General features: G+C 66.3%; 45 protein-coding genes and 1 pseudogene (1 of these 46 running past the window's edge). 22 read left to right on the forward strand and 24 right to left on the reverse strand.

Translation table 11 applies throughout. From position 1 onward, the window contains the following. The 3 genes and pseudogenes from ON40_RS40935 to ON40_RS40945 all read right to left on the reverse strand — a co-directional run. Positions 1-554: pseudogene (locus ON40_RS40935) on the reverse strand (DUF2889 domain-containing protein); the annotation flags it as partial. 260 nt (positions 555-814) lie between these two features. Beyond that, positions 815-1,609, reverse strand: a complete 795-nt coding sequence (locus tag ON40_RS40940) for an SDR family NAD(P)-dependent oxidoreductase (RefSeq protein ID WP_051194415.1) — start codon at positions 1,607-1,609, stop codon at positions 815-817. 5 nt (positions 1,610-1,614) lie between these two features. Continuing rightward, positions 1,615-2,433, reverse strand: coding sequence for an enoyl-CoA hydratase/isomerase family protein (locus tag ON40_RS40945; protein ID WP_040831005.1), 819 nt, complete (start codon positions 2,431-2,433; stop codon positions 1,615-1,617). An 88-nt stretch (positions 2,434-2,521) separates the two neighbouring features. On the opposite strand from ON40_RS40945, the gene ON40_RS40950 reads away from it, so the two are divergent. Then, on the forward strand, positions 2,522-3,328 hold the full coding sequence (locus ON40_RS40950) for an enoyl-CoA hydratase (protein WP_040831006.1): 807 nt from the start codon (positions 2,522-2,524) through the stop codon (positions 3,326-3,328). Between the two features lie 28 nt (positions 3,329-3,356). Here ON40_RS40950 and ON40_RS40955 read toward each other — a convergent pair whose 3' ends face one another. Then, a complete protein-coding gene (locus ON40_RS40955) occupies positions 3,357-4,106 on the reverse strand; it encodes an enoyl-CoA hydratase/isomerase family protein (protein WP_051194385.1) in 750 nt (249 codons plus the stop codon). A 151-nt stretch (positions 4,107-4,257) separates the two neighbouring features. Beyond that, positions 4,258-4,869, reverse strand: coding sequence for a TetR/AcrR family transcriptional regulator (locus ON40_RS40960; RefSeq protein WP_051194386.1), 612 nt, complete (start codon positions 4,867-4,869; stop codon positions 4,258-4,260). Positions 4,870-5,047: 178 nt separating this feature from the next. On the opposite strand from ON40_RS40960, the gene ON40_RS40965 reads away from it, so the two are divergent. After that, positions 5,048-5,239, forward strand: a complete 192-nt coding sequence (locus tag ON40_RS40965) for a ferredoxin (RefSeq protein WP_040831118.1) — start codon at positions 5,048-5,050, stop codon at positions 5,237-5,239. Positions 5,240-5,281: 42 nt separating this feature from the next. Further along, the gene (locus ON40_RS40970; RefSeq protein WP_040831007.1) at positions 5,282-6,499 is read left to right on the forward strand and encodes a cytochrome P450; all 1,218 of its coding nucleotides are present in this window, start codon (positions 5,282-5,284) and stop codon (positions 6,497-6,499) included. A 214-nt stretch (positions 6,500-6,713) separates the two neighbouring features. Here the strand turns inward: ON40_RS40970 and ON40_RS40975 are convergent, their stop codons facing one another. From ON40_RS40975 to ON40_RS41015, 9 genes are all read right to left on the reverse strand, one after another. Further along, positions 6,714-9,998, reverse strand: a complete 3,285-nt coding sequence (locus tag ON40_RS40975; protein ID WP_040831119.1) for a protein kinase domain-containing protein — start codon at positions 9,996-9,998, stop codon at positions 6,714-6,716. A gap of 373 nt (positions 9,999-10,371) precedes the next feature. Further along, positions 10,372-12,138 (reverse strand): acyclic terpene utilization AtuA family protein, encoded by a 1,767-nt coding sequence (locus tag ON40_RS40980; protein ID WP_040831009.1) that lies wholly within the window; start codon positions 12,136-12,138, stop codon positions 10,372-10,374. A gap of 11 nt (positions 12,139-12,149) precedes the next feature. Beyond that, positions 12,150-13,652, reverse strand: coding sequence for a CoA transferase (locus ON40_RS40985; RefSeq protein ID WP_174435113.1), 1,503 nt, complete (start codon positions 13,650-13,652; stop codon positions 12,150-12,152). Between the two features lies 1 nt (position 13,653). Beyond that, positions 13,654-14,571, reverse strand: coding sequence for an acyl-CoA thioesterase (locus tag ON40_RS40990; RefSeq protein WP_051194387.1), 918 nt, complete (start codon positions 14,569-14,571; stop codon positions 13,654-13,656). 109 nt (positions 14,572-14,680) lie between these two features. Beyond that, on the reverse strand, positions 14,681-16,822 hold the full coding sequence (locus ON40_RS40995) for an acyl-CoA dehydrogenase family protein (protein ID WP_040831011.1): 2,142 nt from the start codon (positions 16,820-16,822) through the stop codon (positions 14,681-14,683). Between the two features lie 28 nt (positions 16,823-16,850). Further along, a complete protein-coding gene (locus ON40_RS41000) occupies positions 16,851-17,609 on the reverse strand; it encodes an SDR family NAD(P)-dependent oxidoreductase (RefSeq protein ID WP_040831012.1) in 759 nt (252 codons plus the stop codon). Between the two features lie 319 nt (positions 17,610-17,928). After that, complete coding sequence (locus tag ON40_RS41005; RefSeq protein ID WP_040831013.1) at positions 17,929-20,301, reverse strand: acetyl-CoA acetyltransferase; 2,373 nt, start codon at positions 20,299-20,301, stop codon at positions 17,929-17,931. 86 nt (positions 20,302-20,387) lie between these two features. Next, a complete protein-coding gene (locus tag ON40_RS41010) occupies positions 20,388-21,503 on the reverse strand; it encodes an acyl-CoA dehydrogenase family protein (RefSeq protein ID WP_040831014.1) in 1,116 nt (371 codons plus the stop codon). Positions 21,504-21,513: 10 nt separating this feature from the next. Next, a complete protein-coding gene (locus ON40_RS41015; RefSeq protein WP_040831015.1) occupies positions 21,514-22,749 on the reverse strand; it encodes an acyl-CoA dehydrogenase family protein in 1,236 nt (411 codons plus the stop codon). A gap of 290 nt (positions 22,750-23,039) precedes the next feature. On the opposite strand from ON40_RS41015, the gene ON40_RS41020 reads away from it, so the two are divergent. The 5 genes from ON40_RS41020 to ON40_RS41040 all read left to right on the forward strand — a co-directional run bounded on the left by ON40_RS41020 (position 23,040) and on the right by ON40_RS41040 (position 30,181). Further along, positions 23,040-25,433 (forward strand): CaiB/BaiF CoA-transferase family protein, encoded by a 2,394-nt coding sequence (locus ON40_RS41020; protein WP_040831016.1) that lies wholly within the window; start codon positions 23,040-23,042, stop codon positions 25,431-25,433. Positions 25,434-25,515: 82 nt separating this feature from the next. Beyond that, the gene (locus ON40_RS41025; RefSeq protein WP_040831017.1) at positions 25,516-26,436 is read left to right on the forward strand and encodes a LysR family transcriptional regulator; all 921 of its coding nucleotides are present in this window, start codon (positions 25,516-25,518) and stop codon (positions 26,434-26,436) included. 387 nt (positions 26,437-26,823) lie between these two features. After that, a complete protein-coding gene (locus ON40_RS41030) occupies positions 26,824-27,132 on the forward strand; it encodes a hypothetical protein (RefSeq protein WP_040831124.1) in 309 nt (102 codons plus the stop codon). A 39-nt stretch (positions 27,133-27,171) separates the two neighbouring features. Continuing rightward, the gene (locus ON40_RS41035) at positions 27,172-28,668 is read left to right on the forward strand and encodes a class I adenylate-forming enzyme family protein (RefSeq protein WP_040831018.1); all 1,497 of its coding nucleotides are present in this window, start codon (positions 27,172-27,174) and stop codon (positions 28,666-28,668) included. A 241-nt stretch (positions 28,669-28,909) separates the two neighbouring features. Next, entirely contained in the window at positions 28,910-30,181 is a 1,272-nt protein-coding gene (locus ON40_RS41040; protein WP_040831019.1) for an FAS1-like dehydratase domain-containing protein, read from the forward strand. 383 nt (positions 30,182-30,564) lie between these two features. Here ON40_RS41040 and ON40_RS41045 read toward each other — a convergent pair whose 3' ends face one another. Further along, positions 30,565-31,206 (reverse strand): TetR/AcrR family transcriptional regulator, encoded by a 642-nt coding sequence (locus ON40_RS41045; RefSeq protein ID WP_174435114.1) that lies wholly within the window; start codon positions 31,204-31,206, stop codon positions 30,565-30,567. A gap of 131 nt (positions 31,207-31,337) precedes the next feature. Between ON40_RS41045 and ON40_RS41050 the strand changes: the two genes are divergently transcribed. Together ON40_RS41050 and ON40_RS41055 are read left to right on the forward strand one after the other, a co-directional pair. Further along, positions 31,338-32,753: an amidohydrolase family protein gene (locus tag ON40_RS41050; protein WP_040831020.1), complete on the forward strand. Its 1,416-nt coding sequence runs from the start codon at positions 31,338-31,340 to the stop codon at positions 32,751-32,753. Positions 32,754-32,883: 130 nt separating this feature from the next. After that, a complete protein-coding gene (locus ON40_RS41055) occupies positions 32,884-33,465 on the forward strand; it encodes a nuclear transport factor 2 family protein (RefSeq protein WP_040831021.1) in 582 nt (193 codons plus the stop codon). 341 nt (positions 33,466-33,806) lie between these two features. Here ON40_RS41055 and ON40_RS41060 read toward each other — a convergent pair whose 3' ends face one another. From ON40_RS41060 to ON40_RS41075, 4 genes are all read right to left on the reverse strand, one after another. Further along, positions 33,807-34,601: a FadR/GntR family transcriptional regulator gene (locus ON40_RS41060; protein ID WP_040831022.1), complete on the reverse strand. Its 795-nt coding sequence runs from the start codon at positions 34,599-34,601 to the stop codon at positions 33,807-33,809. Between the two features lie 216 nt (positions 34,602-34,817). Next, a complete protein-coding gene (locus ON40_RS48915) occupies positions 34,818-35,552 on the reverse strand; it encodes a hypothetical protein (RefSeq protein WP_051194390.1) in 735 nt (244 codons plus the stop codon). Continuing rightward, positions 35,549-36,052, reverse strand: coding sequence for a hypothetical protein (locus ON40_RS48920; protein WP_157186760.1), 504 nt, complete (start codon positions 36,050-36,052; stop codon positions 35,549-35,551). The genes ON40_RS48915 and ON40_RS48920 overlap by 4 nt, the downstream gene beginning before the upstream one ends. A 93-nt stretch (positions 36,053-36,145) precedes the next feature. Further along, entirely contained in the window at positions 36,146-38,638 is a 2,493-nt protein-coding gene (locus ON40_RS41075) for a CaiB/BaiF CoA transferase family protein (protein ID WP_051194392.1), read from the reverse strand. A 304-nt stretch (positions 38,639-38,942) separates the two neighbouring features. Between ON40_RS41075 and ON40_RS41080 the strand changes: the two genes are divergently transcribed. The 6 genes from ON40_RS41080 to ON40_RS41105 all read left to right on the forward strand — a co-directional run bounded on the left by ON40_RS41080 (position 38,943) and on the right by ON40_RS41105 (position 44,395). Beyond that, entirely contained in the window at positions 38,943-40,136 is a 1,194-nt protein-coding gene (locus ON40_RS41080) for a thiolase C-terminal domain-containing protein (RefSeq protein WP_040831024.1), read from the forward strand. Beyond that, positions 40,133-40,564, forward strand: a complete 432-nt coding sequence (locus ON40_RS41085) for a Zn-ribbon domain-containing OB-fold protein (protein ID WP_040831025.1) — start codon at positions 40,133-40,135, stop codon at positions 40,562-40,564. Before ON40_RS41080 ends, ON40_RS41085 begins: the two co-directional genes overlap by 4 nt. A gap of 190 nt (positions 40,565-40,754) precedes the next feature. Continuing rightward, the gene (locus ON40_RS41090; protein ID WP_040831026.1) at positions 40,755-41,798 is read left to right on the forward strand and encodes a phosphotransferase family protein; all 1,044 of its coding nucleotides are present in this window, start codon (positions 40,755-40,757) and stop codon (positions 41,796-41,798) included. Between the two features lie 51 nt (positions 41,799-41,849). Continuing rightward, the gene (locus tag ON40_RS41095; protein WP_040831027.1) at positions 41,850-43,154 is read left to right on the forward strand and encodes an acyl-CoA dehydrogenase family protein; all 1,305 of its coding nucleotides are present in this window, start codon (positions 41,850-41,852) and stop codon (positions 43,152-43,154) included. Then, positions 43,151-43,894 carry an SDR family NAD(P)-dependent oxidoreductase gene (locus ON40_RS41100; protein WP_040831028.1) on the forward strand — a complete coding sequence of 248 codons (744 nt, stop codon included), beginning with the start codon at positions 43,151-43,153 and terminating at the stop codon, positions 43,892-43,894. Before ON40_RS41095 ends, ON40_RS41100 begins: the two co-directional genes overlap by 4 nt. A 51-nt stretch (positions 43,895-43,945) precedes the next feature. Further along, positions 43,946-44,395, forward strand: coding sequence for a nuclear transport factor 2 family protein (locus ON40_RS41105; protein WP_040831029.1), 450 nt, complete (start codon positions 43,946-43,948; stop codon positions 44,393-44,395). A gap of 63 nt (positions 44,396-44,458) precedes the next feature. On the opposite strand, the gene ON40_RS41110 is transcribed toward ON40_RS41105, so the two are convergent. After that, on the reverse strand, positions 44,459-45,445 hold the full coding sequence (locus tag ON40_RS41110; RefSeq protein ID WP_040831031.1) for an NADPH:quinone oxidoreductase family protein: 987 nt from the start codon (positions 45,443-45,445) through the stop codon (positions 44,459-44,461). 192 nt (positions 45,446-45,637) lie between these two features. Here ON40_RS41110 and ON40_RS41115 point away from each other — a divergent pair, with 192 nt between their 5' ends. Together ON40_RS41115 and ON40_RS50835 are read left to right on the forward strand one after the other, a co-directional pair. Beyond that, complete coding sequence (locus ON40_RS41115; RefSeq protein ID WP_040831032.1) at positions 45,638-46,486, forward strand: SDR family NAD(P)-dependent oxidoreductase; 849 nt, start codon at positions 45,638-45,640, stop codon at positions 46,484-46,486. Between the two features lie 54 nt (positions 46,487-46,540). Further along, positions 46,541-47,428, forward strand: coding sequence for an FAS1-like dehydratase domain-containing protein (locus ON40_RS50835; RefSeq protein ID WP_083896321.1), 888 nt, complete (start codon positions 46,541-46,543; stop codon positions 47,426-47,428). A 22-nt stretch (positions 47,429-47,450) separates the two neighbouring features. On the opposite strand, the gene ON40_RS41125 is transcribed toward ON40_RS50835, so the two are convergent. Together ON40_RS41125 and ON40_RS41130 are read right to left on the reverse strand one after the other, a co-directional pair. Continuing rightward, positions 47,451-48,281 carry a mycofactocin-coupled SDR family oxidoreductase gene (locus tag ON40_RS41125; protein ID WP_040831033.1) on the reverse strand — a complete coding sequence of 277 codons (831 nt, stop codon included), beginning with the start codon at positions 48,279-48,281 and terminating at the stop codon, positions 47,451-47,453. A gap of 115 nt (positions 48,282-48,396) precedes the next feature. Beyond that, positions 48,397-49,011: a TetR/AcrR family transcriptional regulator gene (locus ON40_RS41130; protein WP_040831034.1), complete on the reverse strand. Its 615-nt coding sequence runs from the start codon at positions 49,009-49,011 to the stop codon at positions 48,397-48,399. A gap of 219 nt (positions 49,012-49,230) precedes the next feature. On the opposite strand from ON40_RS41130, the gene ON40_RS41135 reads away from it, so the two are divergent. The 3 genes from ON40_RS41135 to ON40_RS41145 all read left to right on the forward strand — a co-directional run bounded on the left by ON40_RS41135 (position 49,231) and on the right by ON40_RS41145 (position 54,857). After that, positions 49,231-50,694 (forward strand): aldehyde dehydrogenase family protein, encoded by a 1,464-nt coding sequence (locus tag ON40_RS41135; RefSeq protein WP_040831035.1) that lies wholly within the window; start codon positions 49,231-49,233, stop codon positions 50,692-50,694. Positions 50,695-50,764: 70 nt separating this feature from the next. Further along, positions 50,765-53,239: a CaiB/BaiF CoA transferase family protein gene (locus ON40_RS41140; RefSeq protein WP_245568216.1), complete on the forward strand. Its 2,475-nt coding sequence runs from the start codon at positions 50,765-50,767 to the stop codon at positions 53,237-53,239. Positions 53,240-53,339: 100 nt separating this feature from the next. Then, the gene (locus ON40_RS41145; RefSeq protein ID WP_083896322.1) at positions 53,340-54,857 is read left to right on the forward strand and encodes an AMP-binding protein; all 1,518 of its coding nucleotides are present in this window, start codon (positions 53,340-53,342) and stop codon (positions 54,855-54,857) included. Positions 54,858-54,982: 125 nt separating this feature from the next. Here ON40_RS41145 and ON40_RS41150 read toward each other — a convergent pair whose 3' ends face one another. After that, positions 54,983-55,936 (reverse strand): aldo/keto reductase, encoded by a 954-nt coding sequence (locus ON40_RS41150; protein WP_040831038.1) that lies wholly within the window; start codon positions 55,934-55,936, stop codon positions 54,983-54,985. 83 nt (positions 55,937-56,019) lie between these two features. Here ON40_RS41150 and ON40_RS41155 point away from each other — a divergent pair, with 83 nt between their 5' ends. Further along, entirely contained in the window at positions 56,020-56,637 is a 618-nt protein-coding gene (locus ON40_RS41155) for a TetR family transcriptional regulator (protein WP_040831040.1), read from the forward strand. Positions 56,638-56,771: 134 nt separating this feature from the next. On the opposite strand, the gene ON40_RS41160 is transcribed toward ON40_RS41155, so the two are convergent. Next, positions 56,772-57,671, reverse strand: the 3' portion of a protein-coding gene (locus tag ON40_RS41160) for a CaiB/BaiF CoA transferase family protein (RefSeq protein ID WP_040831131.1). Its footprint extends 330 nt past the window's final position; the window shows 900 of its 1,230 coding nt (coding positions 331-1,230); its start codon lies off the right edge, out of view; the stop codon is at positions 56,772-56,774.

The raw sequence follows: 57,671 nt of genomic DNA on the forward strand, positions 1-57,671 counted from the left end.
GAGCTGTCCTGGAACATCGAGTCGATGGTGATCACGTCGCCCACGTGCACGTCGATACGGCGGGCTCGGCGCATGGCCATATCCGTGATCTCTTCCAGCGCATGCCAACTCAGTGGATCGCCGCCGAGGGGGAGTGGCTGCACGGGCTGGACCTGGTGGGTCCACTTGGAGGAGCCGTCGGGCATCAGGGCGCCGGAGCCGGGCTGGAATCCCGTGCAGATGCCGGTCATGTCGCGGACGGGCCGGGCGCTGATCTCCTGCATGAGCAGGTCGCGGTCGATCCAGCGGGAGTAGGCGAATCCGGCGATGAGGGAGGCGCCGGCGATGTCGTCGAGCAGAAGGTACAGCGGGGTTCCCGCGGCGGCCTCGTCGGCCATCGCCTCGGCCAATGCCGCACGCGAGTTTCCGCCGCCTCGCGAGCCGATCAGTTTCGTCACGTTCGGGCGAGTGGGGTGCGCCTCGATCTGTTCGATCGTGCGGGTGGCGGAGTTGATACCCGCCCGCATGGTGTCTTCGCGCAGCACCACCGGATCGCCACCGTTGCTGGGTGTCAACAGATCTCGTGCGCGTCCGACGAGCCGGAGTTGGGTTCCCGGTCCCGCGGGCCATCGCATATCGATGGTCGAGGTGCGCCGAACGGATCCAGGTCGACGCGGGGGAGTGGGCTCGGCCGGTCCTCTGGCAACGAGGCCAACCGGTATCTCGACCGTCAAGTCGATGCCTCCTTCGAGTCGTTCACACCGCAGTTCGTGCACGGCGTGGCCGGGCCAATGTCCAGCACACGAGGTGTACCTAGTAATATATCACTTCTGGCCTAGAGGGCGGACGAGGGCATGGCTCGAGGGCCGACTTGTGCTCTGCCGCCGTGGATTTCGATACGCTGGCCGGTGATCTGGGCGGCCCGCTCGGAGACCAGGAACGACACCAGATCCGCAACATCGTCCGGTCGGGTGACCCGGCCGAACGGCATTCCGGCATCGAGGCTCGCGGCATTCTCGGCTCCGGTCACGGCATGCGCGAGACGGTCGCCCATCTGGGTGGTGACCAATCCGGGGGCCACGATGTTGACCCGGATGCCGTGTGTTCGTTCTTCGAGTTCCAAGGTCCGGCCGAGTGCCTCGAGCGCGGCCTTGCCCATCATGTACGGCGCGCCGCCCTCCTTCGGATTGGTTGTGGCGACACTGGATATCAGTACGACCGCGCCCCGTCCGCTCGTTCGCAGCAACGGCGTCAGGCCCGCGCACAGATAGAAGGCACCGAGGGCGTGCACCGACAGGACGCGCACGACTTCGGCCGGATCGGTATCGGCGACGAAACGGCCCCGGCTGGCGATGCCCGCATTGTGCACCAGGGCATCGGCCCGGCCGAAGTCTGCTGTCACGGATTCGGCGAAAGCGGCCGTCGCGGCCTGGTCGGCGGCATCCACCCGGTACATGCGACCCTGTCGACCCAGTTGCCGTATCAGTTTCGTCGTTGTTTCGGCCGCCGCCTCGTCGCGGTTCCAGGTGCCGGCGATGTCGAAGCCGTCGGCGGCAAGACGCACGGCGATCGCGCGACCGATGCCGCGGCCCGCGCCGGACACGACCGCAACGGGATTCTCGTTTGTCATGGCGCTCACCGGTTTCCGTAGACGGGGGTGCGGCGTTCGATGAACGCTGCCATCGCCTCGGGCTGGTCCGTTGTCGCGCTGGTGAGCACCTGCTGCCGGTTCTCCATCTCGATCGCGGTGTCCAGTGACGGCATCTCCAGCGCGAGCCACATGCCGCGCTTTGTCAAGGCCAGCGACATCGGCGGCGCGGCGAGTAGTGCGTCGATCGCGGCGTCGGTTCGTTCGAGTAGCTGTTCACCCGGAACGACATCGGCGAGCAGACCGATGCGCAACGCCTCCTGCGCATCGAAACGGCGTCCGGTGAGCATGAGCTCGTGAGCCCGGCCCGCTCCCACCAGCCGTGGCAGCATCCACGAGGTGCCGATATCGCAACCGGAGAAGCCCACGCGGATGAATGAGACCGCGAATTCCGCACTGTCGGAGGCGATTCGGATGTCGCAGGCGCTCACCAGAGCGAGCCCGCCGCCCGCCGCCGCGCCGTTGACCGCCGCCACGAACACCTGGGGCAGCCGCCGGATCTTCTGCACCAGTGTGGCGATCCGGGTCTGCACCATCATCGAGGATTGGACCGGGCCCAGTTCTTCCGAACCGGGAACCTCACCGAATCCGCCGAGGTCCAAGCCCGCGCAGAAACCGCGGCCGGCGCCGGTCAGCACGACCACGCGGCACCGGTTGTCGGCGGCGAGTCGATCGAGTTCGCTGTGCAGCGCGTCCACCAGTTCGACCGTCATGGCGTTCAGTCGGGCGGGTCGATTGAGCCGCAGGACGGTGACGCCGTCTCTCGGCTGTTCGACCTCGATCAGCGGTTCGGGAGATGTGGGCATGCGCTCACCATACATATCTAACCTAGATTAACAGGTTGTGGGTAGGCTGATTCGTGTCCACCCGGCTGGAACTCACCGAGGAGTGCACATGACCGAAGCGACAGCGGAGCCGATCCTGCTCACCGAACAGCGCGGTGGGGTCCGCATTCTCACCCTGCATCGCCCGGCCGCGCGAAATGCGTTGACCAGCAGTCTGATCGAGGCTTTGCGACGTGAACTGGCCGCCGCGGACAGCGACGATCGGGTGGATGTGATCATCTTGACCGGTACGGATCCGGCGTTCTGTGCGGGGTTGGACTTACGCGAACTCGGCGCGACCGGCGACAACGCCGCGCGGATCGCTGATGTGGAGGTTCCGGTGGGACATCCGTGGCGCCCGCTGTCGAAGCCGATCATCGGCGCGGTCAACGGTGCGGCTGTCACCGGGGGCCTCGAACTGGCCCTCGCCTGCGACTTTCTCATCGCCTCCGAGCGTGCTCGATTCGCCGACACCCATGCCAGGGTCGGGGTGCTGCCCGGGTGGGGCCTCACCGCCCGGCTGCCCGCTGCGGTGGGGCGTGGCTTCGCCCGCCGGATGAGCCTGTCGGGAGACTTCGTCGATGCCACGGCCGCGCTGCGCGCGGGCTTGGTGACCGAGGTGGTCTCGCACGACCAGTTGCTGCCGACCGCGATGGAGGTGGCGGTCTCGGTGGTGGGCAACGATCAGGCCGGCGTCCGGACCCTGCTCGAGTCGTACCAGCGCGCCGAGGAGCATCTCGTCGATCCGGCCCTGACCGTCGAGGACGCGACATCGCGAGCCTGGATGACGGAGTTCGATCCGTCCAGGGTCGCCGATCGCCGCGCCGCGGTCATCGACCGGGGCCGCGCGCAGAACCGGGGCACGCCGCGCGGCTGAGGGTTCCGCCCCCGGACGTGTGCGTCGGTCAGGCCTTCTTGGCGCTCAGTCCGGAGCGCTCCACTCGACGGGCGAAGTCGGCCGAGGTGAGCCGGTGGGACTGCAGCCGTGCACAATCGCGGAGATACACCTCGTCCGGCAGTCCGGTTCGGGCGAGCTGGACGTACCCGGCCAGGGCCGCTGTTCCCGCGCGCGAGAGCGCCGTCGCGAACTCGATCGCCGTGGCGACGGGATCCTCGACGACCTCCGCGATGCCGTGTGCGGCGGCTTCTTCGACGGTGAGTTCTCCGTCGGTACCCAGCAATTTCCAGAGCAGACCGGGTGCCAGCCGCTCGAGCAGTGCGGCACCGCCTGTTCCTGGAATCAGCCCCATCCGGGCCCAGCCCTGGCCCAGCCGCGCCGACCGGGCCACGAATCGCCGATCGCACCACAGGGCGAGGTCGAGTCCGAGACCGATCGCGGCGCCGTTCACCGCGGCGACCGTGGGAATGCGGCATCCGCGCAAGGCCCGGGCGAGCTTCTGAAAGTGCTCGTACACAATGCTTTCCACGTCCGCGGGGGTAGCGCCGTCGATCGCCGACAGGATCGAGGGCAGATCACCCCCGGCGCAGAATGCCTGTTCTCCGGTCAGCACCAGCGCGGCGGCGCCGCTGCCGGCCGCGGTGTCGATGGCGTCCGCGACTTCGTCGGCTTCCTGTGGTCCCAGGGCGTTTCGACGCTCGGGCCAACGCAGGGTGACGATGGCAGCATGCTCGGATACGTCGATCGTGACGCTCATTCATTCTCCTCGTACCGCGTGAGTGCCCGTGGTTGTATCCACAACACATAGATAACTTAGATTACCAAGTTGTAGGCAGTGGTGGGTGGTTACCCGTTCGGGGCCCGGTCGACCGTCGCGCACGTCGTCGCTCTGCAGCTCGCAGCCGTGCCTAGAGTTTGCCGAATATTGCTCGTCTGGCTTGGGCTCGGGTGGTGTCGGGTGTGGTGGCGGTGATCGTCGTGAGCAGCAGCTCGACTATCGGGGCCACGTTGTCCTCGATATGCTCGGCCGCAGTGGCGCGTTCGGCCGCGGTGAGTGCGAGGATGTGCATCAGCACGGTGCCGTAGAGCGCCTCGGTGATGGTCCGGATCGGTGCGTCCGGAGCGAGTTCGCCGCGCTCGATCGCGCGCTGGAACAGAGCGGTTGCGGCATCGCGGTGCATCGTCACGAGGTACGCGTGCACGTTGTCGAGACCGGTGGGTTCCGCGGCTTCGTCCATCGTGATGCGGAGCGACGCCCATCCCGCGGGGGACAGGAAGTACCGCATCAGGCCGGCGGCCAGCGCCGTGGCGTCCTTGCGCAGCGAACCGTTGTCGGTGAAGGTGAGCGGTTTGGAATGTTGCTCGATTGCGTAGCGGATCAGCGCTTCCTTCGATTGCCAGCGTAGATACAGGGTGGACTTGCCGACGCCGGCGCGGCGTGCAACCGCGTCCATCGTGAAACCGCTCCATCCGGTACGGCCGTATTCCTGCAACGCTGCGGCAACCACTCGCTCCTCCATGTCGGGATCCCTGGGCCGACCGGCCCTCGGCCGTGACGTCTTCGCCACCGATACCACCTCCTGCTCCTGATCCGATGGTTTACCTAGTTAGTTTGGAGAATCTATTGCGGACGATAATTGTCGGTATTACCCTGATCACACTGCGCCAGTGGCGTGGATCATCCGCGAAGGAGGAACTGTGCGGGTCGACGTCGATCCCCAGCGGTGTCGGGGGCACGCATTGTGCGCCGCCACCGCGCCCGATCTGTTCGATCTGGACGAACGCGGATACTCGATCGCCGCGAACGAGTTCGTGCCGGACGAGCACGCCGATGCCGCGGTGGCGGCCGCCGCGAGTTGCCCGGAGCAAGCCGTCGAGATCATCCGCTGACACGCTCCGGCGTCGTCTCATCACAGCACGTGGAGATTCCCCATGACCAATGTTTCTTTTGATCATCATTCGACCGAATATGCCAGGGATTGGCGGCGGATCAACGCCGACCTGCGCGAGCGCTGCCCGGTCGCGCATACCGATGCGCATGGCGGGTACTGGGTTGTCAGCCGGTACGCGGACGTCGCGGAGGTCGTGCGCGATGACGAGACCTTCTCCTCGTATCACGAACTGCCCGATGGCTCCCACAACGGGGCCACCATCCCGGTGGGTCCGATGCGGCAGGTTCCGATCGAAATGGATCCGCCGGAGTTCTTCGAGTACCGCAAGCTCCTCACCGGTTACTTCTCGCCCGCGGAGGCCAAGAAGTGGGAGCCCTTCGTCCGGGAGGCCACCACCTACTGCATCGACTCGATTATCGAGTCCGGCCGCAGTGACGTGATTCTCGACATCGCCTCGCCGGTGCCGGCCATCTTCACCATGGCTCTGCTCGGTCTGCCGCTCGATGGCTGGCGGGTGTTCTCCGATGTGACGCACTCGATCATCCATTCCACACCCGGAACGGACGAGAACAACGCGGCCCTGGCCAATCTCCTGACGATTCTCGGTCAGGTCAACGAGGTTATCGCCCAACGCCGTGCGGAGCCCGCCGACGACCTGCTCTCTCATCTGGTGCACGCACGGATCAACGGCGAACCGCTGTCCGATGAACGGCTGATCGAGATCATCACGCTCGTGATCTTCGGCGGTGTCGACACGACCGGAAGTTTGATCGGTAACGCGCTGGAATGGCTGTACCGCAATCCGGAACAGCGTGATCTGTTGCGTACGGACCCCGAGTCGATCCCGAAGGCGGTCGAGGAATTCCTGCGGTACTTCTCGCCGATCGCCGGTCTGGGGCGTACGGCGACCCGGTCGTGCACCGTCGGCGGTGAGAAGATCGACGCGGGCGAGCGGGTGTTCGTGTCCTGGTCGTCGGCGAACTTCGATCCCGAGGTGTTCGACGATCCCGACGAGATGATCCTCGATCGCTTCCCCAATAAGCATCAGTCGTTCGGCCTGGGGATTCATCGTTGCCTCGGATCACATTTCGCGCGGTCGGAAGCCCGGATCGTGCTCGAAGAGGTGCTGCGCCGGATGCCGGATTATGTCGTGACCGCTGCGGAGCCCTATCCTTCGATCGCCGTGGTGAACGGCTTCATCGGTCTTCAGGTCACCTTTACTCCCGGTTCTCCCGTCGGTTCTGAACTGAAACTGTGAGGCCGCTCCGACCACCAACTCGGACCGGGAATTTCGCACAGTCGCTGTGTTGGTCGAATATGCGATACCGGCATCGGATCCAATTCGGTCGGCCGTCATCTGAATGGCGGTCCTCGAAACCGGTTCCGGCACGGTCGTTCTCGCCGCCGACGGCCCAGAAGTCGTCTCGGCAACTTCGGACCACCCGCGGCGTGGATGCTCTGGCCGATGATCTTCAGGTTCGCTGATCTTGCTTGGCCTGGTCCACGATCCAGACCGCGATCTGCGCGCGGGAGGTGAAGCCGAGTTTGACCAGGATATGTTCGACGTGGCCTTCGGCGGTGCGTTGCGAGATCACCAACTTTGCTGCGATCTGCTTGTTGGTGAGTCCTTGGGCAACAAGGTCTGCGACCTGCAGTTCACGCTTGGTCAATGTCAGTTCTGCACTGCGTGGGCCGGCGGTTGGCGGCTCCCCGAGCGCGTAGGCCGCTGCGGCGTTCATCTCCATGACCCGGCCGCGCTGGAACGCCGCATCGAATCGTCGGTCACCGAGCGCACGACGCACCGCGTGCTCGCATCCGTCGCGAAAGTGGGATAGCTCCGGGAAAGAAGTCGAAACACCAGAGCTGGACCGCAACAGACTTTCCGCGGCACCCATCAGCACGGCCGCGCGCTCGCCATCGCCATCGGCGACAGTCCAGGCCAGCGCCTCGAGATCCAACGCCGCGACGACCGGGCTGCGCATGCGCTGGTTGACTCGCAACGATTCCCGCAGCAACTGTTGTGCGTGGGACCGCTCGCCTTGCTGCCATACGGCAATGCCCAACCCCCACAGCGCACTCGACCGAAACAGCGATTCGCCGCACGCTTCGGTGATCGAAAGTACTTGCTCGTGATACTCGAGCGCACGCCGTGCATCGCCCTGCAGCGCGTGTGCCCAACCGAGCAACATCAAGGCAGCAATGTGCAGGTGTCCTCGCCTGTTCGAGCTGAATACCTCGACGGCACGCTCGAAGAAGGACACTGCGCGAGCAGGTTCGTCTCGAAACAGCGCCAGGCTGCCCTCGGCGTAGTCGAGCAGCGCCTCGTTCATGGGACTGCGATCCTGCTCGGCGAGTGTGCGCCCTTGTTTCAGTAAGGCAGCCGCCGACTGAAAGTCCCGCTGCGCTGCCGCCATGATGGTGTTGGCATAGAGCGCCCGGATACGGTCGGGAACCGAACGCGCGGTGGGGTGCGCGAGGGCACGATCGAACCAGCGTCGACCCTCTCCGAACAGACCGCGGAAGCTCCAGAGCATCCACAGCGCGGTGGCGATGCGCAGCCCGGCCTCGGCCGAGGCCGCGCTCCCGTCGGACATGGAGAACTCGAGCGCCTCCCGGAAGTTCGGCTGCTCGCGCTCGAGCCGGGCCAGCCAGTCGCGCTGGCGGTCACTGATCCACCCGGCCTCGGCATCCAGCGCCAGCCGCTGGTACCAGTCGAGGTGCCGACGACACAGATCCTGGAACTCTCCGGTCTGCTGCAACTGTTCCCGCCCGTAGGCGCGCACGGTCTCGAGCATCCGGAAACGCACGGCGTCATCCGGTTCCTCGCGGATCACAATCGACTTGTCTATCAAGGAGGACAACGCGTCCAGCATGCTCTCCGGGGCCGGGTCGGCACCGCACACCTGCTCGGCGGCGTCGAGTTCGAAGCCGCCGGCGAATACCGACAAGCGGGCCCACAGCCGCTGCTCGTCCGGCGTGCACAACTGGTAACTCCAGTCGATACACCACCGTAGCGTCTGTTGTCGCTGCGGCGCGGTGCGGCTCGCGCGGGTGAGCAGCGCGTACCGGTCGGTCAGCCGTGCCAGGATCTGTTCGGGCGACATGGTACGCATCCGAGCCGCGGCAAGTTCGATCGCCAGCGGCAACCCGTCCAGTCGGGAACAGATCGCTGCCACAGCGGTCTTGTTGTTCTCGGTGACCTCGAAACCTGGCACAGCCGCCGCGGCGCGATCGGCGAACAACGTCACCGCGTCGTATTTGGGCAGTCCCCGCAGTGTCGGCTCACCGTCGGGGCTCGGAACGGTCAGCGGCGACACCCGCAGCACCGCTTCCCCGGCGATGCCCAACGGCTCGCGGCTGGTGGCTAGAATCCGCAGGCCAGGACTAGCCGACAACAATGTCTCGACCAGGTTCGCCAACGCTTCCACGACCTGCTCGCCATTGTCCACAACGAGCAGCACGTCCCGGGAACGCAGGAACTCGAGCAACACTTCCAGCATCGGCTGGGCCGAATCATCCCTCAGACCCATACCGGCCGCCACGACATCGACCAGCAGCGCCGGATCGTGCACGTCGGCGAGTTCGATCACCCACACCCCATCGGCGAAATCGCGTCGAGCATTCGACGCCGCCCGCAACGCCAGCCTCGTCTTGCCGACACCACCGATCCCGGCCAACGTCACCAACCGCGACACCGACAGCAGGTTCTTGATCTCCGACGTCTCGGCGCGGCGGCCGACGAAACTGGTCAACTCGAGCGGCAGCTGACCGGTGCTCGCGCGATTACCCGCAGCGCGCGGTGGCGTGTGATCCCGCATCGGCGGCGTGTGGTCCCGCGGCCCGGGGGCCGCGACGGCCTTGCCGTGCACGGCCATCTCGTCAACCCGGTATCCGTGGTGCCGTTGCACCTGCCGGAGAGCCTCTCCTACCTCCACCGCCGACGGCCGCTTCCGCGGCTCTCGGTTCATCGCCGATTCCACCACGGCCGACAAGTCATCGGGGATGCCGCTCTCGCGCAGATCTGGCACCGACCGGCTGGTGATCCGCAGAAACTGAGCCACCACCTGCTCACTGCTGCGGCGTTCGAACGCGGCATGCCCGGTCAGTGCGCAGAGCAGGGTCGCACCTAGACCGTAGACATCCGCGGCCGGTGTCGGGGCATCGCCACCGAGTACCTCCGGGGCGGTGAACGCCGGAGATGCGGTCAGGATGCCCGTAGCCGTCTCGAATCCGCCGGCGATGCGCGCGATACCGAAGTCGGTCAGCGCCGGCTCGCCGTAATCGGTGAGCAGAATGTTTCCCGGCTTCACATCCCGATGCACGATCCCGAGCCGGTGTGCGCTCTCGAGCGCACCAGCGATCTTCACCCCGACCGACAACACGGTCTCGGCCGGTATCGCACCCTGCCGACGAATCCACGCGTCCAACGAATCCAACGGGTGATACGGCATCACCAGATAGGGACGTCCGCTCGCGGTGACACCCACCTGCAACACAGTCACGATGTTCGGATGCCCGGTCAGCCGGCCCATTGCCCGTTGTTCCCGAAAGAACCGCGCCTGATCGTCCTCGCCCAACTTCCCGGTCAGCACCTTCACCGCCACCGTCCGGTCCAACGCCACCTGCGTGCACCGATACACCACACCGAAACCGCCACGACCGATCTCTTCGGCATCCTCGAACCCGGACGCACCCAAATCCACCGCGACGGGCATACTCACGTCCCGGCGGGTCCGCAGCGGATCATCATCGACCATCAGCGGCAGGTAATCCACTCGGCATGTGCACGAACACAGGCAGCATGCGCTCACCTTTCGACAATGCCCAGCGTATCGCCGACGACGGCTGACGGCCGCTCCGCCGGACCGCACGTTCTCGGCGCCGAGCTAGCAATACCGACCGTGACGGGAAACCCGTCCGTGGCGAGGCTTCTTTCCAGCGGGGACGCCACGTTCGAGTCAGCGATCGGGCGTGACAGATCCGCCTCGGCAGGTTGCGCGAATACCGCCTCGCCTCGAATCCGAACTCTTCGAGGCCGCAGGTCAGCTCGGTCTGACCTCACTGCCACTCGAATGGGCCGAGCGCTGATTCGACCACCTGCAGGGCATCCAGCCAGCGTGGTCGGGCGGTTCAGTGATGGTCGAGTAGTTCGACGGGGACCTCGACGATGCGGGCGCGCAGATATTCGCTGACCGCCTTTCCGATGCTGTCGAGCCGGAGGTTGCTCGAGCCGCCGCGGCCCAGTAGTCCGGGCAGTACGAAATGCACGGCGCGCAGATGCGGGAATTCGTGGCGAAGTACTGTCCCGGCGGCGGCCTCGGGCAGTAATTCGGTGAGGCGTTCGGTGCTCAGAAATGATCGCAACCACGGCCAGGCCTGCGGATTATCGGTCCAGATCCCGACGTTGCTGTTGCCGCCCTTGTCACCGCTGCGCGCGAAGGCGATGCGCCCCAACGGTACTCGCTCGGTCGGTCCCGGCTCGTAGGCACCGGGTTCCTCGTGGACGGGCTGGCCGGTGAACTGCTCGGTCTTCGCTGGAGGGGAGATGCTCTGCTGGTCGCCGTTGCCGAAGACGACTCGATGATGCAGCGCAGTTTGGGGGAGCAGGCCCGGCCAGTATTCGACGATCGGTTTCGGCCCGGTGGAGTCGCCGCCCATGTATCCGGGAACGCTGCTCAGGCCCAGCGCATTGAAGGATCGCTGGAGGTGGAACAGCGGCTCTCGGGTGGCCGCGGTGGCCGCGATCCGGACGCAGACGGTCGCGGCGTTCTGATCCTGCGGATCGGCGACGGGTTGTCCCAGACGCGACACGGCGAGGTCGTCGATTTCGGTGCCGGCGGTCAGGCTCTGGAGTTGGGCGACCAGGAGGTCGAATTTGGCGTCGATGTCCAGGCCGGTCAGGTAGGTGTTGATGGCGATCCGGTACCCGCCCGGGGTGAAGATCGACACCTTGGTGGTCGGCGGCGGGGGAGAACCCGCGACGGAGTGCACCCGCACCCGGTCCGGAGCGAGTTGCTCGAGTGCGACCGCATCGAGATGCACTGTGACATCGGGGTTCAGGTAACGGGGGCCCTGGATCTCGTAGACGAGTTGCGCGGTGACGGTGTCGACGGTGACCGCGCCCTCGTCGGTGCTGTGCTTGGTGATGACACTGCTTCCGTCACAGGCGATCTCGGCGATCGGGAAACCTGGAGTGAGAAATCGCGGCAGCGCGGTGAAGCCCGCGAAATTGCCGCCGACGGCCTGCGCACCGCACTCGATGATATGGCCGGCCACCACCGCGCCGGCGAGTTCGTTCCACGAGTCGGGAGTCCAGTCGTGCCACCAGGCCGCGGGACCGAGGACGAGGGAGGCGTCGGTGACCCGGCCGCAGATGACGATATCCGCGCCGCCCGCGAGGGCCGCGGTGATACCCCAGCCGCCGAGATAGGCGTTGGCCGCCAACGGATTCTCGCCCTCCCCGGTGAATGGTTCGCCGGTGTCGAGATGTCCGAACGAGTGCCCGGCATCGCGAAGTTCGTCGAGACGGTCGAGCAGATCATCGCCGTCGATATGCGCGACGGCGAGAGAAACTGCGGCAGTGTCGATTTCGGCGCGAACCGCGTCGGCCAACCCCTCCGGATCGAACGCGCCGGCGTTGACGACCACTTTGATTCCGCGTCCGGCGATCGTGCGCAGATGCGGGCGGAGCTGATCGAGGAAGTACTTGGCGAAGAAGCCGCCGAGGGCCTTGGGATCCGAGGTGAAGCCGGCGGAGACGGCGGCCATCGTGATCTCGGCCAGATAGTCGCCGACGAGAACGTCGACCGGATCGCCGGCGAGTGCTTCGCTCAGGGCGGTGAAGCGGTCGCCGAGGTAGCCGGAGAAATTCGCGATGCGTACGGAGTTTTCGCTCATATCAATGACTTTCAGTTCGCGTGATTGCGTGGCAGCCACTCCGGTCGGCTCGATCCGCGGGGGACCAGAACTGTGCGGTAACGACCGGGTGTCCGCGACATCACCACCTGGTCGGTGACGCCCTGATACGGGCCCAGCGGCGTGTCGGCGGTGAAGGTTTGCGGCGGAAGGTACGCGTGGAGCTCGCCGACGCCCGCGGTGTGACGGGCGTAGTCCTTGTCGAAGATGCCGAGGCCGAGGACCCAGGCCGCGACCCGGGTGAGCGATACATGGACGCGGTAGCTGCCGCCGTGCCGAGCGCGGCGCATCAACGCCTCGGTGATGCCGGCGGCCAGCAGCCAGGACACGATGTAGTCGTTGACCACACCGATCGGCGGCAGCGACGGTCTGCCGTCGGCGCCCTCGAGGTCCATCATCCCGCTGACGGCCCCGGCGACCTGATCGAATCCGATACGGTGCGCCCACGGGCCGCGCTCGCCGTGCAGGGATACCGTCGCGTGCACGATGCCGGGCCGTAGTTGTGCGGCCTCGGATCCGGACAGCCCGATCTTGTCGAGGTAGCCGGGGCGGCGGTTCGCGAAGAATACGTCGGCGTCATTCAGAAGTGACCGGATCCGCGCCGCGCCGTCCGCGGAGTAGGGGTCGACGGTCGACGAGCGCATGCCGACGTTGGCGGTGCAATAGGTGGCGTCGTGCTCGATTTCGTTGGGGCGCCACAGATTCAGGACGTCCGCGCCGTGCAGAGCCAGAGCGCGTCCCGCCCCGGCGCCGGCGATGACGTGTCCCATCCCCAGTGCGCGAATACCCTGGAGTGGTTCGCGAACTCCCGTGGCGAACGGCTCGGGGGCACTGTCGCCGATCTTGGTGATCTCGATCAGCGGCATGGTCGCGAGTACGTCACGGTAGTGGGGTTCGTCGAGAAACTCCGTGGCGCTGCGGACCATGGGAATCACCACACCCGCCTCTTCGGCGGCGGCCTCGAGTTCGCTCGCCTGCCACCGCAGGACGGCCGCGGCTACCGCCGAGCGGTCGTCGGGGGTCCCGAGCAGCCGCTGCGCCGCGACGTTCAATTTGGGGTAGAGATTGACCGGCATCATCCATCGGTCGTCGGCGGTCCGGTGGAAGGTGAGACTCAGGCCGTTGCCGGCGATCGCGCTCATTCCGGGGGCATATCCGCCGAGCAGTTCCCACTTCTTCTCGTACATCGGGCACAACCGTCGTGGAGCCGAGCGCAGATCGACGGTGATGTCCTGATCGCTTCCGCCTCGCGTCCGCCACAACTTCGCGACTGCCACCGATTTGGCCGCCAGCGCGATGGCCGCCGCACCGCCCAAACGCAGCGTGCTCGGCACGATCGGGTCGGCGCCGTGGAATGTCACCGAACCACCGGCGTCGCCGACGGACATCCCCAGCGGGCCGAGCACATCCGCGAGTGCCGCGACCGGATCGAACGCGTCGTCGGACGCCGGGGCGGCGATGGCGGCCGCGAGCCGGGCGGTCAGTGGATCGGTCACGTCAACTCCTCAGGCGAGAGGCAGCGAGTCGCAGTAGGCCCTCCTGCATGGTGCTGGCCACCAGGACGCCGTTGCGGTCGTAGAGGTGGCCGCGCGCGAGTCCGCGGCCACCACCGGTCCACAGGCCTTCCTGTTCGTAGAGGTGCCATTCGTCGGCGCGGAAATCCTCGTGCAGCCATACCGAGTGATCGAGGCTGGCCAGTTGCATACCGGGTTCGTCGATGGTGACGGCGTGCGGGGGGAGCGCGGAGGAGAGCAGGAACAGGTCCGAGGTGTAGGCGAAGCCCGCTGCCTGGGTCAGGGGGTCCTCGGCGAGCCGGGTGCTGGTGCGGACCCAGGCGCGCTGGCGTGGTGGACGGGATTCACCGCGTGCGTTGGCAATTCGCGGATACTCTTCCGGGAATCGGAAGTCGACTGCGATATTCGCGCGCAGGTGTGGCAGCCAGTCGGCTTCGGCCAGATAGTCCGGGTCTACCGAATCGTCGAATTCCGGAAGCTCTTCCGGTGCGGGTGCGGCGGTTTCCAGGGCCTGATGGGAGAACCCTCGCTCGGGCCGCTGGAAGGATGCGGTCAGCAGGAAGATGGTCACCCCGCCCTGTGTCGCCCGAACCGAGCGGGTCGTGAAACTTCCACCGTCCCTGACTCTTTCGACGTGGTAGAGCACGGGCTCGCGCGGGTTGCCGGGGTGGATGAAATGGCCGTGCAGCGAGTGTGCCCGGCGTTCCTGGGTGACGGTCCGGCCCGCGGCGATCAGCGCCTGGCCGACGGCCTGTCCGCCGTAGATGCGCAGGGCCGCGTCGTTGTAGGAGCGGCCGAGGTAGAGGTCGGCGTCGACCTGCTCGAGGTCGAGGATGCGCCCGAGCGGTGGGCGGGGACCGCGCGGCGGGTCGGCCACGCCGGCCTCGAGAGTGCTGGACATAGTTCTAGTATATTACTAGGTAATACTTGTGGGCGAATCGGTGGCATTCTCGATGTGTGCCCCGGCATCGAATGATGCCGGGGCACAGCCGATCTCGTGACAACCGCGCTCAGCGTGCGATCTGCTCGCGCGGCAGCCCGAGCAGCCGCTCGGCGATCACATTGCGGTTGATCTCCGACGTGCCGCCCGCGATGGTGTGCGCCCGGCCGAACAGATAGTCGCGGCCGACCTCCGGGAGCTGGCCGGTCACCGCGGCCTCGCCGGCCAGGCGCATACCGGCCTCGGCCGTGTGCTGCAGGTGCTCGGCCGAGAGCATCTTCGTGACACTGCCCTCGGGACCGGGGGCCGCGCCCGTGACGGCCCGCGCGACATGCCGCAGGTTCAGCACCCGCAGTGCCTGTTCCGTGGCGAGCAGGCCCGCGACCTCGCGTACCGCGGCGGGGTTGTCGCCGCCGACGTGGACCAGATCGATCAGATCGAAGGGGGTGCGGCCGTGTGCCATGCCGCCGATGGAGACGCGTTCGTTGCCGAGGGTGGCGCGGGCGACGGTCCAGCCGTTGTTCACCTCGCCGACGACGTCGGCGTCCGGGACGAAGACGTCGTCGAAGAACACCTCGTTGAACACCGCGTCACCGGTGATCTCCCGCAGTGGCCGCACCTCGACGCCCGGTGCCTGCAGATCGATCACCATCGCGGTGATGCCCTTGTGCTTCGGCGCGTCCCGATCGGTCCGGATGGTCGCCAGACCGCGATTGCAGTTCTGCGCGTTCGAGGTCCACACCTTCTGCCCGGTCACCCGCCAGCCGCCCTCGACCCGCACGCCCCGCGTGCTCACTGCGGCCGCGTCCGACCCCGCACCGGGTTCGGAGAACAACTGGCACCAGACCAGTTCGCCGAGCAGACTCGCCCGGATCCACCGCTCGATCTGCTCGGGTGTGCCGTGCTGGCTCAGCGTCAGCGTGACCCAGGCGCCGATGCCCAGGTTGGGCAATGGCACGCCCGCGAACTCTTCGTCGATGACGAGCTGTTCGACCGGACCGGCCTCGCGGCCGAAAGGCTTGCGCCAGTGCGGCATCAGATAGCCGGAATCGACCAGCATCCGGCGGCGGCCGGATTCGGGCGCGGCGCTCAACTCGGCAACGAACGCGGCCGCCGCGGCGCGGAACTGCTCCGACTCCGGCGGCAGGTCGACGGCGTATTCGCGGCGCACCCCCGCGAGCGCGCTCGCGTACACCGCGTCCAAGGCGGCATCCACCGTGCCGAACAGTGCTCGAATGCTTTGCGCGCGGCGCAGATACAGGTGGCAGTCGTGCTCCCAGGTGAAGCCGATCCCGCCGTGGATCTGCAGGCTCTTCTCCGCATTGCGCACGTACTCGTCGTAGGCGATCGCGCCCGCGACGTTCGCGGTCAGGGTGCCCTGGTCGCCGTGTACGCCCGCGCGCGCGGCGTCCCATGCGGTGGCCACCGCGAGTTCGGAACCGGCCAGCATATTGGCGAGGTGGTGTTTGATCGCCTGGAACGAGCCGATGGTACGGCCGAACTGCTCACGCACCTTCGCATAGCCGAGCGCGTGTTCGAGGGTGGCCCGCGCGCCCCCCGCGGCCTCGGCCGCACCCAGAATCCGGGCGGTGCGGGCGGCCGCGTCGGCGGCGCCGGGCAGCAGCGCCTCGGGGACGACCTCCCGCAGTGTCACGTTGCGGATGTGCAGCGTGGGGTCCAGCGCGTCCACGGTGTGGGAGTCCACGCCGTCGGCGTCGGACCGGACCAGTGCGATGTCGTCTCCGACCCGCACCGCCAGCAGGTTTGCCGCGCCCGCGCCGACGATATGACCGGCATCGCCACGCAACACACCGGAGTCGTCGGCGACGAGCGCACCGCGCAGGCCGAGTCCGGCGATCCGTGAGCCGTCCACGAAACCGGGCAGCAGTGCCCGCTTGGCGGCATCGGCACCGAATGCGGCCAGCAGCGATGAGGCGGCGACGGTCGTGATGAACGGCACGGGAGCGACCACCGCTCCGAGTTCCTCTGCGACGATTGCCAGTTCGGGCAGCCCGTAGTCGTCGCCACCGAATTCGGCCGGTAGGTGCAGCCCGAGCCAGCCCAGGTCAGCGAGCTGTTTCCACAGCGCCGAGGCGTCGGTTACCGGATCGTCGAGGAAGCGGCGCGCGAGGTCGTGCGCCTTCTGGTCGGTGAGGAAGGATCGGACGGCCTCGGAGATGGCGAGGTGGTCGTCCGTCAGTGCCAACGGCATGGAAATCTCCTAGCTGGTGCGGGTGGGATCAGCGGGGCGCGAACCGCTGGCCGGCGTCCAGTCGCAGGCACTGACCGTTGAGCATCTGATTGTCGACGATGGCGAGCGCGAGCTTCGCGTACTCTTCCGGGCGTCCCATCCGCTTCGGGAAGGCGGCGTCCTCCACCAGCGGCGCGACCTGTTCGTCGGTGAAGGCGGCGGTGGCGCCGGTGGCGAACAGGCTTGGCGCGATGGCCAGCACCCGGATGCCGAGCGGGCCGAGATCCCGGGCCATCACCAGCGCCATCCCCGCGATGCCCGCCTTCGATGCGGTGTAGGCGACCTGACCGATCTGGCCTTCGAAGGCGGCGATCGAGGAGGTGTTGATGATGACGCCGCGCTCGGAGTCCTCGGGCTCGTTCTTGCTCATATGCGAAGCCTGCAGGCGGTTGAGGTTGAACGTGGAGACCAGGTTCAGGTCGACGACCTGACGGAACGTCTCGAGATCGTGTGGGCCGCTGCGGCCGAGAGTCTTCTTCGCGGTGCCGCCGCCCGCGGTGTTGACGGCGATGTGCAGGCTGCCCAGCTCGGCGATCGCCGCCGCGAGTGCGGTTTCGGCGCCCTCGAAATCGGTGATGTCGATGGCGTGGAAGATGCCGCCGATCTCGTCGGCGATCTTCTTGCCGTCACTGGCTTCCCGGTCGAGGATCGCGACCTTCGCGCCGGCCGCCGCAAGAGCCTGCGCGCTGGCCCTGCCCATCCCGGACGCGCCGCCGACGACGACCGCGTTCTTTCCCTTGATCTGCATATTTGCTTCCTGTCCACTGGGTGCGTCGGGCTCGAGTTGAGCTGTTCGACGGGTCGTTCCCACGACGCATCGAGGCGTGTCTTGCTTCGCTTACTTATAGTACTATCTTAACTATGTGACAGGGCTGCCTGGGGACGGGTGAAATATCGACAGCGTTCACGCATGATGTGAGGCGCGGACAACCTGGATGATGCTCACCAGGAACGGATCGAGGCCGAGACCGCGGTGCGGTGGGGCCGGTCGGTCAGAGGCCGCCGCAAAACCCTTGTGCCCAGCCCCGACTCGTAGAAAGTGCCCCGCCCGAGGGCGGGGCGTCTGATCACCGATTGCGCCAGCTCGGGCGGCGTTTGGCCGCGAACGCGGTTATGCCTTCTACGCTGTCCTCACTGAGCAGCAGTTCGTCGAGTGCTGGAGAGGGATGAGTGACGGCGTCGAGAGTGGCGGCGATGCCGGCGGTCTCGGTCATGATCTGCAGCGAGACCCGGACCGAGGTAGGGCTGCCATCGAGGATCTCCTCCGCCAGTGCCCGCGCTCCTTCCAACGCGGTGCCGGAAGCGACCACGCGGTTCACCAGGCCGTAGGACTGTGCCTCGTGTGCGCCGATGCGCCGGCCGGTGAGGATCATCTCGGTGGCCACTTTGGGCGGCACGGTGCGCGGCAGGCGCACCAGCCCGCCGGCTCCGGCTGCCAGCCCGACCTTCACCTCGGATAGCGCGAACTTCGCGGTCTCGTCCGCGACCACGAGATGGCAGGCCAGCGCGATTTCGCAGCCGCCGCCCATCGCGAAGCCGTTGACGGCGGCGATGACCGGTTTGGTCATCGAGCGGCGGCTGGTCAGTCCGCCGAATCCGTTCTTGGGCACCCACATCGGTTTTCCCGACGCGGAGTAGACCAGATCGTTGCCCGCGGAGAATGCCTTGTCACCTGCGCCGGTCAGAATTGCCACCCACAGGTCGGGGTCGGCGAAGTAGGCGTCGAAGATCTCGTCGAGTTCTTCGTTCGCCGCCGGGTGCAGGCTGTTGCGCGCCTCCGGGCGGTTGATCGTCACCTCCAGCAGGTGCCCGTTACGGCGGACCAGCACATGGTCGTAGTTGTCGCGCAACACAGCCGGACGTGCCGGGAACAGCTCGTCCATTCTGGTCCGTGTGGTGGTCACGCGATTGCCGAAACCGAACGAACGCACGTAGACCCGGGTGCCGATCGGTTCGCCGGTGCCGAGGTGATCGAGGATCTCCTGGTCGCCGGTCTGAGTTCTGGCGACGAACCGGCGGTCGTCGGCGTCGAGTCGCCCGATCACCACGCCGGTCGGCGCCCCCTTGCCGTATTTGATCGTGTAGGTCTCGATGGTCGCCCAGCCGTCAGCCTGCGGTGCCTGCGCGGGTGCCGCCCACGCATCGATCTCGGCCTGCAGTTCGGCGCTGCGGTCGCGACGCCACTGTGCTGGGGTTGTGGAGTAGATCCCGGCGGAGTACTTGCTGAGTGTGCCCCCGTTGGCGCCGACGAGGCCGAACGCACCCGGTTCCGCGCGCAGGCGGGCGACCGTTTCTGCGACGGCGTGCATCGAGTAGTTGTTGCCTGCACCTCCGAAGAACGGCAGGCCACCGGTGACGGTGAGGCCGCGGGGGTCGTCCGGTGCCAGGTTCAGACCGTCGCAGATATTGAATACCGCGATGGGAAAGCAGCTGTAGAGGTCGATGGTGGCGATGTCGTCCAGGCCGATCTCGGCGACCTCGAGCGCGTGCTGGATCGCACACACCGCCGTCGGCGCGGACGAAAGATCCGCGCGGTCCATCAGCGCGGGTTCGCGCAGGTCCGCGTGACCGTGCAGGAATACCCAGCGGTTCTGCGGCACACCGAGTCGCCGTGCCGCGCCGATCGACATCAGCACTACGGCGGCACTCTGGTTGACCTGGTCGCGGGCGACGAGGAATCGGGTGTAGGGCTCGGCGATCAGGCGATTGCGTTCGGTCGGTGTGCACAGTTCGGCCGCATCGCGTTCTACCGGCGCGGCGGCGTGCGGGTTGGCCGCGGCCACTTTGGTGAACGGGGCGAACAGTTCGCCCATCGCGTAGGCGTACTCCTCGCGTGACTGCTTCAGCCGGGCCCGCCGGGCGTTCTCGAACAAGGCATATTGGCTCGGCGCACCGGTGAGTCCGTGTGCGGCCAGATGCCGGGAGCTCAGTCCCTTCAAGCCATAACCCCGGTCCTCGAGACTCCCGGCGGTCGTCTCGGTGAAATCCGGCTTGTCCGGAGATTCGGCCAGGTGCCGGGTAGTCGAGATGGCCTCGGAGCCGAAGATCAGCGCGACCTCGGTATCGCCGTCGGCGATCGCGCCGGCCAATTCGGTGATCAGGTGCTGCGGAGACTGACCGCCGCTGACCTCGAGGATTGCCCGCCGGGGTGCCGCGCCCACTCGGTTCGCCACAGAACGCGGATAGTTGTCGGATTTGCCCAGCGGTGCGCGAGCACCCGGAGTGGAGATCTCGAACTGCCGCACGCCGGCGACGGTGTCTATCGCCGCACTGATCGCGGTTATGTCCGCAGCGGTGTCCGTCAGTGCGGCCCGGGCGGCGTCCGCGGCGAGGTCGACTGCGGAACGGGCACGGTACTGCGGGTCGTCGAGGCGTTCGGAGGATTGCCCGACGCCGACGATGACAGGTGTGTGAGGGTCGAGTGCGGCGTAGTCGGTCATGATGTGGTCCTGTCGTGAATGAGGCGGCCTGGCGCAGTCGAGTTCTGCCAGAACTCGTGGGTGAGTAGTGATTTGATCACTGCTGGTTAAATGCCGATGCGCTGAGCCAGTGCCTCGCGATGTGCGAAGGCATCACCCAGGAACACTTCCGACGAGCGGGCGCGCTTGAAATACAGGTGAGCCGACATCTCCCAGGTGAAGCCCATACCGCCATGGAACTGGATGTTCTGGTGCGCCGCGGTCACGAATGCCTCGGTGCAGTAAGCCTGGGCCAATGCGGCCGCGGCGGGAAGTTCGTCGTTGTCTGCTGCGGCGGCTTCGAGAGCGTAGTACGCCGCCGACTTGGCCGACTCGACCTCGATGAGCACATCGGCGGCCATGTGTTTCAGTGCCTGGAATGCGCCGATCACCTGCCCGAACTGCACACGCGAGTTCAGATAATCGACGGAGGTGTCCAGCACCGCCTGAGCCCCGCCGGCCTGCTCGGCGGCGAGGGCGACGGCAGCGAAATCGAAGACCCGCTCCAATACGTGTCGGGCGCCGCCTTCGGCTCCGATCAGGCGTGCCGCAGCGCTGTCCAGCTCCACCGTCGCGAACTTCCGCGTTTGATCGAGAGTGATCGAGGTTTCGCGGGTCAGTCCGGAAGCCTCCGCGTCGACGGCGAACAACGAGATGCCGCTCGCGGTCCGCGCGGGCACGATGATCAGCTGCGCATTTGCTCCGTCCAGCACGAAAGGCATTGCGCCACTCACGGTCCAACCGTCGGGCGAGTGGTTCGCCCGAACGGTGACACCATCCGGGCCCCAGCGTCCGTGGTCTTGCGGCAGTGCCACGGTGGCGATCAGGGAACCGTCGGCGATCGCGGGTAGGTACTGTTGCTTCGCCTCTTCGTCACCCGACTCGAGCAGGGCAGTGGCAGCGAGTACCACCGTGGAGAAGAACGGCGCGCACAGCAGCGTGCGGCCCATTTCCTCGAGCACGATGCCCAGTTCGACCCAACCCGCACCCTGGCCCCCGTATTGCTCCGGGATCGCCAGGCCGTGCAGGCCGAGTTCTTGCGCCATCTGGGTCCATACCGCGGGGGCGTACCCTTCCTCGGTATCCATCAAGCGCCTGACCTCGGTTTCCGGTGACTTGGCTCGAAGGTAGTCACGGACGAGATCGCGCAACTGGTCCTGGGTTTCGGTGAATGATCCGAACATCGTCGTGCTCCTAGCTCTCGGACGGTCGGGTCGTGCCGCCCTTGCGGACGTCGCGGAATGGCACGCCCCGGTCTGGTTCGTAACCCTTGGGCAGGCCGAGGATCCGTTCGCTGATGATGTTGCGTTGAATCTGATCGGTGCCGCCGCCGATCGAGTTGATGAACGACCACATCAGCTCGTGGTCGACCTCGTAGGCTTGTTCGTCGGCCTGGTCGTAGAGCAGACCGCGTGCGCCGAGCAAACGGAACCGCAATGCCCAGGACGAGTGCAGGATGCGCGATTTCGCGAGTTTTCCCAGCGATGCGAGTGAGGAACCGCCGCCTGCCTCGATCTGCTTGCGCGCGCGTATCGCGTTCCAATCGTTCACCAGACGCCACGAATGGATGCGCATGATCTCCTGCCGCACGGCCTGGTCGTCGAGTTCACCGGCTTCCCGCGCCGCCGCGATGAGGTCGTTCGAGCCGGTGAAAATCGGTGCCCGGCCGTCCTTTTCGCGTTTCGCCGCACCGAGCTCGAAGCCCATCGTGCGGCGTTCCTCCTTGAGCGCGGTCTGCAGCACTCGCCATCCGTCGTTCAGTTCACCGATGAGCGCACCCACCGGAACACGGACATCGGTGAGGAACACTTCGTTGAAGTCCGACTCCCCGGTCATCTGCTTGATCGGGCGGACCTCGATGCCGGGCAGATCCATCGGGATGATGAAGAAGCTGATCCCGGCATGTTTCGGCTTGTCCCAGTCCGTCCGCGCGAGCAGCAGCGCGCAGTCGGCCTCGTGCCCGCCGGTCGTCCAGATCTTCTGGCCGTTCACGACGAACACGTCGTTGTCCAGTTCTGCCCGTGTCTGCAATCCTGCCAGGTCCGAGCCGTTACCGGGTTCGCTGTAGAGCAGGCACCCGCGACTCCATTCGCCCGACAGCAATTTGGGCAGCACGTCGCGCTTGAGCTCCGGGGAGCCGAATTCGACGATCGTATTTCCAGCGAGCGCGGGATAGCCACGGCTCTCGATGGCCGCTCCGCGCGCGCCCACCGCACGGAATTCCGCCGCGATCGTTTTCGCATCCGCTCGGGACAGGCCCAGGCCGTAGGCATCCTTCGGCCAGGTGGGCGCGGCCCAGCCGGCGTCGACCACTCGACGTCGCCACGCGGCGTCGTTCACACCCTGCCAGTTGTCCGCGAGCCAGGAACGTACTTCCTCGGCAACGCTCACCTGTGGCGCCGTCACCGGCGGCCCATCCGTGCTCGTCATGTTTCCCTCTCCGAAATGTCACCCCGTTGTGGTCTGATCCCGACATTTCCATGTCGCGCGACGGCGGTAAACGATCTGCTTGCTCACGACCAGATGTGCGGTTCGGACATGCACCAGGTCCCGGTAGATGAGCGATCCGCACATGGGTCGGTGTCCCGATCCATGATGTACAGCGCAGGGTGCGCGCGCCAGCATTGGGCTCACAGTGCCCGGTCGTACGTCGTCCTGAGCAACGACGCCGAGATATGGGCGGCGTGAGAACGCCAATCGCACCGACAAGGAAGTTGGCCTTGAGTAACAGCACCCCCAGCTACGATCCGCCCCTGCTCGGCGTCCGGGTCGTCGACCTCATCTCCGGTCCGATGCAGAACGTCGGCCGGCATCTCGTCGATCTCGGCGCATCGGTCACCCGTGTGCACCTGACAGGCGTCACCGATGATGACAGAGGCTTCGGCCCGGTCGTCGACGGTGTCCCTCTCGGCACCGCCATCGCCACCCGGGGTACCCGGGCGGTCGTTATCGATCGGTCGACTCGTGCCGGGCGAGCGGATTGGGACGAACTCCTGACGGCGTCGGACATTCTCCTCGAGAACACCGCGCCCGGTAGTCCGGCCGAGGCGGCGCTGGATGCCGCAGAGATCCGAAAGGGGCACCCGGCCCTGGTTCTGTTGTCCGTCAGTGATTTCGGCCGCGGCAACGACTTCAGCACCTGGCAGGCCACTACGCCTGTCCTGCACGCACTCACCAGCGAGCTGTCCCGTTCCGGCCTTCCGGGGCGCGACCCGCTCGTACCGCCTGGAGAGCTCCCCTACGACGTTGCCGCCGCACAAGCGGCGTTCCTGACTCTGAGTGTGTACCTCGACCGTCTGCGGACGGGACGGGGCGACCGCATCGACTTCTCGATCCTCGACGGCGCGATGCAGGCACTCGATCCCGCCTACGGCATGACCGGCAGCGCGTCGGCCGGGGTGCCGCTCAGCGCGCTGCCTCGAGGACGCGCCGACGAGCGTTACAAATATCCGATTATTCCCTGCAAGGACGGGTTCGCAAGGATCTGTGTGCTGGCCACGCGGCAATGGCGGGGCATGTTCGAGTGGATGGGCCGTCCCGAGGAATTCGCCGGCCCGGAGTACGACAAGCTGATAGTCAGATTCCGGTCATCGACTCTGCTGCCCGCCATCGCACGGCATTTCGCCGACAAGACGCGCGCCGAACTCGAGCAGCAGGGACAGCGATACGGGGTCCCGACGGCCGGGGTGCTGACGTTGGACGAAGCGCTGACAACCGAGCAGATTCGTGCGCGCGGATTCCTGCGCCGGGTCGAAATCGCACCGGGTCTGGCCGGTCCGATTCCGGCCGGGGTGGTCGAGATCGATGGTGCCCGAGCGTGGGTCGACGCCGCGGCCGACGCCGCAGTGGGGCGGCCGAGCAGCGCGATCCTGGCTTCACGCCCGCGGACCCGGGACAACCTGCCACTGGACGGGATTCGTGTGCTGGACCTCGGTGTCATCGTGGTGGGCGGCGACACCGGGCGGCTGTTCGGCGATCTCGGCGCGGACGTGATCAAGATCGAGAATTCCGCCTTCATCGACGGCGCCCGCGGCTCGCAGGGGCCGGCCGGAATGACACCCGGATTCGCCGCCGGTCACCGCAACAAGCGCAGCATCGGCATCAACCTCCGCGACCCCGAAGGCAAGCGACTGGTCCGGGAACTCGCCCGCTCCGCGGATGTCGTGCTGACGAATTTCAAACCCGGAGTGATGAATTCACTGGGGCTCGACTACGCCTCGCTCGAAGATGTCAATCCCGGCATCGTGGTCGTCGACAGCTCCGCCTTCGGGCCCACCGGTCCATGGTCCAAGCGGCTGGGCTACGGCCCCTTGGTCCGGGCCGCCACCGGTTGCACCGATCAGTGGGTGTATCCGGGCGAGCCCGGCAGTTTCAGTGACGCGATCACCGTGTACCCGGATCACGTCTGCGCTCGAATCGGCGCGATGGCCGCGCTCGCGCTGCTGATCCGCCGTGAACGCACGGTGCGTGGCGGGTCGGCGAGCATCGCGCAGTCGGAGGTGATGTTGAGCCATTTCGGCTCGCGGATCGTCGCGGAAGAACTTGCCGAGGGCGGCCGCGCCGTGACCGGCGGCGTGCACGATGCCCCGTGGGGTGTTTTCGCCGCCGCGGGCGACGACGAATGGGTGGCGGTCACGGTACGCGGCGATGCCGATTGGGCGGCGCTCTGCGCGGTGATCGAGCGCCCCGATCTGATGTCGGATGCGAGCTTGTCCACCGCGGCCGGACGGATGACGCAGCGCGAACGCGTCGAGACGGCGGTATCGGACTGGACTGCCGAGCATGCCCCTTTCGACGTGATGGCGACATTGCAGGCCGCCGGGGTTCCCGCCGGTGCGATGCTGCGCGCGATCGATCTGCCGGAATGGGAATACTGCCGCGGCCGCAACACATTTCGCGTGGAGGATCATCCGTACGGGAGAGAGCCCTATGTGATGGAGAATGTGCAGATTCACGCCGAGAGTGTGGCCGTGCCGCCGCTCGGTCCGGCACCGCTGCTCGGTGAGCAGACCTACCGGATCGCGCAGGATCTACTCGGCTTGGACGAGGCGCAGATCGATGACCTCGTGAGCCGGGGAGTCCTCGAAGTTGCTTCTCGTCCCCAGGTCCGGTAGCCGTGGCGGACCTGGGCCATGGGTGGTTCGGCGTCCTCACATAACATGCGTCCAGGGGTCGACGACGACGTGGGGCGATCACATGAGTATTGACTTCACCCGCCTGAAGTATTTTCTAGCGGTCGCGGAAGAACTGCACTTCAAGCGTGCCGCCGATCGGTTGCACATCACCCCGCCCCCGCTCAGCAAACAGATCAAGCTTCTGGAACGCGAGGTCGGCGGCCCGTTGTTCGAACGCGACTACCATGCGGTGCGGCTGACGGCGCTGGGCACTGCCCTCGTCACGCCTGCGCGGCGGATACTCGATCTGGTCGCCGAATTCGAGGCGACCGCGAACAGCATCACAGATCGCGTCGAGCCGCTACGGGTGGGCGCGACGGCGTATGCGCCCTCGGATCTGTTGTACGCATTCGAAGACGCGGTGTGTCAGCTGACTACACCGGCGGAGTTCAGCATTCCGGGTTCCGCGGCAGAGGTGGCCGCACACCTGGTCGCCGGTCATTTGGATCTGGGCTTGATCCATCTGCCGTGCACCGACTCCAGGGTCGATTACCGGGTGATCACCCGCTACCAGAGTGGGATCGCGGTACGCAGTGATGATCCGTTGGCGTCACGCTACGCCGTGACCATGGCGGATCTGCGTGATCGGCAGGTTGCCATAGACATCGCCAGTGTCAACCAGCTCGCAATGTCGACCCTGGTTCGCCAGCTCGACAAGCGCGGTGTGACCCAGGTCGTTCACGCCGCCCCGGGTCGCAGGGGAAGTGAGGTCGAACTCGCGGCACAGGTCCGCAGCAAACGACTGGTGCTTCTGGTCGCCTACGCTCCCGATTCGTCCTTGGGGCGGGTGTTCTCACCGCCGGAGTTCAAGCTGATCCCGATCGAGGACAGAAGTTGGCGCGAAGGTCAGCTTGCACTCGCATGGCTGCGTGACCGGACAACGCCGCACCCAGCGCTGGCGTCGGCGATCGAGGACTTGACCGCCCTTTTCGAAACCGAGTGACAGATGTCGCCCGATGTCACCGCGCGGCTACTTTTCGCAGTCGCAGTAATTCCTCTGGCACGGTGCCGGCTACCAGGGTGCTGTTCCGGTCTGGACGTGCCATTCGTCGGAGCGGAAGTCCTGGAACCGGACGGAATGGTGGAGGCCGACGCGCTGCATGCCCGGGTTCGTCGATGGTGATGGTGTGCGGGGAGTGCGGAGGACATCGGTGTCGAGCGGTGAATGCCGCTCGCCCGAGGGGACTACGCGAGGCACATTGCATGTACCTCGCATCGCTTACTTATAGTACTATCTAAACTATGTGACAGAGGCCACCGGCCGGTGCAGTATCGAGAACACTCACCGGTGATGTGGACCGGTCCGGCAACAGGCACACATGGAGGCACCGTGATTCTGAAGGTAGGCCAGGCGCTGGCGAGTACCACCGATGCGACCGCGCTCATCGTCGTGCGCGCACCCACCCGGGACATCGCCTTGACCTGCGGCGGTGCGGAGATGGTGGCAGGTAGGGCCGGGGTCGGCGACGGCAGCGGTATCTCCCCCGCGCATCGCGGCGGCACCCTGCTCGGCAAGCGCTACGTCGACGAGGAGGCCGGGCTCGAGGTGCTGTGCACCAAGGCCGGTGACGCCTCGTTGGCGGTGGATGATCGCCCGCTGGAGGTCAAGCAGGCCAAACCGCTTCCTTCCTCGGACTGACCACCGGCTCGATCAGTACGTGAACCCTTGGAGTTGCGAATGAATGTGACGATGCTGCTGGATATGGCGGTCGACGGCTTCGGCGACCGGGTGGTGATCGGCCGCCGCGAAGGCGGTATCACCGCCGTGCGGCTCGCGGAGATGTCCGCGGCGGGTGCGGCCGCGATCCGCGAATCCGGTGCGGACTCGGTGGTCTACCTCGCGGTCAACGGCCCGGCCTTCCCGGTCGCCATGTTCGCCGCCGCGCGGGCCGGGGTTCCGCTGGTGCCGGTGAACTACCGTCTCGGGGCGGAGCAGCTCCAGTCGCTGCTGGCCAACCATCCGCGGGCGATCGGTATCGCCGACGAGGCGCAGGTGCCGACATTGCAGGCGGCCGGGCTCACTGTGCTCACCCCCGAGCAGTGGCTGGCCAGGACCGCCCAGCCCGTCACCGCGTCGCCGGACGCCGGGGAAACCGGCGCCCCGGCGGTCGTCATCTACACCAGCGGCACCACCTCGGCGCCCAAAGGTGTGCTGCTGCGGCACGAGAACCTCACCTCGTACGTATTCGGTTCGGTCGAGTTCGGCTCCGCCGAGCCGACCGATGCCGCGCTGATCAGTGTGCCGCCGTATCACATTGCGGCAGTGGCGAATGCGATCACCAGCCTGTATTCGGGCCGGCGCACACTGGTGCTCGAGCGGTTCACTCCCGCGCAGTGGTTGCAACTGGCCCGCGAGGAGGAGATCACCAACGCGCTGGTCGTTCCGACAATGCTCGCGCGGATCGTCGAATCCGAGGCGGACAAGGCGCTGCCGTCGCTGCGCGCACTCGCGTACGGCGGCGCGCCGATGCCGACCTCGGTCATCGAGAAGGCGCTGCGGATGTGGCCGGAGGTCGGATTCGTCAACGCATACGGACTCACCGAGACCAGCTCCACCGTCGCGGTGCTCGGTCCCGAGGAGCATCGCGCCGCGCTGGCCGGCGACGACCCCGCCGTGCGTGCTCGGCTGGGGTCGGTCGGCCGAGCGGTCCCCGGCATCGATCTGGAGATCCGGGATGCGAACGCCGTGGTGGTGGGTCCCGGCGTCACCGGTAGCATCTGGGTCCGCGGTGAGCAGGTGTCCGCCGAGTACGCCGGCATCGGTCGCGCGGTCGACGACAGCGGCTTCTTCAATACTCGCGATCAGGGATTTCTCGACGAGGAGGGGTACCTCTACATCGGCGGACGGGTGGACGACACGATCATCCGTGGCGCGGAGAACATCGCACCGGCCGAGATCGAGGATGTCATCCTGCGGCATCCTGCCGTGCTGGATACCGCCGTCGTCGGTGTGCCGGACGAGGAATGGGGACACCGCATCGAGGCGGCGGTGGTGGTGCGCGCCGGAATGCGGCTGGACCCCGAGGAACTGCGCGCTTATGTGCGAAATGTGCTGCGCGGCAGTAAGACACCCGAGCGGATCGTCTACTGGGACGAGTTGCCGCGCACGGAGACCGGCAAGCTGGTCCGGCGGCACGTGCTCGAACGGATCGTCGCCGACGACCTGGTGGTCTGAACGCGTACACCTGTCGATACCGATGCCCCTTCCGGAGTCCGGAAGGGGCATCGGTATTTTCGGGCTCACGCACTGCTGTCATCGCTAACTTAGATATCTAACTGATGCACAAACCTCCATCAACCTCTTTCACTTAGTATACTTTCTAGGTAAGGTGGGGTCTGCGCCCCTCAGGTATGGGGCCCTGTCGCCGAACCACGGCACGGGTCCACATCGGCTCACGACCACGGAGGTAATACGGATGACGACGGCGGAAGAGACGCAGAAGGACGCACCGAAGGTGTACACCTTCCGCGACGAGGACATCCAGCGCGCACACGATCTTGTCGGCATCTATCACGCGGTCACCCAGCGTGAGCAGTTCACTCGCGCAACGCCCGACGTCATGCGCAATTTCGCGCGCAGCTACGGCGACGACAACCCGCTGTTCGTCGACGAGGAGTACGGCCTCGACACCCGCTGGGGCGGGCAGATCGCACCTCCGATGATCAATATCGCGCTGACCCGGGAGCTGCGTGCGGATCCGGTCCCGAAACAGCAGCGCCGCCCGTCGTTCCGCGGTATCCACGTGTTCGTCTCGGGTACCACCACGGACTGGTACCGCCCGGTGTACGACGGCGACACCCTGTACTCGTTCCAGGGTTTCAGCGACGTGGAGCTCAAGGAGTCCGAGTTCGCAGGTCGTTCGCTGATCGTCACGCGCTCGCACGTCCAGATGAACCAGCGCGCCGAGGTCGTACAGGTGCAGAAGGTGATCACGATCCACACCGAGCGCCACGAGTCGAAGAAGCGCAACAAGTACCAGGCGATCGAGCCGGCCTCCTACACTCCCGAGGATATCGCGAAGATCGACGAGATCTATGCGGCCGAGCAACGCCGGGGCGCGAATACCCGCTACTACGAGGATGTTTCGGTCGGCGAGAGCCTCGGCACCATGGCCAAGGGGCCGCTGACGACCACCGATATGGTCGTCTTCCATTCCGGCGGTTACGGTTTCGCCCCGTACACCCCTTCGACCGCGCGCCTGACCTACAAGAATCGGCAGCGCATCGCCCCGTTCTACATCCCGAACGAGCAGGGCATTCCCGATGTCGCACAACGCATTCACTGGGACAGCGACTATGCCCGATCGATCGGCCTGCCCGCCGCCTACGACTACGGCATGATGCGCGACTGCTGGCTCTCGCACTACCTCACCGACTGGATGGGCGACGACGCGTGGCTGGTGAGCATGTCGAGCCAGATGCGGAAGTTCAACTACCAGGGCGACACTCACACGATCACCGGTGAGGTCGTCGGCAAGCGGGTCGACGGTGACCGCCATCTGGTCGATGTCGAGTTCCGCGGCACCAGTCAGCGCGGCGAGATCACCTGTCCGGCGACCGCGACCATCGCCCTGCCGAGTCGCGAGGCCGGACTGGTCGCCTTGCCGACCCCGCCGAAGGAGCTCGAGGTGGTCGCGGCGCAGATGCTCGCCCGGCACGGCGAGCTGCGTGCCGCGAAACGCGGCTGAATTCGGAACTCGGACGGGCTCGCCGGGGTGCGCACCGCGCCGCCGGCGAGTGCGTCATATGTCGGGCAGGTTCGACGACGTAGGTCCTTCATGCCGTGTCGGACCGTTCACATCCATGCATGCGCCCGAAAATCCTTCTGCCGCAGCGACTTGCGTGCCATGAGCGGTTTCGATCCCTACTTGCCGGTCGAAGATCTAGCGCGCACTTGGAGGTCTGTCGCCGCGCCTACGACCGGTCCGGCGTTCGCCCGGTTTCTCCACCTGCTCACCATCGGCGGCGGACGCGACCGCCGCCGATGGTGCGGAACGGCAACTCCGCACGCTGTTCTGCGTGTGGTCTGTACACGCCGGCGGCCGATCGTGTGCCGAGGTGCCGCAGAGTCTCAAGATCGTTGGCGGCCGAGGGCTTCGAGTAGTCCGTCGATCACACCGATGGCCTCGTCGCGGGCTCGGAGAGGATCGGCGGAGTTGGCGACGAACTGTGCGGCCTCATCGGTGGCCGCGAGCAGCACATGCGCCAGCACATCGAGTGGCTGGGGGGTCATCGTGCCCTGGTCCACTGCGCGTGCGAGCAATGCGCGTATCGACCCGAGCCCGAACTCGACCTGAAGCTCGCGCCACTGCTGCCAGCCGAGGATGGCGGGACCGTCCACCAGCAGGATGCGCTGGACCTCGCCGGTCAGCGACGATTTCAGGTAGGCGCGCAGGCCTTTTCGGAGATCGGCCAGCGCGTCGTCGGTCTGGTCCGGCTGCGGCGCCTGACTGTGCACCTGTTCGGCGACGGCGAGAAATACGGCCCTGAACAGCGCCAGCTTATTGGGAAAGTGGTGGTACAGCGCGCCGCGGGTGCCTACGCCGGCAGCTGCGACGATCTCCTCGGTTCCTGTTGCGTGATAACCCTTTTCGACAAACAGCCGGCGTGCCGCGGCGATGAGTGCGGCGCGGGTGGCCTCGGCTCGGTCGGCGATCTCGGCCGTGCGCACGGGCCGCTTCTCGGATTTCGCCGCCGATTGACCCTTGTACATACAGCTTGTATCCTCCACATGCAGATTGTATGTCACCGACCATACAAGGATAGCGACATAGGCCTACCGGTCCGATCGGCCTGGTTGGACCGTATCGCCTGGCACCTGCAAGTCCGGAGCAAGGAGACAGTGTGGCTGACACACCCGGCAAGATCGTGATTTTTTCGGCGGACGGGCACGCGGGGGCCAAACGGATGAAGGACTATCTGCCGTACTTCGCCCGCGACGTTCGTGACACCGTCGCCGACCTTCTGGTCGAGGAGGAACGCGCGTATCGCCGCATGATCGCGCCGGACTTCACCTCACGGCCTGCCGAACAGAAACCCGAGGGCTCGGAGCGGTTGTGGTCCCCGGCGGCTCCCGAACGCTTCGGGGGCTGGGACATCGCGGTTCGCATGGAACAGCTGAACCGCGAAGGGGTCGCGGGCGAATTGCTGGTGCCGGGGCACCAGTTCTCCTCGCTCCCGTTGTTCAGCGTGGTCAACAAACCGTTCGAGGCGGACCTGCGCACGGCGGGCGTGCATGCCTACCACCGTTGGCTGGCCGATTTCATGGCCGGGGGCGATGGTCGCCTGCACGGCATGGCCGATCCGGGGCCGTGTCACGACATCGATGCTGCCGTCCGCGAACTGCGATGGGCCCGGGAACACGGCTTCGTCAGCGTAGGGGTGCCCGGCATCATTGAGGATCCGAGTCTGCCCTCGCTGCTCAGCGACCACTACGAGCCGTTCTGGCAGGCATGTGCCGACCTGGACATGACCCTGATGGTGCACGCCGGGTGGGGGTTCCCGCAGGGCCGCTATCAGGAGTTCATCTCCGCATTCGTCACCACGCACCTGGGTGAGCAGGAGGCCACCCAGATGCTGGCCGCCCAGCAGCATCTCGACGAGGAGGCGCGGGCGGCGCTGCAGAAAGAATTCGCCGAGTCCCCGGCCTCGCCGTTCCGTCTGGATTTCGGTCCGCGGCGGCTGCTCTGGCAGCTGATGCTGGCCGGTGTCTTCGACCGCTACCCCTCGTTGCGCTTCGTGCTGGCCGAAGTCCGTTCGGACTGGGTCCCGGCGACGTTGCAGCTCTTGGATTCCTGGTACGAGCAGCGGACGACGCCGCTGAAGATGCGTCCGAGCGAATACTGGGCGCGACACTGCTTCGCGACGCCGTCGTCGATCCACAAGGCCGAGGTGGAGGCCCGCGAGGCCGTCGGTGTCGAACGGCTGATGCTGGGCATCGACTATCCGCACCCGGAAGGGATGTGGCCGGACACCTGGGACTGGATCCGGGTGGCATTCGACGGCGTTCCCGAGAGCGAGGCACGACTGATTCTCGGGGAGAACGCGCTGCGTGCGTTCCCGGTCGACGCTGCGCACATTCGAGCCGTCGCCGAACGGATCGGCCCCGATCCGAGTCGCTTGCTGAGTGATCGAGAGGATGTGCCCGCTGGGCATATCGAGCATTTCCATCGCAGAAGCGGATTCCTGCGTCCCGCTGAACGAGTGGATACCGATGCCACCCTCGAACTCGCCGATGAAGACCTCCGGTTGGTCGGTTGAGCGGTCGGCAGCCACCAGGCCACACATGACCGCCGACGTCGGCAGCGGCGGTCTCGGCAACCCACGGCATCGCTGGGCCGTTGACTCGATGCTGCTACCAGGAATGTCACAACGATTACGAGGGAGTTCCATGACGGATTACGCAGAGGTCGAAAGAGAGTTCAAGCGCTACTTCATGACGGGTCCGGTGCTGGAGGACTGGACGGCATGGGTGGATCTGTTCGCAGAGGACGCAACGTATTTCGACCATTTCTACGGAACATTCACCGGCCGTGCGGAGATTGCGGCGTTCATCGAAGGTACGATGGGCGCCTCGCCTCATGTCTATACCGTGCTGAAGTGGTATGTCATCGACGGAAATCGAGTCGTTTATCAGGCGCTCAATCGCGCCGACAACCCGGAGCCGGGCGTGCCGCCGATCGACTTCCCCTCCTATCAAGTCATCGACTACGCCGGAGGCGGTAAATGGAGTCGCGAAGAAGACATCTGGATCATGGGCGAGATGAAGAGCTTCGCCCGCGCTTACGCAGAGGCGGAACGACGCTTTCCGCAAGCCTTGGAGGACAAGCTGTCCCGCAATGACTGGGGTGACTGGGTGCGCTGGGCACGCCCCGAACCAGGACACGTCGCCCGCCCATCGTGGTTCGGCCGGGCGGACTTCAGACCATTCGCCAGCATAGACGACATCGACGTCGGCGTGCGATCTCACTAGGGTCCGCGCTGATCGAAAGGGCTCTGCCGCAATGGATTGCGCGCGCCCGGATCGGTCGGACCGCGGCCCTGGTCGAGGATGTCGCGCACCTGAACATCATCGCGGCGCTCGAGCATCGACAGACGGGGCGTCGACCATGTGCTTCTGCCGGTGCGCGAACACGCTATCGGCGTCGCGGGCGCGCAGCAGCTTGTGTCCCGTCCATCCCGGCGAGTTTCGCCATGTTCCGCCTCGAGAACGCGGACGCGCCGGGATCGACCAGCTGCTCGGAAATGAGTCTGCGGTTCTCCCGCAACGGAGGTTCTCCCGCAACGGATTACGGGCCCTCGGGCCGGGGGCGATCAGTCGAGGATATCGCGAACCTGAACGTCCTCACGGCCCTCCAACAACGAGAGCCGGGCGTTGACCATGTGCTTCTGCCAGTGCGCGAACACGCCGTCGGCATCGCGGGCACGCAGCAGTTTGATCAGGCGGCGGCAGGAACGGATCTCGAGTTTGTAGGAGGACTCGTAGCGTTCCTTGTCCGCACGGGTCTCGAACAGCACCGCACCGGTGTGGCGCTCGGTGATCTCGTGCAGCATGCCGGCGATGATGGCGAGCGTCGCGTTTCCCGACAACTGCACGATCCGCAGGTGGAAGGCCGAGGTCCCGGCCGCCAGATTGTCGGAGGCGAAGGCGGCGGGGATGTCCTCGTCGACGATGCGCTCGAGCTCGTCGAAATCTTCCTCGGTGCCCTCGGTCGCGAGAATGCGTGCTGCATCGGGCTCGATGGCCTCGCGCGCGACGAAGACGTCGGCGACCGTGGCGCCGGAGAGTTCGAGCAGCAGCGATGCCGGTCGGGCGACGATCTCGGGACCGGGCACGCAGACGCGGGCGCCGGAGCGCGAGCCGCGGCGCACCTCGACGAGTCGTTCGGATTCCAGGACGCGCACGGCCTCGCGCAATGTGGGCCGACTGACCGAGTAGTGCTCCATCAGTTCGGCCTCGTGGGGGAGGTGGTCACCGTCCTTCAGCTCGCCATCGATGATCATGCGGCGAAGGTTGTGTGCGACCAGCTGGGCGGTCTTGGGCGTGCGGATCGCGCGTGAGGCCGCGCCGCGCGAATCGAAGATCGGTGCCAGGGCCCTGTCAGCCACGTGCTTCCTCCCAATGGATCGTTATCGTCGACCGGTTCGACCGGGTGGCCGAGCCGATGCTCGCCGGTAGCCTATGCGCCGCTGCATATTCACGGTTTTCCTTGAACGCCAGAATATATCGTACTAGGTTTAATAAGTTTTGCAGGTCTACGCGTAGTCGTCGAGTGGCGATGTTCCGGCGATCGGTGTCACGGACATCCGGAACATCGCTGGTCGTCAGCTGTTGCTCGGCCGGGTCGGCGACGGTGTGCGCGACTGTGCTCGTTGCGCCTGGAGCTGATCGAACTTCTGCGTGCCGGCCGCGATGCCCACCGGGATGGCCACCGCGGCACCGCCGAGACTGGCACCCAATCCGCCCACGGCCACCGCACCCACCGCGCAGGTCGCGACGACGGCCGGAATGGTCATCGTCCCCAGCGTGGCCAGGGACAGCAGGGTTCCGCCGGTGGCGATTCCGAACGGGCAACCGAGCGCTATGCCGATCACGGAGCCGCCCAGTGCGCCGACCGCCATCGCCAGACCCATGTGCGGCGCTGCCGCGGCAACCGATTGATTGATATCCGACATGAGGTCCTCGGGCGCCGACTGCGCCGCAACCGTGTTCGGGCGGCTCGCGATGTCCGATGATGTCCGGGGAGGGGGCGCATCGACGGTGGTGGCTTCGGGTGTGGCGGGTAGGTCGATCGGTGTGCCCAGGACGGTGTTCCCCGCCGCATCGCGCAGGTCGAACCCATTGGGCCGCACCGCGACTGTGCCGATCGGCGTACGTACGGCCGCAATGCCGGTGGCGACGTCGTCGGCGAAGACGACCCCGGGCGCGAGTTCGGTATGCAGCCAATCCTGTGGCGGTGTGGTCGCCGGGGTGGTGTCGGCGTGTGCGGCGCCCGCCGCCGCGACAACTGCCGTGGCGATGAGGGCGGTGACGGCGGCGCCGTGTGTACTGCGTTTCATTTCGACTCCTCCGTGGACTCTGTGGACGGCACCTGCTGCGCGATCAGGCCCCGGGCATGGAGCGAGCTGTACTGCTGGCTCATTGCGTTGGCCAAACTCGGTGTGCCGGTGACGATTCCGCCGACCGTTGCGCCGAGAAAGCCCAGCGCCGCCCCGCCGACGACGCATCCGCCGATAATGCCCACCGGGGTCAGCACCGGTACCGGAATCGTCAGTGAGCCGCCGGTCACCGCGCCGAGTGGACAGCCGACCGCGATACCGGCTGCCGTGCCCACGACCTGGCCGACTATCGAGGTGCCGGCCCACGCACCGGCGATTGCGTCGAAGGCCTCGAGATATTCGGTGCGAGGGTCGGTCGAGGTGGCAGCGGGAACGGGGGTTGGATCGGCCGGTGTGCTGGTTGCCGGTTGGTCCGCGGCTGCGACAGCGGGCTCCGCGGCCGCGACCGAGATGGAGGCGGCAATGGCCACAAGGGCCGCCGCCCAGGTGGTGTAACGCATCGATTCTTCTTTCTGAAGGTGAACAGGGACGAGCTACTCGCCGGGTAGGCGTTGCCGCACGTGGGGGTGAGCGGCTTTTCTCGCCGGGGTCGTTCAAGCCACGATCCCGCGGGCCCGCAGATCGGCGATTGCCGCTGCGTCGTACCCGATTTCGGCGAGTAGGGCGTCGGTGTGCTCGCCGATGAGGCAGCCGCCGTCGGCCTTGGTCCGGGATCGCGAGAAGGTGGTGGCCGGGGCGAGCCTGCGATGCACGTCGAATGTCGGATGCGTCGCGGTCACGGTGTAGCCGGCCTCGAAGTACTCGTCCTGCTGCAGCGTCTTCTCCGCCACCTGTTCGGCCACCGCGACGCAGCCGATATCGGCTCGGCCGAGTTCCTTCTCCCACAAATCTTTTGCGCGAGAAGCGAAGACGCCGGCCAGTACCTCGGCGAGGGCGGCGTCGTTCGCGGTCCGGGCGTACTCGGTGGTGAAACGCGGGTCCTCGGCCAGCCGGACGTACGGTTGGAGCGCCGCGGTCAGGACCGGCCATTCGTGTTCGAGCGGTGCGGCCAGGAAGATCCAGCCGTCCTCGGCACGGTAGAGGCGGTAACGGGCGCTGTAGCCGTACATCTCGTGGTCGGGGCACAGCGCCTCGACCCGTCCCGGATAGTCGACGTTGCGGTCCACCAGTGCGTGGGATCCGGTCGCGATCATCGTGGTGGTCAGGGTGCCGAGCGGCCGGCCGCGACGGCGGGCGAGCAGTCCGAGCAGCATGGCCGAGGCGGCCCCGAGCGCCGCGACGCCGTCTGCCTGCACCGATAGATTGGCGGCCGCGGCATAGAGGCGGATCACAGCGGCCTTGACCTCGTCCAGGGTGCCGACCCGCGCGGTGGCGTCCGGTACGTCGGTGAGTCCGAGGCCGGTCGCCGCGCCGATCGAGGGCGCGTAGGCGGGTTTCGCGCCGTATGGTCCGTCCACCCCGTAACCCGGTGCGCACAAGTAGACGAGATCGGGGTTGAGCGCGGTGAGCGTGGCGGCGTCGACTCCGGCCCGCTCGGCCGCACCCGCACGGTAGGTCTGCAGCACCACATCGGCTCGCTCGGCGAATCGGTGCACGATCGCCAGACCCTCGGGGGTGTGCATATCCAGGGCGATGGATTCCTTGCCCTGCATCACTTTTGCGCCGCCGGCTTCCGGGAAGGGCACCAGTCCGCGAATGGTGTCACCCGTCAGCGGCTCGACTTTGACCACCCGCGCACCGAGGTCGGCGAGCAGTGTGGCGGCGTAGGGACCGGCGAACATCGAACCGAGCTCGAGAATGGTGGTGCCCGCCAGCGGAAGTTCACCAGGGGCACTGCCGGATGGCGTTGGGGCGCTCGGGGTTTGGCCTGCACCCGGCCCGGCTACTGCGGTCCCGGCCCGTTGCCGTAGTGCTGCGCTGTCCGCGCCCGGACGCGGTGCCAGGCGTGGCGGCGCCAGGGCGGCGCCGTGCACGTGGACCAGGGTGGAGGGTTGGGTGACTTCGCCGAGATCGGGATCGGTGATCGTCACGACCCGTCCGTCGTGCACCAGCTGCGGATGCCGCAGGGCGTCGGCCGGGGTGCGGAAGACCTCCGCGCTCAGATCGGGATTGGTGTCGAAGACCTGCTGCCACTCGGCGAGTGTGCGGGCCGATGCCCGCTCGAGCATGATCTCCCACAGTTCCCTTCGCAACGCGACGTCGTCGAGTCGCGGGACCCCGGCCCATTTCGGATCGGTGAACATCCAGGTCAGGTCCAATTCCTTCATCAGCGCAAGGAACAGGCGCGGCTCGGTCTGCGCGAACTGGACGAAGTGTCCGTCCTTGGTGGGCGTGATGAGCAACGGGTAGATCAGATGCCCGTTGGGGTTGCCCTCGTCGTCGAACGCGGATACCGGGACGAAGGCGTCGGGCCACCGGTTCACCACCAGCTCCGAGAACCACTGCCAGGTATCCATCGTCGCGATGCCGCGGACCAGATCGGCGTCGACGTGCTGGCCGATCCCGCTGTCCTCGCGTTCGAGCAGTGCGGCCAGGATGCCGTGCAGCGCGGTCTGCGAGGCGCCCCAGGAGGCGAACGGAGTGGGCACGAACGACGGACCGGGGCGGGTCGTGGTCTGGCGTTTGCCGTACATGATGCCGAGCTTTGCCATTACCAGGGCCTCATAGCCCTTCATGTCTTTGAACGGTCCGGTCGAGCCCCAGCCGGTGATCGCGGCGCTGACCAGCCGGGGATTCAGTCCGGCCAGTGCGGCGGGGCCGAGTCCGAGCCGGGCGGCGGATGCGGGACGCATGGTGGTGACCAGCACGTCGGCCGCGCGCAGCAGGCCGCGCAGTGTCTCGGCGTCCGCGGTCTCGTGCAGGTCGAGGGTGATGCTCTGCTTGCCACGCCCGAGCGCGGGCCACCCCGGCAACGCACGCAGCCGACTGCCCGAGGGGGGCTCTACGAAGATCACTTCCGCGCCGGCATCGGCCAGGAACATCGTGGCCTGTGCGCCGGGCAGGGTGGTCGACAGATCGATCACCGTCAGGCGATCGAGGGGCCCGGCGTCGGCAGGGGTGTCGTTACGGGATGGCTCAACAGGCACTGGTGATCCTCCGGATCAGGGGTGAATTTCCGATCGGACGCATGGGGAGGCGGGCTGTGAGGCCGAGCGCTGCGCCGGTGGGATGTGATCTGAATCTCAGGCTAACGCTAGCTCACATAGTTCACAAGGTTTGATTTCTGAACCGCGAAACCACGTAGCTGTAGATCGATTCCTGGCGGTTAGCGATCTGATAGATTACTTTGTAATACAGGTGATCGATGGCTCCGCAGGCTTGTGACGCCGAGGCGTGTGGTGCGCTTGCTACGGGCTCGGTGGTCGGCGGCAACCAGAATGGAGTGTTGATGTGTCCAACGGTTTGAGAGATGTCGCGATCGTCGGTGTGGGGGCGACTCCGTACTACAAACGCGGCGGGTCCGCACCACAGACGAATCTGGAGTTGGCGGGCAAGGCGATCCTGGCTGCCTGCGAGGACGCGGGCATCTCGGTCAAGGAGATCGACGGCTTCGCCTACTACTCCGGCGCCGGTGCCGGGTACGGCGACAAGATGGACACCGCCGATTTCATGGAAACCCTGGGCATTCCCGAGGTCACCTTCACCGCCTCGCTGACCTCCGGGGGCGGCGGCGCGGCCGGTTCGATCGGGCTCGCCCGCGCGGCCATCGTCGCCGGTGATGCCACCACGGTGGTCACGGTGATGACGCTGCAGCAGCAGAAACAGCGCCTGGGCTCGGTCTTCGCGGCCGCGGCCGCGGATCCGATCAACTCCTTCCTGCAGCCGTCCGGGCTGTCGGGTCCGGGCCATCTGATGTCGGTGCTGGCGCGGCGGCACATGCATCTGTACGGCACCCGGCGCGACGCGTTCGCCGAGATCGCGATCTCGACGCGGGAGAATGCGCTCAACCGCCCCAAGGCGATTCAGAAGACGCCACTGACCAAGGAGGAGTACTTCAACGGCCGCATGATCGCGGATCCGTTGTGCCTCTACGACTTCTGCCTCGAGACCGAGGGTGCGGTGGCGGTCATTACCACCAGTGCGGAGCGAGCGAAGGATCTGCGACAGAAGCCGGTGCCGGTCGTCGCGGTCGCGCACGGCGGTCGCCGCGAATGGGGCCGCGCGTTCGCCTGGTATGGAATGCCGGACGAGTACTTCGCGTCCTCGGGCAACGCGCCGATCGCCGAGCGGCTGTGGGCGCAGTCGGGGCTGACGGCCAAGGATATCGATGTTGCACTGCTCTACGACCACTTCACCCCGATGGTGCTCATGCAGCTCGAGGACTACGGATTCTGCGGTAAGGGTGAGGGTGGCGAGTTCGTGGAGAGCGGCGCCATCCGGTACAAGGGCGGCTCGATTCCGGTCAATACCCACGGCGGTCAGTTGTCCGAGGCCTACATCATCGGGATGACCCACATCAAGGAGGCGGTGGAGCAGATGCGAGGCACTGCGATAAACCAGGTGAAGGATGCCGAATTCGCGCTCGCCACAGGCGGTCCCGCGTCCCTTCCGGTCTCGGGTCTGATCCTCGGGAGCGCGGCATGAGCGACGTGCGCGCGACCACGCTGCCCGCCGAGGCGGTCCACATCACCACAAACAGCGATACCGAGCCGTTCTGGCAGTACGCCAAGGAGGGCAAACTCGTTGCGCTGCAATGCGGTTCGTGCGGACACTTCCGGATGCCGCCGACTCCGTTCTGTCCGGAATGTCAGTCCACCGAGAAGAACTGGAAAGAACTGTCGGGTCGCGGCAGCGTCTACAGCTACGCCGTCATCCACGGCTTCCCTGGAATCCCCGATATCACTCTCGTCGGAGCGGTGATCTCGCTCGACGGCGCCGGCGATGCCCGGTTGGTGACCAATGTCGTCGACGTCGATCCGAGTGAGGTCGAGATCGGGATGGAGGTCGAGGTGACGTTCTCGCCCATTTCCGACGGCTGGCAGTTGCCGGTGTTCCGTCCGGTCCAGGGGTGAGGATCCCGTCGGTCTGAGACGCCGAATATCAAGTGCCGCAACGCGGGTCACGGTTTTCCGGGCCCGCGTTGCGGCGTTTTCGGGGTTGACACCGAGCAGCGAATGCAGAATCCTGTTCTGAGAACACTATTCTGAATGTGATCCGCCGGGCGTGCTCGATCGTCCAGGTCCGATTCGAAAGGGCATCCCAGTGCAACAGTCCGATGCGGCCACTCACCTCGACGGCCAGACTTACGCCGATCGGCTCGCGGATCGCGCCAGCGCCGCGGCAGCTCGGACCGGAGCCGGCACGGCGGTATCCGGTGTGCGGCAATTGACAGGTGGTTCGTCGAGCCTGACCTTCGTCGCCGACCTCATCTCGTCCGGGGCGGCCACGCCGGTGGTGCTCAAGGTCGCGCCCGCCGGGCTGGCGCCGGTGCGCAACCGGGACGTACTGCGGCAAGGTCGGGTGATGGCCGCGCTGGCGCAGGCGCCCGGCGTCCGGGTGCCTCCGGTGCTGTTCGACGACGAAGGGCAGCCGCCGCAGATCCCGCCGTTCGTGGCCATGGATCTGGTGGCGGGCGAATGCGTGGAGCCGCTGCTCGAGGATGCGCGTGATGCCGGGGCGGCGCCCCGGATCCGGGCCCGCTACCTCGACGCCGCGCGAATGCTCGGTCACCTGCACCGCCTGGAGCCGGCGAGTATCGGTCTCGGCGACGAACCCGTTGTCGGTCTCGATGCCGAGATCGACCGGTGGACAAGGGCTTTCGAGACAGTGCCGGAGGACCTGCGGGGCGACTTCCGCGCTTGCGGGCGGGCATTGCGCGAGACCATGCCGACGCAGGCCAGGCCGGTGGTCAACCACGGCGACTACCGACTGGGCAACACCCTGTGCGAAGGCGACGAGGTCACCGCGATCATCGATTGGGAGATCTGGTCGGTCGGTGATCCACGGGTGGACCTGAGCTGGCTGACCTACTTCACCGATGAGGCGGGCCATCCGGCCGCGCCGAGCACACAACCGTGCGGTACGCCGACCATCGCCGAGGTAGTCCGGGAATACGAGCAGGCGTGGGGACGGCCGGTGACAGACCTGGTGTGGTTCGACGCGCTGACCCGGTACAAGGAGGCGGCAGCCACGGCGCTGCTGATCAAACGGGCCCGCAAGGCGGGCGCCATGCCCCCGGCGTTCCAGCGGATGGAGCCCGGGCTGCCGGGCATGCTCGACGAGGCGATGGCCTTGATCGGGCACTGACGACCGCTGTCGAAACAGTCGATTACCTTCTGAGACAAAGGAACAGAGCATATGTGGGATTTCCGGACCGAGCCCGATTTCCAGGCGAAGCTGGACTGGATGGATACGTTCGTGCGCGAGGAGTGTGAGCCGCTGGACCTGCTCTTCCCGCATATCGGCCAGCCGTACAACACCGAGAACGCGGCGGCCCGCGCGATCGTCAAGCCGCTGCAGGATCGAGTGCGCGAGCAGGGCCTGTGGGCGTGCCACCTCGGCCCCGACCTCGGCGGCCAAGGCTACGGGCAGCTCAAACTCGCGCTGATGAACGAGATCATCGGCCGATCCATGTGGGCGCCAACGGTGTTCGGCACCGCGGCACCCGACACCGGAAACGCCGAGATCCTTGCCATGTTCGGTACCGCGGAACAGAAGTCGCGGTATCTGCAGCCGCTGCTGGACGGCGACATCGTGTCCTGCTTCTCGATGACCGAACCACAGGCGGGCGCGGACCCGAAGGAGTTCGTGTGCGCCGCACGCCGTGACGGGGACGAGTGGGTCATCAACGGGGAGAAGTGGTTCACCTCCAATGCGCGTTACGCGGCCTTCTTCATCATCATGGCCGTCACCGACCCCGACGCCTCGCCATATCGCCGGATGTCGATGTTCGTCGTACCCGCCGAGACGCCGGGAATCGAGATCATTCGCAACGTGACGGTGATGCCCGACCGGGAGGAACTCGACGAAGGCACGCACGGCTACATCCGCTACAACGATGTGCGGGTCCCAGCCGATGCGATCCTCGGGGGCCCCGGCCAGGGATTCGAAGTGGCACAGGCGCGCCTCGGCGGCGGCCGGGTGCATCACGCGATGCGCACGGTCGGCAAATGCCGGCGGGCGTTCGACATGATGGCCGAGCGGGTGCTCTCGCGGCGCACCCAGGGTGAACTGCTGGCGGACAAGCAGATGGTGCAGCAGTTCATCGCGGATTCGTGGATCGAATTGGCCCAGTTCCGGCTGCTGGTGATGCAGACCGCGTGGATCATCGACAACGAGCCGCACGGCGCGGCGCGCACCAATATCGCGATGTGCAAGGTGGCGATGGCGAAGATTTTCGGCGACATCATCGGCCGGGCCGTGCAGATCCACGGCTCACTCGGTGTCACCACCGAGCTGCCGCTCTACGAGTGGTGGACCAGCGTGCCCTCGCTGGCACTGGCCGACGGGCCGACCGAGGTGCACAAGGCGACTGTCGCCAAACAGGTGCTCGAGGGCTACAAGCCGGCCGCGGGACTGTTTCCCTCCGAACACATTCCGACCCGACGCGACGCTGCCCGCGCACGGTACGCCGACATTCTGAAAGAGTACGGACTCGTATGACGGATCTGTTTTCACTCGACGGCAAGGTCGCCCTCGTCACCGGCGGCAGCCGCGGCCTCGGCCGGGAGATGGTGCTGGCTTTCGCCGCGGCCGGTGCCGATGTCGTGATCACCAGTCGTAAGGCCGAAGCGTGCGAGTCGGTCGCGAAAGAGGTTGCGGCACTGGGCCGCCGGGCGCTGGCGGTGGGCTGCCATGTCGGTGAGTGGGACCAGATCGACGCCCTGGTCGAGGCCGCCTACGCGGAGTTCGGCACGGTCGACGTACTGGTCAACAATGCCGGAATGTCGCCGCTGGCGCCGTCGTCCGCGCAGACGAGCGAGGAACTCTTCGACAAGATCGTCGATGTGAACTTCAAGGGCCCGTTCCGGCTGTGCGCCCTGGTGGGGGAGCGGATGGCAACGGGCGAAGGCGGATCGATCATCAACGTGTCCTCCTCCGGCGCGCTCATGCCGCAGCCGGGATTCGGTCCGTACTCGGGTGCGAAAGCGGGGCTGAACGCACTGACGCATGTATTCGCGCGCGAGTACGGACCCAAGGTCCGGGTCAACACCATTTCCGCGGGCCCGTTCCTCACCGATATCGCCAAGTCCTGGCCCGAGGAGGGGCGGCGGACCAGTCGCAGCGCGGCGGGCCGTCCCGGTGACCCGTCCGAGATCGTCACCACTGCACTGTATTTGGCCAGCCCGGCATCGAGTTACACCACGGCATCACTGATCCGGGTGGATGGCGGCCTGTACTGAAGGGCCGCTTCTGCCCGATGGGTGAGCGCATCGCCGAACCAGGAGGACGGAATGGATCACGCCGAACTGATCGCTCGGGAGAAAGTGCGAGACCTTGTCGCCGCGTATGCGCACAGCGGGGACCGGATGCGGCTCGCGGAGCTGGCTGGATGCTTCGCCGAGGACGGAATACTCGAGGTCAAGGGCCGCCCACCGGCGGTCGGCCGTGCCGCGATCATCGAGATGCTCTCGGCGGCGCCGGATCGGGGTGCCGAATCGACCGCACCGCGGATCATTCGGCACTTCGTGACCAATCTTCGGTTCGACTCGATCGCTCCCGGCCGGATCGAAACATCCTCGTACTTCGTGGTGCTGACCGCCGACGGTCCCGACCACTGGGGCCGCTACCGCGACATCCTGGTCGAGGCAGGGGAGAGGTGGCTGTTCGCACACCGGTTGGTCGCCGTCGACGCGGCAGTTCCGGGCGGCTGGTTCGTCGGCCGTCAACCGGCGCGGCCGTGACTCGGCCGACGGTCGAAGTGGCACCGAATCGGCCCGGCGTATGTGCACTGAGTCGGCACCCCCTCACCGTGGTCGCATCGTGGGATCCAGGACGATCTTCCCGTGGGCCGCACGGTCCTGCATCAGTGCGAGTGCGCGGGGCGCATCCTCGAGGGGCCACACCTCGGACACGTGCGGTCGCATGCCCTCGGAGATCAGGCGTGCGATCGCCTTCGTGCCCTCGGCCACGGCGTCGGGCCGGTGTTCGGCGAGTGTCCTGATCTCGAAGCCACGCAGGATCGCCCCTTTCAGGAGAACGAGATTCATCGGTATGCGCGGAATCTCGCCGTTCGCGAAGCCGACGCACACGTAGCGTCCGCCCCAGGCGATGGCGCGGATCGACTGTTCGGCGTATGCGCCACCCACAGGATCGATGATCACGTCGGCGCCGCGCCCGCCGGTGATCGCCTTGATGCGTTCCTTCAGGTCCTCGTGCTCGTAGGCGATACCCGCGACCGCGCCGAGTCGGCGGCACAATTCGATCCGCGCCTCGGACGCCGCCGCCGCGATCACTCGGCCCCCGAGTCGTGTCGCGATGTCGACACACGCGGTCCCCACTCCGCCTGCGGCACCCAGTACGACCACCGAGTCACCGGGCCGCATCTCGCCGATGGTGACGAGCGAGTGATACGCCGTTCGATACGTGACGCCGAATGCCGCGGCCTGGATCATGCTCAATCCGTGCGGAATTGGCGACAGGGCGGATTCGGGTACCGCGATCTGCTCCGCGAAGGCGCCGGTGAACGACACGCCCGCCACCGGGTCTCCGGGGGCGACGGTCCGCACTCCGGGGCCGACGGACAGCACGGTGCCCGCGAACTCGCTTCCCACGGTGAACGGCGTCGGAACGCTCACCTGATAGTGGTCGGCGGCGACGAGCACATCGGGGTAATTGACGGCTGCGGCCTCCACTCGGACGACTACCTGCCCGGGACCCGCCACCGGAACGGGGATGTCTCTGACGTTGAGGGTTTCGGGCCCGCCGTATGCCTCACATCGAACCGCACGCATTGGTCGTCTCCTCATCGGTAAACTTCAGAACGCGGTTTTCAGAATAGCGTTCTTGATTGTTGGTCGCTCAGGTAAGGCCGCATCTCCGATGCTCGGCTACATCCGGCTGTACTAAGTAGTCTTATATGACATAGTGATCTATCTCTAGCCTGTCGGCTCGTCTTCGTGAGGATGTGACTACACGTGTGTGCGATGCAGATCGACCTGTCCGGTCAGGTAGCAGTGGTCACCGGCGCGGGAGGTGGTATCGGGCGTGGAATCGCTGTCGCACTGGCTCGCGCCGGGGCGGATCTTGTTCTCGCGGAAATCGATCCGGATCGAGGAAAGCAGACTTCCGAGATCATCGACGCACTTGGCCGCACCGCGATCGTCGTCCGGACCGACGTGATGAACACCGACGACGTCCGCGCCGCTGTCGCGCGGGCAGACGAGAATTTCGGCCGACTCGACATTCTCGTGAACAACGCAGGCGGCGTCCGGGGTGGAAGGTTCGTCGAGCAGAGCGAACGGAGCTGGCGGCGCCACATCGACATCAACCTGGTCAGCATGCTCGCCGGGACCTCGGCGGCCGTCCCGCTGATGGTGCGCGGCGGCCAGGGGGGATCGATCGTGAACGTCAGCAGTATCGAGGGCACCCGGGCGGCACCGATGTTCGCGGTCTACGCCGCCTGCAAGGCCGGCATGCTCAGCTTTACGCGGACGATGGCGCTGGAACTCGCCGAACACGGCATCCGCGTCAATGCGATCAATCCGGATCAGACCATCACGCCGGGCAATCACGGTCAGCGCAGCGGGCCGATCGATGAAGCGGCGTTCGCGCGGCGCGACACGGGAGAACAGGCGGCACTCGACCGATACATACCCCTCGGGCGTGAAGGCGTCATCGAGGAGTGCGGGTCGGCAGCGGCATTCCTGTGCTCACCGCTGGCCGGGTACATCACCGGCGCGGCTCTTCCCGTGGACGGTGGAACCTGGGCCGCAAGTGGATGGAGCAGCAACGTCGGCGGCGGCTGGAATCTGGGCGAGTTCGCCATCAGCTGACGTCGCCCGCGCCGATGACGACCCGCCACGAAGGAGAACCACGACTTGTCGACGATGCCCATAGAACGCGGAAAGATTCGAGAGTACGCACTGGCCACCGGCAATGCGCGTAGCGAGTACCTCGAGGACGACAGAGCCCCCATACCGCCGACTTTCCTTGCCACCGTGGTGTTCTGGGAGGATCTGCTCGCCGTGTACGAGACACCCGAAGCGACGTGCGCCTGGAACGATCTGAAGTTGGAACGGGACGTACGGAATCTGCTGTCACTGGAGCAGGAGTACATCTTCCACGGTCCTGTCCCGCGAGCGGGGGACGTTCTGGAGACTTCCGTCCGTTTCATCGGGCTCGAGGTGAAACAGGCCAGGAGCGGACCGCTGACGTTGGCGCGTTTCATGGTGGCGTTCCGCGATCGAACGCACGAGTTGCGAGCTGAATGCCTATACACCTCAGCGTATCTCAGCGTTCCCGCAGGACGCGGACCTGAGTCGACAGTGAAGCGGGAGAGTGCACCGATCGCTGCTCGTGTGGAGACACCACTGGGACCGCATGCAGTCGGTGCGCGGTTCGCGCCCAGGCGATTCGGCCCGGTCACGATGACGGACATCGTGCGGTATCAGGGTGCGAGCGGCGATATGAACCCCATGCACCACGATGACGAACTGGCGCGGTCGGCCGGGTACCCGGCGGCATTCAGTGTCGGCATGCTCGGCGCCGGATATCTCGGAACCTACTGCACGGAGGCGTTCGGGGTCGACACCGTGCGGCGCTTCCGAACGCGTTTTCGGAAGGTCGTGTACCGCGGGGAAACTCTCACTGCCACTGCGGAAGTACTCCGGGAATTCGATTCACACGGCGAAGCGAGAGCCGAGGTTCGGATGAGCTTGACCGACGGCAGCGGGGCAGTCGTCGTCGACGGCACCGCCGAGTTCGCGACGCGGTGACCCCGCTCCCGCCGAGCCTCGGTCAGCGGATGGAGAAGCCGGCGTCCACCGGCAGGGAGACGCCGGTGATCCATTTCGCCTGATCGGAAACCAGGAATGCGATGGCGTCGGAGATGTCGCCCGGCTGCAGGATCGCGATCGGCATCGCATTCTGCATCTGCGAGATGGAGTTGTCGCCGCCCGCGGCTGCCTCCTGGGCGAGCCGGGCCATCGCTTCGTTCATCGTCATGCCCGACGCGACGCCGGCCGGGTGCACGATGTTGACTCGGATCGAGTGCTCGGCCAGCGAGGCGGCGTACTGCTTGCAGATGCCGACCAGACCCCATTTGGAGGCGGTGTAGGCCAGTGCGGCGGGATTCAGGCTCGCGGTCGGGCGCACGCCTGCCGTCGACCCGGTGAACACGATCGAACCGCCTCGGCCGCCGGAAATAATATGTGGCACAGCGGCATTCACGACATGGAAGCCGCCGCTCAGATTGGTCGACACCACGTCCTGCCAGATCTGCGCGTAATCGTCGGGCCCGTCGCTGAGCCGGACGATGCCCGCATTGGACAGCACGATATCGATCCGCCCGAATGCCTCGTGGCCCTGGTCCACGGCCTTGCGGGTAGCGGCGGCATCGCGAACGTCGGTCTCGAACGCGACGATCCGGCGGCCGAGCGCCTCGACCTGCGCAACGGTTTCCTTCAGGTCCGCGGATGAGGCATTGGGGTAGTCCATCGTGGCGATATTCGCGCAGATGTCGAGGGCGATGATGTCGGCTCCCTCGCTCGCCAGACGCACCGCGTGGGAGCGGCCCTGTCCTCGTGCGGCTCCTGTGATCAGGGCGACTTTGCCTGCGAGACCGGTCATGGTGGTCCTCCGTCTGATCGACACGGGTTCACGGCGGGAGGGGCCCCGTGTACGGGGTGGGAACGTATGCCGCGCATACGTGACGAAGTTAACCCACTGAGTTAGCTATGTGCAATCACTTCTTCGTCGGTCGAGCGGAGCGGACGATAACATCGACGAGCGGGCCGACGTGCTCGCCGGGGTATGCGCGGGCGTGGTCCCGCTCGTCCTGTGTGCGGGAGAGCGTATGCATCAGCACGGCGCCGAACAGGGACTCGATCAACGGTTCATGCGCGGTGTCCGCGCTCATCTCGCCGCGCTCCACGGCCCGGGTGAACGCTCCCGCCGCGGCCGTGCGCAGCGATCTCACGATGCGCTGCTGGAATGGCTGTAGATCGGTGAAATCGGCGGTGACGTCGATGGTGATCCGCAGCGTCGCCCAGCCGATCGGATCCAGGAAGTGCTCCAGTAGCGCGGTAGCCAGCGCCGTCAAATCGCCGGTCAGCGAGCCGGTGTCGACGTTGACGCGCAGGGTCAGTGCCACCGATTCGACGCTGTCGAGCAGCAGTTGTTCCTTGTTCGCCCAACGCAGGTACAGTGCGGATTTCCCGACGCCGGCGCGCCGGGCGACGCCCTGCATCGTGAATGCGCCCCATCCCAGCTGAGCGTATTCGAGCAGCGCCGCGGTCATCAGCTTCTCGTCGAGTTCGGGGTCGCGCGGGCGTCCGAGCGGTGTGGTTTGCCGACTCATGTGATCTCACTCCTCGGGGTGACTGTCCGCGCGTTCGTCTCGGATCAACCAATCACAGTGCACCGCCGGGGAGGTCGGGCGGTGTCCACAATTTTGCTACTTGCAGACACTTGGAGTCCGTAATACAGTGTGAGCTGCACAACATAGGTAACTAAGATGGCGTTGTTGCATCAACCCGTTTCACCCCATCTGATCGCAGCGAAGCGAAGTGACGAATCCATGACCAGTCAGGTAATCGACACGACCAGGCCCACCGTGCACCTCCGCATCGGCATCGAGCGGATCGCGACGGGATCTGGTGGGGTGCACGAGCACGTCAACGCCGTCGACGGCACGGTGGACGCGCGGATTCCGCTGGCAGGTCCAGCCGAGGTCGACCGAGCGGCCCGCACTGCGCACAATGCCTTCGCCACCTGGCGTCGCACCCGGCCGGCCGAGCGGCGGCAGATGCTGACCAGGCTCGCCGATCTGATCGAGGCCAACGCCGAAGAGTTCGCCCGCCTGGGCGCGCTCGACAACGGCACCCCCATTCCGGTCGTGGCCGGTCTGGTCGCGACGTCGATCGAGTGGACGCGGTATTACGCGGGCTGGGCCGACAAGCTCACCTCCGAGGTGACCGGCTCGTTCGGCCCGGACGGCGAGCTCTCCTATTCGCTCGGCCAGCCGTACGGCGTGATCGGTGTGATCATCACCTGGAACGGCCCGCTGATCTCGCTCGCGATGAAGATTCCCGCCGCGTTGGCGGCGGGAAATACGGTGGTGGTCAAGCCCTCCGAGCTGACTCCGTTCACGGCCGAGCTGTTCGCGGACCTCGTCGAGCAAGCCGGCATACCGGCCGGTGTGGTCAACATCCTGCCCGGTGCGCCCGAAGCCGGTGCGGCGCTCGTCGAACATCCGCTGGTCAAGAAGGTGACCTTTACCGGCGGCCCGGACACCGCGCGCAAGATCCTGCACAGCTGTGCCGATCTGATGAAGCCATCGGTGCTCGAACTCGGCGGCAAATCGGCCAATATCGTGTTCGCGGACGCTGACCTCGACCAGGCCTGCTCGCACGGCACGATGATGTCCATCGGCGCGCTCAGCGGCCAGGGCTGCGCGCTTCCCACTCGAATGTTGGTGCAGGACAACATCTATGAGGAGATGATCGGCCGAGTCAAGGCATTCGCCGAATTCATCACCGTCGGGGATCCGCTGGCCGAGGGGACCGTGTCCGGGCCCGTGGTCAACGAGACGGCTCTGCATCGGATCCTGGGCATGATCGAGCGCGCCCAGGCCGACGGCGCCCGTCTGGTCACCGGCGGTCACCGGGTCGAAGGGGCGCTGGCCGACGGTTTCTTCCTCGAGCCGACCGTATTCGCCGATGTCGACCCGCAATCCGAACTCGCGCAGAAAGAGGTGTTCGGTCCGGTGCTGGCCATCACCCCGTTCGCGACCGAGCAGGAGGCGATCGAGATCGCCAACAGCAGCGAGTACGGCCTGTCCGGCTACATCCAGACCAACGATCTGCGCCGCGCGCACCGCGTGGCGGAGGAACTGGTCACCGGCGAGGTGCTCATCAACGGCGCGATGAACCTCGGTGTCAATCGCGCGTTCGGTGGCATCGGCCTCAGCGGTCTCGGCAAGGAAGGCGGCCGCCAGGGAATCGAGGAGTTCCTGCGGCTCAAGAACATCGCCATCGCTTGATCTTTCGCCGCGCCCACGGGCAAGGCGTGGCACTGCGGTGCCGACCAGTTTTGTGACGAAAGGATTCACCGTGACGACAGGACCGGACCAGGCGAAGAGCTCGGGTCCCCTCGCGGACCTGGTGGTCGTCGATCTCTCGACCACGCTGCCCGGCGCGCAGGCGAGTCAGTTTCTGGCCGACTGCGGTGCGGACGTCATCATGGTCGAGCCGCCCGGCGGCAGCGATCTGCGCGATCTTCCGGGCTGGCCCGGTCTGTTGCGGGGCAAGCGCAGCATCACCCTGGACCTGCACGCCGAGGACGGCCTCGCGACACTGCGCGCGCTGCTGAGCACCGCGGATGTGCTGATCACGACGATGCGGCCGACCTCGGCGACCCGGATCGGGCTCACCCCGGAGGCGCTGGGCGAGAAGTATCCACGGCTGATCTGGGCATCGATCACCGGCTGGGGGAGTACCGGTCCGTGGAAGGACTACAAGGGCTGGGAAGGCCTCGTCATGGCCAAGACCGGGGTCATGTTCGAGAAACGGCAATTGACCACTCGGCCCGGCCCGGCCTTCGTCACCGCGCCCTACGCCTCGTTCGGAGCGTCGCAGGCCGCGGTGCACGGTATCCTCGCCGCGCTGCTCGAGCGCATGTCCAGTGGGCGCGGGCAGGCCGTGGAGTCCAATCTGGTGACCGGTATGGCCGCGATGGATCCCTACAACTGGTTCTACGAGATGGTCCTGGAGCGCTACCCGGACGCGTTCAGCCCGATGGACGTGGCCTACGACGACGCCGGGCGCCCACAGGCGTATCTGATCTACGCCCTGCTGATCGCGGCGACCAAGGATGGTCGCTGGCTGCAGTTCGCGCAGACCGCGCCACGGTTGATGCAGGCATGGCTGACCGAACTCGATCTGGTGAGGGAATTGGCCGACCCCAAGTGGACCGGCTTCCCGATGCTGCCGACCGCCGAACTCCGGACGGAATTCTGGCAGATGATGCTCGATCGGGTAGGCGCCCGCACATTCGAGGAATGGCAGCAGGTCTTCGAGACCAACGACGACATCAGTGCCGAGGCCTTCCGCACCCCCGACGAGGCATTGGACCACCCGCAGGTCGTCGCGGAGGGCCGAGTCGCCACGGTCGACAACCCCGGGATCGGCCCCGTGCGGCAACCATCGACCCTGATCCATGCCGACGGAAAACCGCTGACGCCGCTGCGCCCGGCGCCGCTGCCGGGTCAGCACGACGACGAGGTGCGGGCCACCATCGCCGCTGCCGCGGCCGCGGCCGCACCGGCAGCCGGGACTCCCGCACCGGACGAGTTGCCGCTGCGCGGGGTGACGGTCCTCGAATTCGGCACCATGTTCGCCGGCCCCTACGGTGCGACGGTGCTCGGCGACCTCGGGGCCAGGGTGATCAAGATCGAACCGGTCGACGGCGACAATATCCGCAACCTGGTGGCCTTCCCCGAGGCCGGTGGTGCAAAGGTGTTGCAGGGCAAGGAAAGTGTGGCGATCAACCTCACCAGTCCCGCCGGACTCGAACTCGTCCACGAGCTGGTCAAGCGCAGTGACGTTGTGCTGCAATGCTTCCGGGGCGCGGCCGCCGAACGTGCGCAGATCGACGAGGCCACGCTGAAGGCGATCAATCCGGATATCGTGTATCTGAGCACCCCGGGATACGGCGTCGAGGGCCCGTACGCGGCCCGCCCGGCCTATGCACCCTCGGTGGGCGCGGCAACCGGCCTGTCGGCCGTGGACGGTCGCGACGCCACGAACACACCGAGCGACGCGGACGCGTTGCGCGCCGGAGCCCGGACCCTGCACGCTGCCGGTGCGGTGCCGGCCGTCCAGTCCGACGGCATCGCCGCATTGGGCGTGGCCTCGGCGATATTGGTGGGCTTGTACGCCAAGCGCAACGGAGTCGAACTCGCCAACATGGTCACCACCATGTTGGGCACCGTGCACCAGGCTCTGATCTCCTACAACACCAGCTACAAGGGCCGGCCGGAGATCGCCGTCGCGGATGCGCAGTTCTACGGACTCGGCGCGCTCTACCGGATGTACCAGGCCGCCGACGGCTGGGTATTCCTGGCCGCACCACTGCCGCATGAATGGGAGACGCTGGTGAAGGCGTTGTCACCGTATGTCGATCTGGCCTCCGACACGCGGTTCTCGACCCCGCAGGGGCGCGGTGACAACGACACCGCCCTTGCGCGGGTACTCGCGGATGTGTTCGCGGGCAAGGGGAAACAGCAGTGGGAGGACGAACTCGCGGCTCTCGACATGGGTTGTGTGGCGATCCTCGAACGCAACTCCGAGTCGGCGCTGCAGTCCGATCCGTTCTTCGAGGCCGGGTACAGCGTGGAGGCGGTGAGCCCGATCTTCGACGAGCACCGTCGGCTGGCCCCGCTGACCCGCTTCTCGCGTTCGCGCACCAAGGCCGATGCGGGCTGCACCATCGGGCAGCACACCCGCGCGGTGCTGGGCGAGATCGGTGTGGGCCAGGAGCGTATCGCCGAGCTGCTCGAGCTCGGAGTCATCGCCTGCGACAATTGAATTGGTGAGCCGATGCCGGCGTCTGCCCTTTCGTGCATCCGGACGCCGGCCCGCTCCTGAAGCATGAGAAGAAAGAGAACCCGGATTGTCTGCCGCATCGATGTTCGTATCCAAGGTGACCGATCCGGCATCGGTGTTGCCGGTTCACCTGCGTTCTCGCGCTCTCGCGGAGCCGGACCGGCCGTTCCTCCACGAGGTGACCGGAGCCCACGCCACCTACGGTGCGACGTGGGAGGGGGTGCGTGGCTGGGCGGAGTATCTACGCACCCTCGGGGTGGTGCCGGGCGTGCGGGTAGCGACGCTGCTGCCGCCGTCGATCGATGCGGCGATGATCTGGATCGCCCTCGGTTGCCTGGGTGCGGTGGAGGTTCCGGTCAACCCGGAGCTGAAGGGGACGTTCCTCGAACATGTCCTCGACGACGCCGCGCCGGTGTTGTGCCTGGCCCGGCCGGAATTCGTCGACCACGTCCGAAATACCCGACCGGCCTTGACAGTTCGTGCTGTCGAGCGTGGTGAGTGGCGGAACTTGGCCGCGGCCACCATCGAATTCGATTCGCCGACCGCACCGGCCGACATCGCCTGCGTGATCTACACCTCCGGCAGTACGGGACCGGCCAAGGGGGTGATGCTCGACTGGGCCCAGTTCGCCACCATGGCCGACCGAATTCCCTTGGGGCCGAACGATATAGCCTACAACTGCCATCCGATGTTCCATGTCACCGGACGTAGTCCGCTGGTGGCGATGTGCGCCACCGGGGGCCAGGTCGTCTTCCGGGAGCGGTTCTCGGCGAAGGCCACCCTGGACGACGTACGCGAGTTCGGTTGCACCACAGGGACTCTCCTGTCCGCGCTGCTGCTCGCGCTACCGCCGCGCGCGGACGATGCGGACAACCCGCTCGAGGCCGTTTTCGCCGGCCACAACGTCGCTCTCGCCGCCGAATTCGCCCAGCGATTCGGTGTGCGGTGCTACGACCTGTACGGCTCCACGGAAGTGGGTTTCCCTCTGGTGCTGAGTGATCCACCCGATCTCGAACACACGTGGTGTGGTCGCGTGCGCGACGGCTATCGGGCCCAGGTCGTCGACGAGAACGGCCGGCCGGTCGCCGACGGTGTTCCCGGCGAGCTCTGGATCCGGCCCGACGACCGGCGCATGATCATGGTCGGCTATCTCAACCAGCCGGACGCGACCGCCCGGGCGCTGGCCGGCGGCTGGTACCACACGGGCGATATCGTCATCCGTCACCCGGACGGCAATTTCGAATTCCGCCACCGAGCCGGCGACACCATTCGCCGGCTGGGCGAGAACATCTCGACCACCGCCGTCGAGGCCGTCATCGACGAGCATCCGCAACTGGTCGCATGCGCGGTCATCGGTGTGCCCGATACCGTTGCAGGACAGGAGATCCTGATCGCGGCAGAGGTCATCGAGAACAGCATTCTGGACGAACCGGCACTATATGACTGGATGACCAGCCGCCTGCCCAAGCATGCGTTGCCGAAGTATTTGACCCTGACCGACACGCTACCTCGCACACCGACCAACAAGATCCTCAAGACCGGGCTACTCGACACCATCGACTTGAGCAACACGTGGAGTCCGCCCGTACGCAGTCGCTGAACGTCGGTCGGCCGTTGGTCGTGGATGTTTCGAGTGGGCGTCGATGAAGCGATCGGTTGCCGGAACGACGAAGGGCCGCACCGGTAATTCGGTGCGGCCCTTCGTCGTTCCAGGGCCCAGGGCGGTCAGGCCCAGTTCGAGGGTGTGCCGCGGCCACCGTGCCCGCCGGTGGGCGCGATCTCGGCGATGCGCGCCAGATCGGCCTGGGTGAGAGTCAGGTCGGCGGCGGCGTTGTTCTCAGCGACGCGTTTCGGGTTGCGCGAGCCCGGGATCGGGACGATGTAGTCCTTCTGCGTGAGTAGCCACGCCAGCGCCAGCTGCGGCAGGGTTGCGCCTTTGGCGGCTGCGAACTCGGTGAGCTGTTCGACGATTTTCAGGTTGTCGTCGAAGTTTTCGGGTTTCCACCACGGCAGCCGGGCCCGGAAGTCACCTTGCTCGTAGCGGTCGACGGGCTGGACTGCGCCGGTGAGGAATCCGCGGGCCAGGGGGGAGTAGGCGACGAACCCGATGCCGAGTTCCTCGAGCACCGGCAGCAGCGTTTCCACATCCAGAGCGAATATCGAGTACTCGGTCTGCAACGCGGTGATCGGGTGCACCGCGTGCGCGCGGCGGATGGTGTCCGGTCCGGCTTCGGACAGGCCGAGGTACTTCACCTTGCCGGCATCGACGAACTCGGCCATCGTGCCGATGACATCCTCGATCGGCACGTCGGGGTCGACGCGGTGCTGATACAGCAGGTCGATGGCATCGACGTCGAGGTTGCGCAGGCTGTTGTCGACGACCTCGCGGATGTGTTCCGGGCGGGAGTCGGTACCGAACTCGCGGGTGAATCCGAACTTGGTGGCGATCACCACCTCGTCGCGGAACGGTTTCACCGCCTGGCCGAGGAGTCGTTCACCTTCGCCCCATCCGTACATCTCGGCGGTGTCGAAGAAGTTCACTCCCGACTCGTGGGCTCGTTGTATCGCGGCGATGGACTGCTGGTCGTCGCTGGCGCCGTAGCCGACCACCGTGCCCATCGAGCCATAGCCGAGGGACGAGACGGCTAATCCCTGTTGTCCGAGTGTGCGCTGTTCCATTCAGCGGCCCCTATCCCATGAATTGTCATTCTATGTCTCTTGTGACAGTAGCTGCCATCTATGGCAATCGTACACTTGTCGGCATGGCTCGACACGGCACCCGGGAACCGATGAACATGCGCGATGTGGCCCGTGACGCCGTGCGCGCCCGGGTCGCCGACTACGCCCTCGATCTGTTCGTCGAGCACGGCTTCGACAACACAACCGTCGACGACATCGCCGACGCAGCTGGGATCTCACCGCGGAGTTTCTTCCGCTACTTCGCTACCAAGGAAGACGTCGTCATCGAAGATCCCGTCGCAAACGGCCGGACTCTCGCCGACGCGTTGGCTGTCCGGCCTGCCGGCGAGGATCCGTGGGACTCGATGCGGGTGACCCTGCAGGCTCTTGTGGCCGGCGGTTCGGATCCTGAATCACGTCGGGGACTGCGCACCATGCGGGTCGTGTTCGGCAGCGCCACGCTGCGCGCGCGGAACCTGGAAAAACACCTCACCTGGGCCCAGATGATCACGCCACTGGCCGAACAACGTTTCGATGGCGATCCCGCCGAACGGCGCTTTCGCGCACAGACTCTCATTCACGGCGCCTTCACCTGTTTCGATGTCGCGCTGGCCGAATGGGTTGCGCGAGACGGTGCTACACCTCTGGCTGAACTACTCGACATCGCCTTCGATGAACTACACCCGCCCGTGCCCCGCTGACGAGCTACGGCAGCACCCGGTCTTCTGTAACTCTGCCGTCGTTCGCTCGCGAGGAGTAGAGACCCGAACCGGGTTCGTCAGCGGATTGAACCAGTTCACGGAAGCCGTTGTCAGGCAGTCGGATTAGTTGGCTGCTATGTGACGGCACCGGCGATCTTCAGCGCGATGAGCTGGTCGTCGTCCAGTCCGATCTCTCGCAGCACGTCGTCGGTGTGTTCGGCGAACTGTGGGGCGCGGGTCATGTGAACCGGCTGGTTGTCGAACTTGACCGGATTGGCGACGAGCTTGCGTTGGGCGCCGTCGGCGTCGATGATCTCGGTGATGCGCCCGTTGGCGATGAGGGCCGGATCGTTGGCGATATCCCAGCCGTCCTGCACCGGTGCCCACTGTCCGGTCATCTTCTCGAACTCGCTCAGCCAGTGCGCGTAGGGGAATTTCGCGATGGTGGCCGCGATCTCGTTCGCCACCAGGTCCTTTGCGGCGGTGATCTTTTCCATCGTGTCGAATCGGGAGTCGCCGACCAGATCGGTGCGGCCGAGGATGTCGAAGAACTCGTCCCAGTATCGAGTGGGCTGCAGCATGGACAGCTGGATCCAGCGTCCGTCGTAAGTGCGGTACGTGCCGGTCAGTGGGTTTCCGGGGCCCGCGGTGGTCCGGTCGGCCTTGGGCTGCGGGCGGCCGTTCAGCATCGCCAGGTTGACGCTGAACTGGGTCGCCCAGGCGCCGACCGCCAGCAGGGACACATCTATCTCGGACGGCTCGCCGGTGACCTTGCGCCCGTACAGCGCTGCCGCGATTCCGCCTGCAATGGTCATGCCGCCGATATTGTCGCCGTAGGCGCCTGCGGGCATGAAGGCTACCGAGTCCGCGTTCGACGGGGTGACGCCGTATGCACTGCCACCGCGGGCCCAGAATGCTGTCGCGTCATAGGCTCCGTTCTCCGAATCCGGTCCCTCGCTTCCGAATCCGCTGCCCGCGACGTAGATGATGTCGGGGTTGATCTTGCGGATCTCCTCGACTGTGATGCCCAAGTG

Source organism: Nocardia jiangxiensis NBRC 101359, assembly GCF_000308615.1.
Taxonomy (GTDB): Bacteria; Actinomycetota; Actinomycetes; order Mycobacteriales; family Mycobacteriaceae; genus Nocardia; species Nocardia jiangxiensis.

Excerpts from the sequence above, each read along its gene's own strand:
- ON40_RS41000 (WP_040831012.1), bottom strand. The coding sequence starts at position 17,609 with ATGCAGATCAAGGGAAAGAACGCGGTCGTCGTCGGCGGCGCGTCCGGG.
- ON40_RS41045 (WP_174435114.1), bottom strand. The coding sequence starts at position 31,206 with ATGTACAAGGGTCAATCGGCGGCGAAATCCGAGAAGCGGCCCGTGCGC.
- ON40_RS41010 (WP_040831014.1), bottom strand. The coding sequence starts at position 21,503 with ATGTTCGGATCATTCACCGAAACCCAGGACCAGTTGCGCGATCTCGTC.
- ON40_RS40995 (WP_040831011.1), bottom strand. The coding sequence starts at position 16,822 with ATGCCGTTGGCACTGACGGACGACCACCTCGCCATCTCCGAGGCCGTC.
- ON40_RS40990 (WP_051194387.1), bottom strand. The coding sequence starts at position 14,571 with ATGTCCAGCACTCTCGAGGCCGGCGTGGCCGACCCGCCGCGCGGTCCC.
- ON40_RS48920 (WP_157186760.1), bottom strand. The coding sequence starts at position 36,052 with ATGCGTTACACCACCTGGGCGGCGGCCCTTGTGGCCATTGCCGCCTCC.
- ON40_RS41155 (WP_040831040.1), top strand. The coding sequence starts at position 56,020 with ATGGCTCGACACGGCACCCGGGAACCGATGAACATGCGCGATGTGGCC.
- ON40_RS41135 (WP_040831035.1), top strand. The coding sequence starts at position 49,231 with ATGACCAGTCAGGTAATCGACACGACCAGGCCCACCGTGCACCTCCGC.
- ON40_RS40955 (WP_051194385.1), bottom strand. The coding sequence starts at position 4,106 with ATGAGCGTCACGATCGACGTATCCGAGCATGCTGCCATCGTCACCCTG.
- ON40_RS41015 (WP_040831015.1), bottom strand. The coding sequence starts at position 22,749 with ATGACGAGCACGGATGGGCCGCCGGTGACGGCGCCACAGGTGAGCGTT.
- ON40_RS41110 (WP_040831031.1), bottom strand. The coding sequence starts at position 45,445 with ATGCGTGCGGTTCGATGTGAGGCATACGGCGGGCCCGAAACCCTCAAC.
- ON40_RS48915 (WP_051194390.1), bottom strand. The coding sequence starts at position 35,552 with ATGAAACGCAGTACACACGGCGCCGCCGTCACCGCCCTCATCGCCACG.
- ON40_RS41040 (WP_040831019.1), top strand. The coding sequence starts at position 28,910 with ATGACGACGGCGGAAGAGACGCAGAAGGACGCACCGAAGGTGTACACC.
- ON40_RS41145 (WP_083896322.1), top strand. The coding sequence starts at position 53,340 with ATGTTCGTATCCAAGGTGACCGATCCGGCATCGGTGTTGCCGGTTCAC.
- ON40_RS40940 (WP_051194415.1), bottom strand. The coding sequence starts at position 1,609 with ATGACAAACGAGAATCCCGTTGCGGTCGTGTCCGGCGCGGGCCGCGGC.
- ON40_RS41100 (WP_040831028.1), top strand. The coding sequence starts at position 43,151 with ATGACGGATCTGTTTTCACTCGACGGCAAGGTCGCCCTCGTCACCGGC.
- ON40_RS40950 (WP_040831006.1), top strand. The coding sequence starts at position 2,522 with ATGACCGAAGCGACAGCGGAGCCGATCCTGCTCACCGAACAGCGCGGT.
- ON40_RS40945 (WP_040831005.1), bottom strand. The coding sequence starts at position 2,433 with ATGCCCACATCTCCCGAACCGCTGATCGAGGTCGAACAGCCGAGAGAC.
- ON40_RS41105 (WP_040831029.1), top strand. The coding sequence starts at position 43,946 with ATGGATCACGCCGAACTGATCGCTCGGGAGAAAGTGCGAGACCTTGTC.
- ON40_RS41115 (WP_040831032.1), top strand. The coding sequence starts at position 45,638 with ATGCAGATCGACCTGTCCGGTCAGGTAGCAGTGGTCACCGGCGCGGGA.
- ON40_RS41025 (WP_040831017.1), top strand. The coding sequence starts at position 25,516 with ATGAGTATTGACTTCACCCGCCTGAAGTATTTTCTAGCGGTCGCGGAA.
- ON40_RS41055 (WP_040831021.1), top strand. The coding sequence starts at position 32,884 with ATGACGGATTACGCAGAGGTCGAAAGAGAGTTCAAGCGCTACTTCATG.
- ON40_RS41130 (WP_040831034.1), bottom strand. The coding sequence starts at position 49,011 with ATGAGTCGGCAAACCACACCGCTCGGACGCCCGCGCGACCCCGAACTC.
- ON40_RS41085 (WP_040831025.1), top strand. The coding sequence starts at position 40,133 with ATGAGCGACGTGCGCGCGACCACGCTGCCCGCCGAGGCGGTCCACATC.
- ON40_RS41095 (WP_040831027.1), top strand. The coding sequence starts at position 41,850 with ATGTGGGATTTCCGGACCGAGCCCGATTTCCAGGCGAAGCTGGACTGG.
- ON40_RS50835 (WP_083896321.1), top strand. The coding sequence starts at position 46,541 with ATGCCCATAGAACGCGGAAAGATTCGAGAGTACGCACTGGCCACCGGC.
- ON40_RS40960 (WP_051194386.1), bottom strand. The coding sequence starts at position 4,869 with ATGGAGGAGCGAGTGGTTGCCGCAGCGTTGCAGGAATACGGCCGTACC.
- ON40_RS41150 (WP_040831038.1), bottom strand. The coding sequence starts at position 55,936 with ATGGAACAGCGCACACTCGGACAACAGGGATTAGCCGTCTCGTCCCTC.
- ON40_RS41035 (WP_040831018.1), top strand. The coding sequence starts at position 27,172 with ATGAATGTGACGATGCTGCTGGATATGGCGGTCGACGGCTTCGGCGAC.
- ON40_RS41125 (WP_040831033.1), bottom strand. The coding sequence starts at position 48,281 with ATGACCGGTCTCGCAGGCAAAGTCGCCCTGATCACAGGAGCCGCACGA.
- ON40_RS41005 (WP_040831013.1), bottom strand. The coding sequence starts at position 20,301 with ATGACCGACTACGCCGCACTCGACCCTCACACACCTGTCATCGTCGGC.
- ON40_RS40975 (WP_040831119.1), bottom strand. The coding sequence starts at position 9,998 with ATGGTCGATGATGATCCGCTGCGGACCCGCCGGGACGTGAGTATGCCC.
- ON40_RS40980 (WP_040831009.1), bottom strand. The coding sequence starts at position 12,138 with ATGAGCGAAAACTCCGTACGCATCGCGAATTTCTCCGGCTACCTCGGC.
- ON40_RS40970 (WP_040831007.1), top strand. The coding sequence starts at position 5,282 with ATGACCAATGTTTCTTTTGATCATCATTCGACCGAATATGCCAGGGAT.